The 56,177-nt window shown below is 71.1% G+C and carries 53 protein-coding genes and 3 pseudogenes (1 of these 56 running past the window's edge); 15 read left to right on the top strand and 41 right to left on the bottom strand.

All coding sequences use genetic code 11. The features are described 5' to 3' along the window. A protein-coding gene (gene nhaA, locus FHG89_RS14580) for a Na+/H+ antiporter NhaA (protein WP_139584917.1) crosses the window boundary here: on the top strand, window positions 1–887 show its 3' portion. It extends 397 nt beyond the left edge of the window; the window shows 887 of its 1,284 coding nt (coding positions 398–1,284); its start codon lies beyond the left edge, outside the window; the stop codon is at window positions 885–887. A gap of 72 nt (window positions 888–959) precedes the next feature. After that, window positions 960–1,406, top strand: coding sequence for a CBS domain-containing protein (locus FHG89_RS14575; protein WP_139584916.1), 447 nt, complete (start codon window positions 960–962; stop codon window positions 1,404–1,406). 3 nt (window positions 1,407–1,409) lie between these two features. On the opposite strand, the gene FHG89_RS14570 is transcribed toward FHG89_RS14575, so the two are convergent. From FHG89_RS14570 to FHG89_RS14550, 5 genes are all read right to left on the bottom strand, one after another. Further along, entirely contained in the window at window positions 1,410–2,699 is a 1,290-nt protein-coding gene (locus tag FHG89_RS14570) for an ArsB/NhaD family transporter (protein WP_139584915.1), read from the bottom strand. Window positions 2,700–2,839: 140 nt separating this feature from the next. Next, a complete protein-coding gene (locus FHG89_RS14565; RefSeq protein WP_139584974.1) occupies window positions 2,840–4,309 on the bottom strand; it encodes a metallophosphoesterase family protein in 1,470 nt (489 codons plus the stop codon). A 114-nt stretch (window positions 4,310–4,423) separates the two neighbouring features. Continuing rightward, complete coding sequence (locus FHG89_RS14560; protein ID WP_167517426.1) at window positions 4,424–4,762, bottom strand: STAS domain-containing protein; 339 nt, start codon at window positions 4,760–4,762, stop codon at window positions 4,424–4,426. Window positions 4,763–4,892: 130 nt separating this feature from the next. Continuing rightward, a complete protein-coding gene (locus FHG89_RS14555) occupies window positions 4,893–6,029 on the bottom strand; it encodes a PP2C family protein-serine/threonine phosphatase (RefSeq protein ID WP_139584913.1) in 1,137 nt (378 codons plus the stop codon). Continuing rightward, complete coding sequence (locus FHG89_RS14550; RefSeq protein ID WP_139584912.1) at window positions 6,007–6,798, bottom strand: potassium channel family protein; 792 nt, start codon at window positions 6,796–6,798, stop codon at window positions 6,007–6,009. Before FHG89_RS14550 ends, FHG89_RS14555 begins: the two co-directional genes overlap by 23 nt. Before the next feature lie 46 nt (window positions 6,799–6,844). Between FHG89_RS14550 and FHG89_RS14545 the strand changes: the two genes are divergently transcribed. Continuing rightward, a complete protein-coding gene (locus FHG89_RS14545) occupies window positions 6,845–7,357 on the top strand; it encodes a MarR family winged helix-turn-helix transcriptional regulator (RefSeq protein ID WP_244295442.1) in 513 nt (170 codons plus the stop codon). A gap of 51 nt (window positions 7,358–7,408) precedes the next feature. Here the strand turns inward: FHG89_RS14545 and FHG89_RS14540 are convergent, their stop codons facing one another. The 3 genes from FHG89_RS14540 to FHG89_RS14530 form a co-directional block, all read right to left on the bottom strand. Further along, window positions 7,409–8,644 carry a cation:proton antiporter gene (locus FHG89_RS14540; RefSeq protein ID WP_139584973.1) on the bottom strand — a complete coding sequence of 412 codons (1,236 nt, stop codon included), beginning with the start codon at window positions 8,642–8,644 and terminating at the stop codon, window positions 7,409–7,411. 150 nt (window positions 8,645–8,794) lie between these two features. Then, window positions 8,795–9,070: a BON domain-containing protein gene (locus tag FHG89_RS14535; RefSeq protein WP_139584910.1), complete on the bottom strand. Its 276-nt coding sequence runs from the start codon at window positions 9,068–9,070 to the stop codon at window positions 8,795–8,797. A 92-nt stretch (window positions 9,071–9,162) separates the two neighbouring features. Next, entirely contained in the window at window positions 9,163–9,588 is a 426-nt protein-coding gene (locus tag FHG89_RS14530) for a PRC-barrel domain-containing protein (protein ID WP_139584909.1), read from the bottom strand. 249 nt (window positions 9,589–9,837) lie between these two features. Here FHG89_RS14530 and FHG89_RS14525 point away from each other — a divergent pair, with 249 nt between their 5' ends. Next, the gene (locus tag FHG89_RS14525) at window positions 9,838–11,079 is read left to right on the top strand and encodes a low temperature requirement protein A (protein WP_244295441.1); all 1,242 of its coding nucleotides are present in this window, start codon (window positions 9,838–9,840) and stop codon (window positions 11,077–11,079) included. Between the two features lie 100 nt (window positions 11,080–11,179). Here FHG89_RS14525 and FHG89_RS14520 read toward each other — a convergent pair whose 3' ends face one another. From FHG89_RS14520 to FHG89_RS14510, 3 genes and pseudogenes are all read right to left on the bottom strand, one after another. Then, window positions 11,180–12,064 carry a glycine betaine ABC transporter substrate-binding protein gene (locus tag FHG89_RS14520; protein ID WP_139584907.1) on the bottom strand — a complete coding sequence of 295 codons (885 nt, stop codon included), beginning with the start codon at window positions 12,062–12,064 and terminating at the stop codon, window positions 11,180–11,182. Between the two features lie 78 nt (window positions 12,065–12,142). After that, window positions 12,143–13,036 (bottom strand): ABC transporter permease, encoded by an 894-nt coding sequence (locus FHG89_RS14515; RefSeq protein WP_244295440.1) that lies wholly within the window; start codon window positions 13,034–13,036, stop codon window positions 12,143–12,145. A 74-nt stretch (window positions 13,037–13,110) separates the two neighbouring features. After that, window positions 13,111–14,280, bottom strand: a pseudogene (locus FHG89_RS14510) (quaternary amine ABC transporter ATP-binding protein); the annotation flags it as partial. Window positions 14,281–14,699: 419 nt separating this feature from the next. On the opposite strand from FHG89_RS14510, the gene FHG89_RS14505 reads away from it, so the two are divergent. The 5 genes from FHG89_RS14505 to FHG89_RS14485 all read left to right on the top strand — a co-directional run bounded on the left by FHG89_RS14505 (window position 14,700) and on the right by FHG89_RS14485 (window position 18,652). Beyond that, a complete protein-coding gene (locus FHG89_RS14505) occupies window positions 14,700–15,116 on the top strand; it encodes an acyl-CoA dehydrogenase (protein WP_280116069.1) in 417 nt (138 codons plus the stop codon). Between the two features lie 96 nt (window positions 15,117–15,212). Further along, a complete protein-coding gene (locus tag FHG89_RS14500) occupies window positions 15,213–15,578 on the top strand; it encodes an STAS domain-containing protein (RefSeq protein ID WP_341874259.1) in 366 nt (121 codons plus the stop codon). Window positions 15,579–15,597: 19 nt separating this feature from the next. Continuing rightward, window positions 15,598–16,326, top strand: coding sequence for an ATP-binding protein (locus FHG89_RS14495; protein WP_139584904.1), 729 nt, complete (start codon window positions 15,598–15,600; stop codon window positions 16,324–16,326). 203 nt (window positions 16,327–16,529) lie between these two features. Next, window positions 16,530–16,652 (top strand): hypothetical protein, encoded by a 123-nt coding sequence (locus FHG89_RS34130; protein ID WP_280116067.1) that lies wholly within the window; start codon window positions 16,530–16,532, stop codon window positions 16,650–16,652. A 248-nt stretch (window positions 16,653–16,900) separates the two neighbouring features. Continuing rightward, entirely contained in the window at window positions 16,901–18,652 is a 1,752-nt protein-coding gene (locus FHG89_RS14485) for a glycoside hydrolase family 15 protein (protein WP_139584903.1), read from the top strand. Between the two features lie 52 nt (window positions 18,653–18,704). On the opposite strand, the gene FHG89_RS14480 is transcribed toward FHG89_RS14485, so the two are convergent. From FHG89_RS14480 to FHG89_RS14385, 20 genes and pseudogenes are all read right to left on the bottom strand, one after another. Continuing rightward, the gene (locus FHG89_RS14480) at window positions 18,705–19,715 is read right to left on the bottom strand and encodes an SDR family oxidoreductase (RefSeq protein WP_139584902.1); all 1,011 of its coding nucleotides are present in this window, start codon (window positions 19,713–19,715) and stop codon (window positions 18,705–18,707) included. 81 nt (window positions 19,716–19,796) lie between these two features. Next, window positions 19,797–20,237 carry a PPC domain-containing DNA-binding protein gene (locus tag FHG89_RS14475; RefSeq protein ID WP_139584901.1) on the bottom strand — a complete coding sequence of 147 codons (441 nt, stop codon included), beginning with the start codon at window positions 20,235–20,237 and terminating at the stop codon, window positions 19,797–19,799. 348 nt (window positions 20,238–20,585) lie between these two features. Next, a complete protein-coding gene (locus FHG89_RS14470) occupies window positions 20,586–21,674 on the bottom strand; it encodes an enolase C-terminal domain-like protein (protein ID WP_139584900.1) in 1,089 nt (362 codons plus the stop codon). Continuing rightward, entirely contained in the window at window positions 21,671–24,751 is a 3,081-nt protein-coding gene (locus FHG89_RS14465; protein WP_139584899.1) for an FAD-binding and (Fe-S)-binding domain-containing protein, read from the bottom strand. The genes FHG89_RS14470 and FHG89_RS14465 overlap by 4 nt, the downstream gene beginning before the upstream one ends. Beyond that, a complete protein-coding gene (locus FHG89_RS14460; RefSeq protein ID WP_244295438.1) occupies window positions 24,748–26,583 on the bottom strand; it encodes a thiamine pyrophosphate-dependent enzyme in 1,836 nt (611 codons plus the stop codon). The genes FHG89_RS14465 and FHG89_RS14460 overlap by 4 nt, the downstream gene beginning before the upstream one ends. Before the next feature lie 141 nt (window positions 26,584–26,724). Beyond that, window positions 26,725–26,907, bottom strand: coding sequence for a hypothetical protein (locus FHG89_RS14455; protein ID WP_139584898.1), 183 nt, complete (start codon window positions 26,905–26,907; stop codon window positions 26,725–26,727). Between the two features lie 115 nt (window positions 26,908–27,022). After that, the gene (locus FHG89_RS14450; protein ID WP_139584897.1) at window positions 27,023–28,432 is read right to left on the bottom strand and encodes an NADH-quinone oxidoreductase subunit N; all 1,410 of its coding nucleotides are present in this window, start codon (window positions 28,430–28,432) and stop codon (window positions 27,023–27,025) included. Continuing rightward, on the bottom strand, window positions 28,429–29,910 hold the full coding sequence (locus FHG89_RS14445) for a complex I subunit 4 family protein (RefSeq protein ID WP_139584896.1): 1,482 nt from the start codon (window positions 29,908–29,910) through the stop codon (window positions 28,429–28,431). Before FHG89_RS14445 ends, FHG89_RS14450 begins: the two co-directional genes overlap by 4 nt. Window positions 29,911–29,913: 3 nt before the next feature. Then, window positions 29,914–31,833 (bottom strand): proton-conducting transporter transmembrane domain-containing protein, encoded by a 1,920-nt coding sequence (locus FHG89_RS14440; RefSeq protein WP_139584895.1) that lies wholly within the window; start codon window positions 31,831–31,833, stop codon window positions 29,914–29,916. After that, window positions 31,830–32,123 carry an NADH-quinone oxidoreductase subunit NuoK gene (locus FHG89_RS14435; RefSeq protein WP_425280175.1) on the bottom strand — a complete coding sequence of 98 codons (294 nt, stop codon included), beginning with the start codon at window positions 32,121–32,123 and terminating at the stop codon, window positions 31,830–31,832. Before FHG89_RS14435 ends, FHG89_RS14440 begins: the two co-directional genes overlap by 4 nt. A gap of 8 nt (window positions 32,124–32,131) precedes the next feature. Further along, complete coding sequence (locus FHG89_RS14430; RefSeq protein ID WP_139584893.1) at window positions 32,132–32,653, bottom strand: NADH-quinone oxidoreductase subunit J; 522 nt, start codon at window positions 32,651–32,653, stop codon at window positions 32,132–32,134. Between the two features lies 1 nt (window position 32,654). After that, window positions 32,655–33,581 carry a complex I subunit 1 family protein gene (locus tag FHG89_RS14425; RefSeq protein ID WP_139584970.1) on the bottom strand — a complete coding sequence of 309 codons (927 nt, stop codon included), beginning with the start codon at window positions 33,579–33,581 and terminating at the stop codon, window positions 32,655–32,657. Then, the gene (locus tag FHG89_RS14420) at window positions 33,575–34,684 is read right to left on the bottom strand and encodes a hypothetical protein (RefSeq protein ID WP_208760966.1); all 1,110 of its coding nucleotides are present in this window, start codon (window positions 34,682–34,684) and stop codon (window positions 33,575–33,577) included. The genes FHG89_RS14425 and FHG89_RS14420 overlap by 7 nt, the downstream gene beginning before the upstream one ends. Continuing rightward, window positions 34,675–35,025: an NADH-quinone oxidoreductase subunit A gene (locus FHG89_RS14415; protein ID WP_139584892.1), complete on the bottom strand. Its 351-nt coding sequence runs from the start codon at window positions 35,023–35,025 to the stop codon at window positions 34,675–34,677. Before FHG89_RS14415 ends, FHG89_RS14420 begins: the two co-directional genes overlap by 10 nt. Before the next feature lie 68 nt (window positions 35,026–35,093). Continuing rightward, window positions 35,094–36,773 carry an aa3-type cytochrome oxidase subunit I gene (ctaD, locus tag FHG89_RS14410; protein WP_139584891.1) on the bottom strand — a complete coding sequence of 560 codons (1,680 nt, stop codon included), beginning with the start codon at window positions 36,771–36,773 and terminating at the stop codon, window positions 35,094–35,096. A gap of 269 nt (window positions 36,774–37,042) precedes the next feature. Beyond that, window positions 37,043–38,623 (bottom strand): ANTAR domain-containing protein, encoded by a 1,581-nt coding sequence (locus tag FHG89_RS14405; protein ID WP_139584890.1) that lies wholly within the window; start codon window positions 38,621–38,623, stop codon window positions 37,043–37,045. Between the two features lie 166 nt (window positions 38,624–38,789). After that, window positions 38,790–39,869, bottom strand: a pseudogene (locus tag FHG89_RS34430) (SigB/SigF/SigG family RNA polymerase sigma factor); the annotation flags it as partial. Between the two features lie 222 nt (window positions 39,870–40,091). After that, window positions 40,092–41,306 carry a cation:proton antiporter domain-containing protein gene (locus tag FHG89_RS14395; RefSeq protein ID WP_139584889.1) on the bottom strand — a complete coding sequence of 405 codons (1,215 nt, stop codon included), beginning with the start codon at window positions 41,304–41,306 and terminating at the stop codon, window positions 40,092–40,094. A gap of 55 nt (window positions 41,307–41,361) precedes the next feature. Then, window positions 41,362–41,766 carry a ChaB family protein gene (locus tag FHG89_RS14390; protein ID WP_139584968.1) on the bottom strand — a complete coding sequence of 135 codons (405 nt, stop codon included), beginning with the start codon at window positions 41,764–41,766 and terminating at the stop codon, window positions 41,362–41,364. A 54-nt stretch (window positions 41,767–41,820) separates the two neighbouring features. Continuing rightward, a complete protein-coding gene (locus tag FHG89_RS14385; protein WP_139584888.1) occupies window positions 41,821–42,258 on the bottom strand; it encodes a phage holin family protein in 438 nt (145 codons plus the stop codon). 132 nt (window positions 42,259–42,390) lie between these two features. Here FHG89_RS14385 and FHG89_RS14380 point away from each other — a divergent pair, with 132 nt between their 5' ends. Next, entirely contained in the window at window positions 42,391–43,071 is a 681-nt protein-coding gene (locus FHG89_RS14380; protein ID WP_208760965.1) for a hypothetical protein, read from the top strand. Between the two features lie 74 nt (window positions 43,072–43,145). Here the strand turns inward: FHG89_RS14380 and FHG89_RS14375 are convergent, their stop codons facing one another. Further along, window positions 43,146–43,655, bottom strand: coding sequence for a DUF421 domain-containing protein (locus FHG89_RS14375; protein WP_139584887.1), 510 nt, complete (start codon window positions 43,653–43,655; stop codon window positions 43,146–43,148). A gap of 115 nt (window positions 43,656–43,770) precedes the next feature. Between FHG89_RS14375 and FHG89_RS14370 the strand changes: the two genes are divergently transcribed. Beyond that, the gene (locus FHG89_RS14370; RefSeq protein ID WP_139584886.1) at window positions 43,771–44,964 is read left to right on the top strand and encodes a DUF2254 domain-containing protein; all 1,194 of its coding nucleotides are present in this window, start codon (window positions 43,771–43,773) and stop codon (window positions 44,962–44,964) included. Window positions 44,965–45,057: 93 nt separating this feature from the next. On the opposite strand, the gene FHG89_RS14365 is transcribed toward FHG89_RS14370, so the two are convergent. Beyond that, window positions 45,058–45,429, bottom strand: a complete 372-nt coding sequence (locus tag FHG89_RS14365) for a DUF1330 domain-containing protein (RefSeq protein ID WP_139584885.1) — start codon at window positions 45,427–45,429, stop codon at window positions 45,058–45,060. A gap of 29 nt (window positions 45,430–45,458) precedes the next feature. Further along, window positions 45,459–47,285 carry a serine/threonine-protein kinase gene (locus tag FHG89_RS14360; protein WP_139584884.1) on the bottom strand — a complete coding sequence of 609 codons (1,827 nt, stop codon included), beginning with the start codon at window positions 47,283–47,285 and terminating at the stop codon, window positions 45,459–45,461. A gap of 249 nt (window positions 47,286–47,534) precedes the next feature. Here FHG89_RS14360 and FHG89_RS14355 point away from each other — a divergent pair, with 249 nt between their 5' ends. Then, on the top strand, window positions 47,535–47,936 hold the full coding sequence (locus tag FHG89_RS14355) for a hypothetical protein (RefSeq protein ID WP_139584883.1): 402 nt from the start codon (window positions 47,535–47,537) through the stop codon (window positions 47,934–47,936). A gap of 38 nt (window positions 47,937–47,974) precedes the next feature. Here the strand turns inward: FHG89_RS14355 and FHG89_RS14350 are convergent, their stop codons facing one another. From FHG89_RS14350 to FHG89_RS14340, 3 genes are read right to left on the bottom strand one after another with little or no spacing between them, the layout of a single operon-like run. After that, complete coding sequence (locus FHG89_RS14350; RefSeq protein ID WP_139584882.1) at window positions 47,975–48,538, bottom strand: GerMN domain-containing protein; 564 nt, start codon at window positions 48,536–48,538, stop codon at window positions 47,975–47,977. Continuing rightward, window positions 48,535–49,890, bottom strand: coding sequence for a sensor histidine kinase (locus FHG89_RS14345; RefSeq protein ID WP_139584881.1), 1,356 nt, complete (start codon window positions 49,888–49,890; stop codon window positions 48,535–48,537). Before FHG89_RS14345 ends, FHG89_RS14350 begins: the two co-directional genes overlap by 4 nt. After that, a complete protein-coding gene (locus FHG89_RS14340) occupies window positions 49,887–50,576 on the bottom strand; it encodes a response regulator transcription factor (protein ID WP_139584880.1) in 690 nt (229 codons plus the stop codon). Before FHG89_RS14340 ends, FHG89_RS14345 begins: the two co-directional genes overlap by 4 nt. Before the next feature lie 133 nt (window positions 50,577–50,709). On the opposite strand from FHG89_RS14340, the gene FHG89_RS14335 reads away from it, so the two are divergent. The 3 genes from FHG89_RS14335 to FHG89_RS14325 all read left to right on the top strand — a co-directional run bounded on the left by FHG89_RS14335 (window position 50,710) and on the right by FHG89_RS14325 (window position 52,303). Then, a complete protein-coding gene (locus FHG89_RS14335; RefSeq protein WP_341874258.1) occupies window positions 50,710–51,147 on the top strand; it encodes an STAS domain-containing protein in 438 nt (145 codons plus the stop codon). A 132-nt stretch (window positions 51,148–51,279) separates the two neighbouring features. Continuing rightward, entirely contained in the window at window positions 51,280–51,927 is a 648-nt protein-coding gene (locus FHG89_RS14330; RefSeq protein ID WP_139584879.1) for an STAS domain-containing protein, read from the top strand. An 82-nt stretch (window positions 51,928–52,009) separates the two neighbouring features. Further along, window positions 52,010–52,303 (top strand): BON domain-containing protein, encoded by a 294-nt coding sequence (locus tag FHG89_RS14325; RefSeq protein ID WP_139584965.1) that lies wholly within the window; start codon window positions 52,010–52,012, stop codon window positions 52,301–52,303. 147 nt (window positions 52,304–52,450) lie between these two features. On the opposite strand, the gene FHG89_RS14320 is transcribed toward FHG89_RS14325, so the two are convergent. The 4 genes and pseudogenes from FHG89_RS14320 to FHG89_RS34425 form a co-directional block, all read right to left on the bottom strand. Further along, on the bottom strand, window positions 52,451–53,494 hold the full coding sequence (locus tag FHG89_RS14320) for a PucR family transcriptional regulator (RefSeq protein WP_139584878.1): 1,044 nt from the start codon (window positions 53,492–53,494) through the stop codon (window positions 52,451–52,453). 63 nt (window positions 53,495–53,557) lie between these two features. Then, window positions 53,558–54,346, bottom strand: coding sequence for an ABC transporter permease subunit (locus FHG89_RS14315; protein ID WP_139584877.1), 789 nt, complete (start codon window positions 54,344–54,346; stop codon window positions 53,558–53,560). Further along, window positions 54,324–55,250, bottom strand: coding sequence for an ABC transporter ATP-binding protein (locus FHG89_RS14310; protein WP_139584964.1), 927 nt, complete (start codon window positions 55,248–55,250; stop codon window positions 54,324–54,326). Before FHG89_RS14310 ends, FHG89_RS14315 begins: the two co-directional genes overlap by 23 nt. Window positions 55,251–55,398: 148 nt before the next feature. Continuing rightward, window positions 55,399–55,915: pseudogene (locus FHG89_RS34425) on the bottom strand (transposase); the annotation flags it as partial. Between the last annotated feature and the right edge of the window lie 262 nt (window positions 55,916–56,177).

The raw sequence follows: 56,177 nt of genomic DNA, 5'->3' as shown, positions 1-56,177 counted from the left end.
GTGGCGCACTGAAGGGCTGGGCAGTACCGACCGCCACCGACATCGCGTTCGCCCTCGCCGTACTGGCGGTGATCGGCCGGCATCTGCCGACCGCGCTGCGCACCTTCCTGCTGACCCTGGCAGTGGTGGACGACCTGCTGGCGATCGTCATCATCGCGGTCTTCTACACCGCCCACCTGTCGCTGCTGCCGCTGCTGGCCGCGGCGGTGCCGCTGGGCCTGTTCGCGCTGCTGGTGCAACGTCGGGTGCGCTCATGGTGGCTGCTCCTGCCGCTGGCGTTCGCAACCTGGGCGCTCGTGCACGCCTCCGGCGTGCACGCCACCGTCGCCGGGGTGCTGCTCGCCTTCGCCGTCCCGGTGCTGCGCTCCAGGGGCACCGGCCCAGGGCTGGGCCTGGCCGAGCACTTCGAGCACCGATTCCGGCCAATCTCCGCCGGCGTCGCGGTGCCGGTGTTCGCGCTGATGTCCGCCGGAGTGGCCATCGGCGGGCTCGACGGCCTGGCGCAGGCGCTCACCGACCCAATCGCTGTGGGCATCATGCTCGGCCTGGTCGTCGGCAAGCCGATCGGCATCCTCCTGGCAACCTGGCTCGTCGCCCGATTCACCCGGGCCCGGCTGGACTCAGGGCTGGCCTGGATCGACGTGACCGGGCTGGCCGTGCTGGCCGGCATCGGTTTCACCGTCTCGTTGCTGATCGGCGAACTCGCCTTCGGTATCGACAGCGACGCCGACGACCGGGTCAAGATCGCCGTGCTGGCAGGCTCCCTGATCGCCGCCGCGCTCGCCATGATCATCTTGCGGGCGCGTAATCGCGTGTACCGGCAGATCTACGAGGCCGAGCGGGTCGACCGGGACCATGACGACGTTCCCGATGTCTACCAGAAATAGGTCCACTGCGAGCGGGAGCTGCCAGGCGGCATCAGCACGGTCAACGCGCTGTCCCGGGCGTATCGTCGGTGCATGCGCGCGAGCGATGTGGCGATCTCGATGGACACCGTTACCGAGGACATGCCGGCCAGGGAGGCCGCGCGGATTCTGGCGGCGCAGGACCTGCCCGGCCTGATCGTGGTGGACACCATGGGCCGTCCGTCGACGGTGCTGGCTGGCACGCAGGTGCTGCGGATGGCGCTGCCGTCCTACTGCCAGGACGATCCGGCGCTGGCCCGGGTGATCGACGAGGCCGCCGCCGACGTGATCCTGGAGGGTATCGGCGACCGCACCGTCGCGGACCTGCTGCCCCGCAACCGTCCGGGCCTGCCTGCGGTCAGCGCCGACGCCACCCTGCTCGAGGTCGCCTCGGTGATGGCCCGATCGAATGTGCCGCTGGTCGCTGTCGTTGACCGCGACCAGGTGATGACCGGCGCGATCACCCTGGACGGGTTGCTCGACCGGATGCTCGGCACCTGAGCGTCAGAAGAATCGCAGCCACAGGTACGGCACCGCGACCGCCACCGAGATCACGGTGACGATCAGCCCGTACTTGGTGAACCCCCAGAACGTGATCTTGTGCCCGGCGCGCTCGGCGATACCGAGCACCACCACGTTCGCCGAGGCGCCGACGGCAGTGGCGTTGCCGCCGAAGTCAGCCCCGATAGCGAGCGCCCACCACAGCACCTGAGCCTTACCGAGCCCGCCTTCGGCGTTCACCAATTCGCTCACAATCGGGCTCATCGTCGCCACGTACGGGATGTTGTCCACGATCGCCGACAACCCTGCCGACGCCCACAACAGCAACATGGTGGCCGGCCACAGCTTGCCCTCGACGGCCCCGATCGCCGACCGGGCGATGCTGTCGATCACCCCGGTGGCGACCAGGGCGCCGACCATGATGAACAGGCCAGCGAAGAACACCAGCGTCGGCCATTCGACGTCCTTGGCCACGTCCTCCGCGTCCAGTCGGGACAACGCCAGCAGCAGCAGGCCGCCGAGTATGGCCACCACCGACGGCTCCAGACGCAGGAAGGTGTGCAGGCCGAACGCGAGCAGCACCGCGCCGAGGACCACCAGGCTGGTCACGACGAGGCGACGGTCGCGGATCGCGTCCGCCTCCCGCAGCGCCATCACCCGCGCGGCGCGCTCGGCGTCGTAGCGGAACGCCGTGCGGAACATGATCCGACACAGGCCGACGAACACGACGAGCACGATCAGCACCAGCGGAGCCATGACGTTCAGGAAATCGGTGAAACTCAACCCCGACCGGCTGGCGATGATGATGTTCGGTGGGTCGCCTACCAGGGTTGCCGCGCCACCGATGTTGGACGCCATAACCTCTGCGATCAAAAATGGGATCGGCGGCACGTCGAGCCGCTCGCAGACCAGCAGCGTCACCGGCGCTACCAGCAGCACTGTGGTGACGTTGTCCAGCGCCGCCGACACCACGGCGGTCACCACCACCAGGATCACCATGATCGGGAACGGGCGACCCCGAGCCTTCTTGGCGCTCCAGATCGCCAGGTACTCGAACAGGCCGGTGCGTTTCAGCACGCCGACGATCAGCATCATCCCCAGCAACAGGAAGATGACGTTCCAGTCGATCCCCGCCTCTTCGGAGAAGAACGCATGCTCGGCGTCGGTCGCCCCGATCGCCAGCATGATCGATGCACCACCCAGGGCCACCGTCACCCGATTGATCTTCTCGGTGGCGATCAGGACGTAGGCGGCGACGAAGACGGCCACGGCGATCCAGGCCAGGGTGCTCATTCAGCCTTCTCCTGTTCTGGTCAGCCATCATCGCAACGCCGACCAGGCTTCCCGGCACACCTGAGATCAACCTATCAGCCTGGGCTGTCGGCAACGGGCGTGCAGGCCATGGGCCCAAGGGGCGGCCCGCGCGGTCACCCCTAGCGGGCGGCCGGGGTGGCGGACGGCGCCGCGGCATCCACCAGCGCTGCGTCGACCACCTTGCGGTTGAGGCTGACCTGCGCCGTTCCGGTGCCGCCGACGCGGATGTCGTCGTAGGCCTGGAGTCGGCGGTTCGCGCCGAGGTAGAGCACCGACATGGCCAGCGGCGTGGGTTCGTCGCCTTCGAGCCCTCGCAGTCCTGCCCCGCCCGTGGAACCCTGCACCGCCAGCCGGGTGCCGACCGCGCCCGTGGGCGGAAGCGTCGTCACCGCTCGCTGGTGTGTGTGGCCGGCCAGGACGAGTGGCACGGTCCCATTGAGCCCTGGTGCGGATGCCGGGTCGTGCACCAGCGCGATGTCCACCGGCACGTCGAGGGAGCGGATAGTCCTGGCGAGCTGTCCACCCGTACCCTCGACCGTCGCCGTGGGTTCCTCCCAAGGTCTTGTCTCTACTTCTTGCTTGTCGGGCGTGAACCGGGGGTCCCCGATACCGGCGATCGTCACTCCCGCGATCGTCGTGGCGGAGTCGTTCAGCACCACCGCGTTCGCCTGGCTGGCAACCGCCGCCGCGGTGCGAGGCGAGTCGTGGTTGCCGCGGATGTAGACGTAGGGCACCGCGAGTTGGCCGATCATGGAGACGTACGAGGTCTCGGGCTCGCTGCCCCAGTCGGTGATGTCTCCGGTGTCGATCACCAGGTCGATGTCGTACTGCTCGACCACAGTTCGGATGACCGGCCAGGCGGCGGGGTTGAGGTGCAGATCCGAGACGTGCAGGATCCGGGTGGTGCCCGGCGCCGCTTCGTAGATGGGCAGGGTCGACACGGTGGTGTAGAGCTTGCCGACGTTCCCGACCAGACGTTGCAACTGCTCGGCGTAGCGGGTGTAGTCGTCCGCGATCCGTTGGGCGTCCCCGATCAAGGCTGGGGCGTTGACCAGCAGGCCCTCGTAGCGGGGCTCGGCCAACGCCTGTGGTCGTACCGTCAGGGCGGCGGCGCCCAGGGTGCCGCCGGTGACGAGCAGGGCGAGACCACCGGACCAGGCGACGCGGCCCACCGACCGGAATGTCAGCCCGGCGAGCAGCATGGACGCGAGGACCGACACCCCGAGCGTCCGAAGTCCGAGGCGGACCACAGCGTCGCGGAGGTCGCGGGGCGCCGCGTCGCCGGCCTGGGCGAGGCCGGTGGGGTCGTCGAGCAGGGCCTCGGTGCGGTGTTGGTCGAGTGAGTCAAGACGGGCGGTCAGTCGCAGGGGACCGTCGTGACTGTCGAGGAAGAGCGATCCGAGCGGTGGGATGGCGATCTCCGTGCCGCCGTCCGTGGACGGGGTGAGCTGAAAGGCGACCCGGAACGGTCCGACGTCACTGGACCCCCTGGCAGCCAGCAAGGTGCCGACCGTGATGCCCGTCGCGGTGACGGCGACCAGCGCCACCGCGGTCAGGACCCGCCTGCCCCACCGCGAGCGCACGAGCATCAACCCCCGAGCGACCACGCGCCGCAGGCGTTCGGCTGCGGCACCGCGACGGGGCAACGCGGCATCCGGGGGCGGAGTCACGAGCGAGATCCGATCTGTGGGGTCAGCGAGGGGTCAGTTCGGCGAAACGGCGTGCGCGTCGTCCTCTCCGCCCAACAGCCCGAGGAGGCCCGCGGCGAAGAGTTGCCGTCGAACGAAGGGCGCGAGGTTCTCCAACCGCAAGGCGCCGCCCCGCACCGCGACGGCCCGCTGGCAGGCCACCAGGGTTCCCATGCCGGAGGAGTCGATGAAGGTCAGGCCGGCGAAGTCAAGGAGGACCTGTCGCACCGAATCGGACGTCAAGGCCGCGATTACCGCGTCGTGCACGAGGCCCGTTGTCGCCACGTCGATCTCTCCGTGCAGCCGGATCCGAACCACGGGACCGACTCGGGTCGTGTCGATGGACAAGTCCACGCCCACTCCCTTCTGATCGACGCTCGGCAAACCCCTGAAGCATGCATGGATGCAATGAACTGTCGCCGGTCAGCGTACCCGGCGCCAAGAACCCTCGCCACGATCGCGTAGTGCCCCGGCTCAGGTGTGGCTAGCCGGCCGCCGACGGCCGGCGCTCGGCCAGCAGAAGCGCGATGTCGTCGTGTGGTTCGCCGCCCACGTGCCGGTGCACGCTCCCCCAGACGGCCGCGAGGGAGTCGTCCACCGAGGATCTGGAGAGGCACTCCCGCAACGCGGACATCGGGAAGAAGCGCCCGTTGTCGTCCCGCGCCTCGATCAGGCCGTCGGTGTGCAACAGCAGCCGGTCACCGACCTCCCAACGGTGGGTGACCTCCGCCGACCGTGGGCCACCCAACCCTAGAGGCCGATCCGGTGACGACACCTCGAGTTCCTCAAGGTTCCCGGAGCGATGCCGGAGGATCGGCGCGGGATGGCCGCAGTTGACTGAACGGATCTCGTCGCCACGTAACTCGACCAGAACGGCGGTGACGAACGTCGCGCCGGTAGCGGGAGTCGGCTCACGACCGACGAGGTCGTCCAGATCGCGAGCCACCTGCGTCAGGTCCGAGCGGATGATCGCCGACTGTCGGAACGCCCCTGCCACCGCCGAGGCCAGCCGCACCGCGTCGAGCCCCTTGCCGCAGACGTCACCGACAATGATCCGCAGTCCTCGCGGATCGACGACCACCACCTCGTACAGGTCGCCACCCACGCCGGCCTGCTCGTAAGCCGAGACGTACCGGGCGGCCAGCTCGACCCCGGGCGCGTGCCCGGGCGGCTCCCGCAGAATCGCGGCCTGGGTGATCCGCACGATCTCGGCCATCCGACGCAGCCGCTCCTCCCGTCCGGTGCGGGCCTGGGCGACATACACCGCCATCAGGCTGACCGCGATGACGACCGCCACCCGCAACAGGTGATCGAGGCTGCCCAGCATCCCGCTGGGCAGCCCGGCCACCACCGCCGCCGTGGTGGCGGTGGCCGACACCACAGCTGTACGGCGCGGGGTTTCGACGGCAGCGGCGAACAGCGGAGCGAGCGCCAGAAAGCCGATGAGTACGGCGTGGGTGCCCGCCGCTGCATCAACGAGCAGGACCACCGCGATGAACCCGAAGGCCAGCCGTAACCCGAGCCAGCGGGTCCACCTCCCCAACAGCGAACCGTTCGCGATGGTGGACCCGGCGGCCGGCGGCTTGTCCACGCTGCGGTCAGTCGACGGAAGGGGTCGCATGGCTCCACCGGTGGGGGTCGTCGCCTGTTGTCGAGGTCGACGGATCGAGCTGCCGACGCAGGGCCGCGATCTCCGCGCGCAGTGCCGCGATGTCCTCAACGGTGGCCGTGGCGGCCGTTTCCTGTGCGGAGACCCGTTCGACGATCCAGGTGGCCAGCGAGCCGGTGACGAAGCCGATCAGGCCGATACCGCCGATCATGAGCCCCAACGCGACGAATCGGCCCGTACCGGTGACCGGATAGTGATCGCCGTAGCCGACGGTGGTGATCGTCACGGTCGCCCACCACAGCGCGTCGTCGAACGAGGCGATGTTGCTGCCGGACGCGGACCGTTCGGCGTCCAGCACCGCCAGCGCGGAGACGAACACGAGCAACATGGTGGTGGCGCCCACGTAGACGGCGAGCCGGCCACGAGCCCAGGATTCGGCCTTCCGGCTGAGGCTCAGCACCACGGTGATCAACCGCAGGGCACGCAGCGGACGAAGCACGGGCAGGACCAGGACGGCGAGGTCGAACAGGTGATTCCGTAGGAACCGGCGCCGACGGCCAGCCAGGATCAGCCGTGCCGCGAAGTCGATCCAGAACGTCAGCCAGATGAAGACGGCGGTCGCCTCGCACACCCGTTGCCAGGAGTCTGCAAGGCCGGGCCACAGGATCGGTGCCGCGTAGACGACCAGGAACATGACCGACAGGACAGTCAGAGGCAGCGCGGTGAGCCGCTCCCACCTGGCGGCCCGGTCGGCAGGCCCCGTTTCAGTTGTCACCTGCATCCGGTCCACCCGACGATTATGCGTGCATCCGTGCAATCATTTCTGGGTGGAACTGTACGTGGAGGGCGGTCCTCCGTCGACCGCGGAGCACGATCGGCTGGTTGACGGCTTGTCCGCGCTGAGTCGCACCCTGGTGGGGATCACCGCTCGGGCGCTGGGCTCACTGAACGCCGAGGTGACCCTGTCGCAGTACCGGACACTGGTCATCCTGGCGTCCTCCGCCCCGCTGCGCACCGTGGATCTGGCGTCCTCGCTGGGAGTGCACCCGTCGACCGCGACACGGACGTGCAACCGCCTGGTACACCGGGCACTGGTGGCCCGGCGCCATCGGCATGACGACCGGCGGGTCGCCTGGTTGACCCTCACCGAGGCCGGCAAGACGCTCGTGGGCGACGTGATGCGGCACCGGACCGCCGAGATCCGGCGGCTCCTCAAGGCAGCCGACGTCGAACGCCCGCAGACACCCACAGATCTGATCAACGCCCTGGTAGTCGCCGCCGAAGAACCGACCGAGGAGTCCTGGTGGCGACGCTGGGAGCAGTCCAGCGCCAGCCCCTGACGGCCCCTGCAAGCGCTCTCACCGAGGCGACGAACGGGAACTGACGTGGCGTCACTCCGCTGACTCCCCCGGGTCGGCTGCTCGGCGCTCCCGACGGGTGCGGCGAAGAACACCGAACCAGGCGGGCGCCTCCTGCGACTCGTCGAACGCCCGTGCGATCACGACGTCGGTCGAGGAGTGCAACAGGATGGAAATGACGATTGTCAGAGCGACGAGGTGAAACACCTCGTCCCCGGCGGCGATGCCGGACTCCAGGACCAGCAGTCCGTAGACGACCGAGGCGAAGCCCTTCGGCCCGAACCACATCGCGGCAGCCTGCTCTCTGGGGCCGAGCCCGGAGCGCAGGAACGATATCCACAGCGCGACCGGACGGGCCACGAAGATCGCCAGCACCGCGAAGGCCCATCCGGTCCAGGAGATCTCGCCCAGGAACCGCACCGAGATCAGCGCGCCGAAGACCAACAACGCGGCGAGTTTCAACAACTCGGCGATGTTCTCCCCGAAATGTTCGAAGGAAGCCCGCTCGCGCGGACCGAACGTGGCCACAGTGATGCCAGCGGCGAACGCGGCGAGGAACAGATTGCCGTGGGTCACCGTACCCAGCGCCAGCACCAGCAGCCCGATCGCCACACCGTTGAGCGGCTCGTACGCCGCTGACGCCGCGAAGAAGCGGGTGCGCTCCAACCCGATCGCCAGCAGCGGCACCAGCACACCGATGAGCAGACCGACTGCGAGTTCACTGAAGAGCTCACCCATGTGCAGGTCGTCCGCGCCGGCGGTGACAGCGAGGAGCAGCACGACGAACGGCAGGGCCAGCCCGTCGTTCACGCCCGACTCCACATTCAGCAGATGCCGCAGGCGTGCCGGCACCTTGTCATTGCCGACCAACGCGGCCGCGAACACCGGGTCGGTGGGAGCCAGGACCGCGCCGATCAGCAGCGCCTCCGGCCAGTCCAGGCCAGCCACATAGTGGGCCAGCACGGCGGTGATCAGCAGGGTCAGCGGAAGGCCCCAGCCCAGCGCTCGGCCTGGCAGCCGCCACGCCGAGCGCAGGTCCGCCCAGCCGACCCGCATCCCATCGGTGAACAGCACGGCGAACAGGGCAAGCTCGGCGAGTTGCGCCACGATGGGGGAATCGGCGCGCAGATGCAGCAGCCCGGTGGTGTCCTCGCCGAGGATGAACCCCGCGACGAGAAACAGCGCGGCGGTGGAGAGGACGGTGCGGTGCGCCAGCGCGGAGAGCAGCACCGCCACCAGCAGGACCGCGGCGAACGACAACAACAGCACCGTCACGCTCCAGGAATGTGCGTCGACATCACGCCACCGGACCTCGACGGCTTCCGATGAACCTCGATGATCATAACGTCGCCGCTGAACCGTCCCGGGTTGCTGCCGGATGCCCGCTGCGGTGAAGTTCGGCGCCGGCAGGGCGGGCGTTCACCCGTCCAACCGGCGTAGGCGGTTGTTGACGTCGTACACCCCCCGGGTGTCCCAGGCGAGCCGGCTTGCTTCGACTACTGCCTCCGCTCTGCTCACCGACCCCTCCAGAATCACCACGTGGTTCTGCACCTCGATGCAGATGCTTTCGCGGCGCAGCAGCGGATTCTGGTGCATCCGGTCGAGCAGTTGCCAGGCCAACCGGGTGTCGTCCGAGCCGAACACCGTCTGGTACCGCGGTGGACTGTCGTCGGGGAAGAACCAGGGATAGGTCATGAAGGAAACTCCTCGAATGGGCCGGGCGATGCGGCCGACTCACGCTCCGGCCGCTGATGCTCGACGATCGGCGTGATCGGGTAAGCGCTGGTTCAGCGCTGGGACGGCGGCACGGGGTACGGCGGGGCCACGCTGGGACCGAAGAACGGCGCATAGCCGTAGTACCAGTACAGATCCTCGTAGTACCCGGTGTCGTCGACGAGTTCCGGGTCGTACGCCGGCGCCTGCTCGACCTTGGCGCGGGTCAGGTCGATCCGCACGGTGTCATCGGCGATATCCGCGACCGCGTCCACGGGGATGAAGGTCGCGGTGGCGCCGATGCCGAGGATTCCGCCGTGCTCGACCACCAGGAACCGCACCCTGCGCTCCTCGCTGTCGATCAGCAGGTCATCGACCTTGCCCAACTCCTCCCCCTCGGCGTCGACGACGTGCCGGCCACGCACGTCCTGCTCGGCCGTCGCGATCGTCTGCCGAGAGTCGCCGAGCTTCACCAGTTCGGCCGTCCGGTTGCGGGACATGAGGTCCTCCTTGCGTAGCGTCCGTTACCCTTTGCGCTACCCAGGCCAGGACGCGGGCAATAAGACAATGCGGTGACGGTTTGCCCCCGAGGGTGTGACACTCCTGGTGGGTCGCTGGCCCACACGGGCGACGGAAGGCTTGCGTGATGCGGCCCCGGCCCGCCGTACGGCTGGGAGACTGCCCCTGTGGGTGGGGCGGGCGGAAGACGATGGATTCGGCCGGGAGCTCCCGGTTCCCGGGCCACCAGATTGGAACTCTTCTACGACCTGGTCTTCGTCTTCGCGTTCCTGAACGTCACCACGCTGGCGGCGAAGCACCTGAACGCGTTGACGCTGCTCAGTGGCCTGGTGATGATGGGCCTGCTGTGGTGGTGCTGGACGAGCTTCACCTTTCTCGGCAATCTCGTCCGCGCCGACTTCGGGATCGTCCCGGTGGTCGGGTTCGCCACCATGATCGGTGTGTTTCTGCTCGCCCTGACGGTGCCGCAGGCGTTCGCGGACGCACCGGGCGGGCTCTTCGGCCCTGCGGTCTTCGCGTTCTCCTACCTCCTGGTCCGGATGCTGCAGGTGACCGCCTTTTGGCCGATCGCCGGGCGCGTCGCCGCGACGAACCCACCACCGCTGCTGCTGCTCTGTCTTCCCGTGCTGGTCAGCGTGACCCTGATCATGACGGCGGCGTTCGTCCCGCAGCGGCTCACGCACGGCACCGGCGTCGAGCTGATCCGGATCGCGCTGTGGTCCGCGGCGCTGACCGTGGAGTACGTCGCCGGCGCCCTGATCGCGGTGACCCGGTGGACGTTGGTATCCGCAGGCCACCTGGCAGAGCGCCACGGCCTAATTCTGTTGATCGCGCTCGGCGAGTCGGTGCTGGCGCTGGGCCTGGGGCCAGGCATCGGTCCCAGCCTGCCGATCACCTGGCCGGTCGTGGTGGCCGCCGTCCTCGGCATCACCGTAATCGCCACCCTCTGGTGGACGCACTTCGACGTGCTGGCACCCGCCGTCGAGCAGGCGCTGCACGGCACTCGGGACGCCTCCCGCAGCAGGCTCGTGCGGGATGTCTACACCTACTTGCACCTGCCTCTCGTCATCGGCATCCTGCTCTTCTCGCTCGGCCTGAAACGGCTCCTGCTCAACATCTCGTCTCCCAACGTGCCGGCTGGGCGCGACACCCTCGGCCCAGCCGACATCTACGTCCTCTACGGCGGAGTGGCGCTCTATCTCGTCGCGTCGATCGCTGTCACACTGCGCACCTTCCGGCGGATCCGGCCGCCCAAGGTGGCGGCGGCCGTCCTGGTGATCGTCCTGGCCCCGGCCGCGAACCAGGTCCCGGCCCTCGCCGCGCTCGCCCTGCTCACTGTGATCACGCTGACGCTGGTGGCGCTCGAACTGCACACCGGGCGGGCGGTCCGGCTGCGGGTGCACGCGTCGGAGGACGGCGAGCAGGAAGCCCTCGAGGCGGAGGCCAGCCGGTGGCGGCAGCGTCACCTCTGAACCGGTGCCGCTGGCGCCGGGACCGCGTGGGCGACGGCGGCACCGCCGGAAACGGTGATGGACCCCGCCGAACCGGCGGGGCCCATCAGGTGTCCGATGCTCAGGAGAGGGTGTTCAGGTAGTCAGGATTGGCCTTCAACCACTCATCGACGGCCTTCTCCTCGTCGCCCTTGTGGGTGTTGAACATCAGGTCCTCAAGGGACGCGAGCTGCTCACCGTCCATCGTGAACTTCTTCAGCATGGCGGTGACGTCGGGGAAGTCCGCGCTGAAGCCGGTACGGGCGAGAGTGTTGATCTGCTCGGCCTGGCCCAGGGTGCCCTTGGGGTCGGCGAGGTCCTTCAGGTCGTACTTGGCGTAGGCCCAGTGCGGATGCCAGAGGGTGACCACGATCGGCTTCTTGTCGGCGATCGCGCCGTCCAGCGCGGCCAGCATTGCCGGGGTGGAGGAGGTCTTCAGCTTCACCGTGCCGTCCAGGCCGTATTCCGGGATGACCTTCTCCTGGGTGGCCTTGGTCAAGCCGGCGCCGGGCTCGATGCCGGTCAGCTGCCCGTCGAAGGTGCCGGCCTTGTCGGCCAGGTCGGCCAGCGAGTCGACGCCTTCGACATACGTCGGCACCGCGATGCTCAGGCTGGCGTCGTCGTACCAGACGCCGAGCTTCTCCAGCTTGTCGCCGTACTTCTCCAGATAGGAGGCGTGCGTCTGAGGCAACCAACTGTCCAGGAACAGATCGATGTCACCGTTGGCGAGCCCGCCGTACACGAGACCGGCCTCCAGGTTCTTGAGCTCGACCTGGTAGCCCTTGTCCTGCAGGATGTCCTGCCACAGGTGTGACGCCGCGATGGCCTCGTCCCAGGCCATGTAGCCGATGGTGATCTTCTTGCCCTTGTCGGACGTGTCGTCCTGCTCGCCGCAGGCGGCGGCGCCACCCAGCGCCAGGGTGGCGGTGACGGTGAGCGCGAGGGCCCGCTTCAGTGTCGTGAACAAAAGGATTGTCCTTTCCTTGCTTCGGTATGCCGACGGGTCCCGCGGACGCGGGATGAGAGTGCCGGCGAAGAGCGCCGGTCAGGCGGCCTCTCGCGCGAGGCGCTGCGCCCGCGCGGACGGGAAGCGGTCGCCCGCCGAATCGGTGAGGCGGTCGAGCACCACGGCGAGGATCACGACCGCGATCCCACCTTCGAAGCCGCTGCCCACCTCGACCTGGGACAACGCGAACATGATCACGTCGCCGAGACCGCCGGCGCCCACCATGCCGGCGATCACCACCATGGACAGGGCCAGCATGATGACCTGGTTGACTCCGGTCATGATCGTGGGCAGGGCCAGCGGCAGCTTGGTCCGCAGCAGCACCATCCACGGTGGCGCGCCGAACGACTCGGCGGCCTGGACGATCTCCTTGTCGACCTGGCGCAGACCCAGCTCGGTCAGGCGGACACCCGGTGGCATGCTGAAGACCAGGGTGGCCAGCACACCCGGCACGGTGCCGATACCGAAGAAGAAGATCGCCGGAATGAGGTAGACGAACGCCGGCATGGTCTGCATCAGGTCCAGCACCGGCCGGGCCACGGCGGAGGCCCTCTTGTTCTCGGCGACGAGCACGCCCAACGGGATCGCCATCAGCAACGCCAGGGTGCTGGCCACGAGCACCTGCGCGAGGGTGCTCATGGTCTCCTCCCAGTACGGCATCCCGGCCACCAGGCCGAGGCCGACCGCCGTGCCGAGGGCGAACTTCCATCCGCGCAGCCACCAGCCGAGTCCCGCGAGCAGCAGCACGACCACCACCGCCGGTACGCCGTTGAGCAGGTCGTCGAGCGGTCGCACCAGCGCCTCGACCACGGCGGCGACGCCGTCGAAGAACGGGCCGAGGGTGGCGGTGGCCCAGTCGACGGCGGCCTCGGTCCAGGCGCCCAGCGGCACCCGGGGCAGCCAGCTGTCCAGCGGTGACCGGGTCAGACTCACGCCGGCTCTCCCTTCCTCGCGACCAGTTCCGCCTGGTCCTGGTCCGGCGCCGGCTCGTCCGGAGTCGCGGCGGCGAGCGCGCTGAGCAGGGTGATTCGGGGAATCACCCCGATCAGCCGGTCGTGCCCGTCGAGGACGGCCACCGGGTGCTGGCTCTGCGCGCAGTCGGCGAAGAGGTCGGCCACCGACGTGTCCGCGGTGACCGTGCGGACCCGCTCGGTCGATACGTAACCATCGAGGTGAGGGCGGCCCTCGCGGAGGGCGCGCAGCACCTCGTCCTCGGTGACCGTGCCGAGGAACTTCTTCATCGGTCCGGTCACGTAGACCACCGAGGTCTGACTCTCCCGCAGCGCCTTCGCGGCGACCCTGGGACCGGCGTTGACGTCCAGCACCTGCTGGGGCTTTTCCATCACCGACGCGGCGGTGAGGATCCGGGTCCGGTCGACGTCGGCGACGAACTGCGCCACGTAGTCGTTGGCCGGGTCGGTGAGGATCTCCTCGGCGGTGCCGATCTGGACTATCCGTCCGTCCCGCATCACCGCGATCCGGTCGCCCAGCCGCATGGCCTCGTTCAGGTCGTGGGTGATGAAGATGATCGTCTTGCCCAGCTCGGCCTGTAGTTCCAGGAGTTGGTCCTGGATTTCCCGGCGGATCAGCGGGTCCAGTGCCGAGAACGCCTCGTCCATCAGCAGGATCTCGGTGCCGGCCGCGAGCGCGCGGGCCAGCCCGACGCGCTGCCGCATGCCACCGGAGAGGTCGTGCGGCAGGTTGTCCGCCCACTCGGTCAGACCCACCATGCGCAGCGCGTCCATGGCCCGCTCACGGCGGTCGGCCCTGGGCAGCCCGGCGACCTCCAGCGCGTACCCGGCGTTCTCCACCACCGTCCGGTGTGGCATGAGCGCGAAGTGCTGGAAGACCATGCTGATTTTTTCGCGGCGCAGCTTGCGGAGCGCTGCCGGCTTCAGCGTGGTCAGCTCGACCCCGTCGACCCGCACACTGCCCCGGGTGGGGCGCAGCAGACCGTTGAGCATCCGGATCAGGGTCGACTTCCCGGAACCGGAGAGGCCCATGACGACGAAGATCTCCCCGGGGCGTACCTCGAAGCTCGCGTCGATCACGGCGGCCGTGGCCGGCAGCCCGGCCAGGGCCTCGGCCCGGGGCCGGCCGTCCGCCAGCCGTCGTACCGCCTCGTCGGCTCGACGGCCGAATATTTTGTAGAGCGACTGCACTGTGAGTGCGGACACGATCCCCCTTTCGACGGAAACCGGCTGGCGTACCGCGCCATCGGTGCCGTCTTCGCGTCTCATCGTCGATATCAGCATCGATCACATTCAGCGGGCCACGTGGGTCCGGCAGCGAAACCTACCGACGCCATCGCAATACATCCAGCAGGAGCCGCAGGTTGTGTAAATGCACACAGAAATCTCGGTCGCACCGGTGCGGAATACGCCGCCCACTAACGCCGCCCACCCGCCCGCCGACCTCGCAGTACCGGTGGGATTCGGTGCGCGCTGCGCCGATTGTCCTGCTCGCCGGCATCTCATCGGCCGGGTCAGGATCTCATTCCTGGCTGGATCCAGAATTTGACGGGACTGACGGAGAACTGTCATGAAGCTGTCATATTCCGGCACCGGCCGACTCCAGCATTCCGCCAGCTGAAAGCATGACGGCTCACCGATGCAGGCGGGCCGGAGACGAGCGACCGCCAGCGAATAGCAGTCGCACGCCTCTTACCACAGCCCTTTTTCGGCGGTTCGTCGCCGGCATCGCCGACACCGCCGATCTGGCGGTCCGGGAGCTGCCGTCCCGGGTCTGTGACCTGTACGCGCTAAGCGTCATCGAGGCCCACAAGGGGTGGTTCCTGGAGCACGGCCGGCTCACCCCGACCCGATCCAAGGCGATCACCGCCGTGGTGAACGGCCTACTCAAAGAGCTGCGCCCGCACCTGCGGACGCTGGTGGATGGTTTCGCCATCCCGGACATCTGGCTGCACGCCGCGATCCTGCGGGAGGAACCGCGCCGGCAGGAGGCGATGGCCGCCCGGGACGCCGCCGGTGATCCGCAGGCGGTGCTGGCGTAGGCAGGATCCCTCCGAGCAGGCAAACCACCGCGACGAGTATCCTGTCCACGATGACGATACCTGCAACCATGCAGGTATCAGGCGTCAGGTCAGGGGGTGGACGGCCTAGTGTTCAGCATCCGAATCTCGGGTGATGGTCCCGCGCCGAGGATCCTCTTCCTCTCCGGAGAACTGGACATGGCCTTCTCCGGCCAGCTGCGCGAGGCCGTCGACAGCACGCTCACGGCGACCAGCACGCAGTGGCTCATCGTCGACCTGCAGGCCACCACCCTGATCGATTCCGGCGCGGTGAAGGAGCTGGTGGACGTCCACCGTTTCGCCGCTCATCAGGGGCGCGTGCTCATCCTGCGCAACGCCAGGGGAATCGTCTCCGAGGTGCTGCGGGTCACCGGGGTGGCGGAGACGCTCCACCGTCCCTCCACCCGACCGACCGGCACGATCTACGGCTCTTCGAACGGCTGACGAACGCGCAGTGGGACGAATGACATGGGCGATTCTTCGCGACTTCACCGGCGGCAGCACCCGCATCAGCGTGACCGGTAGCCCCACCCCTGAGGCCGAGTCACACCTCTCCACCGTGCTGCTCCACGGACGCCTCGACGCCCCGCTGACCCTCGAGGTGGACCTCAACGGCCTCCCGACGTCCGACGTCGCCCCCCTCGTCACGGTTCTCGAACGGTGGGCCACCAGCCAGGAGGGCGGACCGCGCCTGACCCTGTCGGCAAATCCGCTGACCCCCACCGGTCGACTGCTTCGCGCCACCCTGGGACGGCACCCGGTCCTCGGCACGGCGCTCCTCGATCACCCATCCCGGCGTACACCATCTGATCCTCGCCGTGCCCACCTCTGCCTGCCGGCCGACCCGCAGTCGCCCGCCGCCGCCCGCAAGCTCGTCGCCCGGCACTGCCGCACCTGGGGCATGGAGACCGTCGTCGACCGAGCGATGGTCGTCACCTCGGAGCTGATCAGCAACGCCGTGCTGCACGCCCGCACGGACATCGACATCACCGTCACCGCTATGGAAAAAGCGCTGCGGATCAGCGTCCGGGACCGGGCGGCGGACGCCCCTCACGCCGCCGCTCCGACAGCCGCCAGCCAGGTCTCCGAGGGTGGTCGCGGCCTGCCGATCATCGCCGCCCTCACCACGCGTTGGGGATTCTTCGCCTTCGGCGACGGCAAGACCGTCTGGGCCGTGATCGACAACGGGTGATGCGGCCAGCGGGCCGGGTCACCTCCCGGCGGATGACCTGTCCCCATCCCGCCGGCGGAGGCGCGGTGCCGAGCAGGGGTTGGCGATCCGCTGGCGGTCAGCACTGGCCGAGGTGCGGGTGGTGGCGCCGGTCAGCAGCCGCGCCGAGTTGACCAACCCCACCAGGCTGAACGCCTGCGTGAAGGTGGAGTTCGGGGGCGGCGGTGTCCAGCGGAACGGCCGCGCCGGGCACCAGCCCGAGCTGCACGGCCGGCCGGGTGCCCGCCGCGCTGAACAGCCAGTCGGCCACGGTGCGCGTTCGGTTGGCCGGCAGCGACAGCAGGTGATAGCCGCGGGCGACGGCCCGCGCGAGCGGACCGGAGAGCGGGACGTGCAGCGGGTTGGCGTCGAGCTTCCGTCTCCTGTCCCCTTCAGACCGCTACCCCGGTCGAGGTGCGGGAAAACGGTGATCTGATCCGGCCGTACCCGTTGATCCGTTTCAAGGCCCCGACACCGGGGAATTCCGCTCCGCCGCCGGCCGGCGACCGGGGCGGTGCCAGGGACAACGCCCCGACCCCCTGACCGGAGGCCAACGATGCCAGCCTCGGAGAGTTCCCCGGCGGTACTGCGGGACTACGCGCTGCTCGCCGACGGACATCGAGGTGCCCTCATCGGCCCGGATGGTGATGTCGGCTGGCTCTGCGCGCCCGGCTGGTGCGACCCACCGCTGTTCTCGGCGCTGCTCGGCGGTCCGGGTCGTTTCCTCGTGACGCCGGCGACGGACCGCTTCGTCTGGGGCGGGCACTACGAGCCGGGGTCGCTGATCTGGCGCAGCAGGTGGGTCACCACCGACGGGATCATCGAGTGCCGGGAGGCTCTCGTCGCACCGGGTCAGGAGCACCGGCTGGTGCTGTTGCGGCAGGTACGGGCGGCGGAGCGACCGGCACGGGTGCGTGTGGTGCTGGACCCGCGCGGCGACTTCGGCCGCCGCCCGGTGCGCGAGGTCAGCCGGCACGCCGACAGATGGACAGCCCGCGCCGGGCCGCTGTACCTGCGGTTGCACGGTGGTTCGGGCTTGAGCTCCGCCGCCGACGGCTCCCTCGCCGGCGAGCTGGTCGTTCCGGCCCGGGGCTCGTACGACCTGACGCTCGAGGTGTCGACGGCGCCGCTGGAACAGCCTGGTGAGGAACCAGGGGAACTGTGGCGGACCACCGAGCAGCACTGGAGCTCGGTGGTGCCGGAGCTGACCGGGCCTGCGCACCGCGACGCCACCCTCGCGTACGCGGTCCTGCGCGGCATGACCCGTCCGGGCGGTGGCATGGTGGCCGCCTGTACCACGGCGCTGCCCGAGCGGGCGCTGGCCGGACGCAACTACGACTACCGGTACGCCTGGATCCGCGACCAGTCCTTCGCCGGGCAGGCGGCTGCGCTGGTCGGCCGGTACGACCTGCTCGACGACGCGGTCGCGTTCCTGACCGCGCGGGTGCTGGCCGACGCGGACGCCTTGGCCCCGGCGTACACCGTGAGCGGCGAACCGGTGCCGCACCAGCAGCGGCTCGACGACCTGCCCGGCTACCCGGGCGCCAAGGTCCGTACCGGCAACTGGGTACGCGAGCAGTTCCAGCTCGACGCCTTCGGCGAGGTCCTACTGGTGCTCGCGGCGGCGCACCGGCTCGACCGGCTCGACAGTGACGCGTACCGCGCGATGCGACTGGCCGCGGCGGTGGTCGAGCGGCGCTGGTCGGAGCCGGACTCCGGCATCTGGGAGTTGCCCACACGGCAGTGGACGCATTCCAAGCTGACCTGTGTCGCCGGGTTACGCGCCGCCGCGCGTGTCGGCTCGGGGGGCCTGGTCGGACGCTGGTCCGCGCTGGCGGACGGAATCCTCGCCGACGCCTCCGCCCACGGCCTCGGTCCGGGAGGCCGCTGGCAGCGCGCCTACGACGACCCGCGCGTCGACTCCGCACTGCTGCTGCCCGGCATCCGGGGCGCCCTGGCTCCGGACGACCCGCGTACCGCATCCACCCAGCAGGCCGTCCTGGCCGAGCTGACGGAGGACGGGTACCTCTACCGCTTCCGGCCCGACCGGCGGCCGCTCGGCGACGCGGAGGGCGCTTTCCTGCTCTGTGGGTTCATCGCGGCGCTGGCAGCCTGGCAGGCCGGGGACGCGGTGGGCGCCAACCGGTGGTTCGAACGCAACCGGGCCGCGTGTGGGCCACCCGGGTTGTACACGGAGGAGTACGACGTCCGGCAGCGGCAGTTGCGCGGCAACCTGCCGCAGGGCTTCGTGCACGCGCTGATGCTGGAGACGGCGGTCACGCTGGGCCAGGTCGACCCCTGCCGGTGACAAACGGCCGGTCGAGCGCGACCGGTGGCGCCGCGACGCCCGGACGCCGGGTTCAGTGCCGACGCCAGGCGACCAGGCCCGCCGCCGTCCCGGCCAACCCGGCCGCGATGAGGCGACGGTGGCGCGACAGCCATGCCTGCGGGCTGTGCCCGTGGGAGCGGCCGGCGAAGCCGCCCCGTGCCCCGTAGTCGCGCCCGCCCGGCCCGTCCAGCGGATGCCACAGGTTGTTCGGCCGATCCGGGTCGGCGGGGCGGCCGGTCTGCTGGGACCGGTACCCCGTGCGGGCCAGGTAGCGGTCGAGCAGCCCCGGCGCGACCCGGTTGCCGAGGATTGTCAGCACCGTCGAGGTGCCCACCCAGTACTCCCGCCGGTAGGGTCGGTCCGCGGCGCCGACGATCGCTCGGGCCGCCACCTCCGGCCGGTAGATCGGTGGCACCGGTTCGGCGTGCCGAGGCAGCCGGGACAGCAACCAGTCGAACTGCGGGGTGTTCAGCGCCGGAAGCTGCACCATCGTCACCCGCACCCCGCTGCGTTCGTGCAGCAGTTCGCAGCGCAACGACTCGGTGAATCCCACGATCGCGTGCTTCGCCCCGCAGTAGGCCGCCTGCAGCGGGATACCCCGGTACGCCAGCGCCGAGCCCACCTGCACGATGGTGCCCCGGTCGCGGGGGGTCATGTGGGAGAGGGCGACACGGGTGCCGTGCACGTACCCCAGGTAGGTGACCTCCATGGCCCGCCGGAACTCTTCCGGGCGGGTTTCCTCAAACGGCGCGAAGACGGAGCTGAACGCGTCGTTGATCCACAGGTCGATCGGCCCCAGTTCCGCCTCGATCCGTCGACCGGCGGCCACCACCTGTTCGTAGTCGGCCACGTCGACCTCGATCGGCAGCGGTCGGCCGCCCGCGCTGCGGACCTCCTCGGCGGCGGCGTCCAACCCGACCCGTCCCCGCGCCAACAGCGCGACGGCGATGCCCCGCTGGGCGAGCAGACGAACCGTCGCCCGCCCGACCCCGGCGCTCGCGCCGGTCACCACCGCCACCCGCACGTCACGTCCCTTGGCCATGTCGACTCCCGTCGCCTCGTGCCTCCTGGCCACCGGCCGGGGCCGGCGACCAGCGCTACCGGCCGGGGCCGGCGACCAGCGCTACCGGCCGGGGCCGGCGACCAGCGCCAGCCCGGTCTCCGGATCCACCCGCTTGCTCAGTTCGGGCGCGACCTCGCTGACGATCACCTCGAGCGTCGGCCACACCCGGGCGGACAGCAGGTGCCCGCCGACGGTGCTGCCGTCCTCGCGGCCGAGCACCGCGTGCACGTGCAGCACGGGCTCGTCCTGATGGGCGGCCACATCACCCACCAGGGACAGCACCTCCACCTGCTGCCGCACCGGGATACGGCGGTAGTCGCGCGCCTGCCGGTCGAACCAGCCGACCTCCGCCTCCTGGAAGCCACCGACGGCGGTCACCCGGCCGGCGCGCAGGTCGTACCGGTGCAGCGCCGCACCGATGACGCCCACCGGCTCCTCGCCCGGATCGCACACGACGACCAGTACGCGGCCGGTCGGTTGGTGCAGTTCCTGCGTTCTCATCGGTCCCCCGATCTCGTGCGACGACGGCCCCCAGCACCGCCCAGGCGGCGGCGACGGCGACGTCGGTCAGGGCGGCGGGCCGTTGCCGACGGTCGACGGCGGCCAGGGCGAGCGCGGCGACGCAGTGGATGGCGTCGACCGCCGCCCCGCCGGCGAGCACGCCCCGGGTGGGCCGCCAGAGGGTCACCACTGTCTGGGCGACGTGCCGGGCACCGAGCACCCGGAGCGTCACCACGGCGGTGGTGGTGACGGGATCCACCGGGCGCGAGCAGCAGCAGACCGCCCCAGGCCAGCCGGAGCCCGACCTCCGCGCCCCGCAGCGGCAGCCGCCCGATCCCGTCAGCCATGTCAGGCCACCCGGTACTGCTGGGCGAGATCCGAGCGGAACTCCACACCGTTGCCCGGCCGGTCCAGCGGTACCCGCGCCGCGCCGCCAATCGCCGGCTCCGTGCCGTCGAAGAGCATCGACTCGATCCGGACGTGATCGTGGAACCACTCCAGGTGTCGCAGGTTCCCGATGCCGGCGGCGACCGGCAGGTGCTGGTGCGGGGCGCAGTGTCCAGACACCTGGAGCCCGGCTGCGGCGGCGACCGCGGCGGCACGGAGGAACTCACTGATCCCGCCGCAGCGGGTGACGTCGATCTGTAGGCAGTCCACGAACGGCGCCATCCGGTGGAAGTAGGTCAGGTCGAAGCCGTACTCCCCCGCCGCCACATCCGCCAGGACGCGGTCGCGGACCAGCCCCAGGCCGGCGAGGTCGTCGGAGCTGACCGGCTCCTCGTACCAGCGGACGTCCAACTCGGCCGCGGCGTGTGCCACCCGGATCGCCTGCTTGCGCTGGTAGGCGCCGTTGGCGTCGACGAAGAGCTCGGCGTCGTCGCCGATGGCGCGCCGGGCCGCCGCCATCCGGGCAAGGTCCCGCTGCACCTCCGTGCCGCACGACTCCCCGATCTTGATCTTCACTCGGGGTATGCCCTGCTCGTGGACCCAGCCGGCGAGTTGCCGGTGCTGACGCTCGTCGTCGTACGTGGTGAAGCCGCCGCTGCCGTAGACCGGCACATCCCGGCGGACGGTGCCGAGCAACCGGGCCAGCGGCAGCCCGTGCCGGCGGGCCTTGAGATCCCACAGCGCGCAGTCCGCGGCCGACAGGGCGAGCCCGGCCACACCCGGCCGGCCGGCGTTGCGCAGCCTGCGGCGCATGCTCGTCCACATCGCCGGTACGTCGTCCGGGTCGAGGTCAGCGACCACCGGAGCGAACAGATCCGCCACCACCGCGACGGCGGCCACCGGCCCGTACGTCCAGCCGATGCCGGTCTCTCCGTCGGCGTCGGCGCGCACCAGCACCAGGGTGGTGCTGGTCCACGCCAGGGTGCCGTCCCCCTCGGGGGCGTCGGTGGGCACCCGGTACGCCTCGGCGGTGAGCCGGATGCGGCTCACCGTGTCCACCGCCGCAGCAGCGTGCCCAGCCCGGCGAGCGCGGCGACGCCGACCACCCCGGCCGCCGTCCAGCGGGCGAGCACCGATGGCGGGTGTGGCCGGTCACCCCAGTTCCGCTCCGGCCGGCGCGGCACGGTGTCGTCGTGCAGGCCCGCGCGCAGCAGTTCGGCCAGGTGGATGGCCGACCGCCCGCCGGAGGCGCTCTGCTCGACCTGGGTGCGGCAGCTGAAGCCGTCGGCGAGGATCACGTCGGTCTCGGCAGCGTCCCGGACGGCGGGCAGCAGCACCCGCTCCGCGCACGCCTCCGATACCTCGAAGTGCCCCTCCTCGAAGCCGAAGTTTCCCGCCAGACCGCAGCAGCCCGAATCCAGGAACTCCGCGTCCACGCCGGCGGCGGACAGCAGCGCCTGGTCGGCGGCGGTGCCGAGAATCGCGTGGTGGTGGCAGTGGGTCTGGATCAGGGCGTGTGCCTCGACCCGCGGCGGCTGCCAACCCGGGCTGTGGTCGTGCAACAGCTCGGCGAGGGTGACGGCCTGCTCCCGCAGCCGGGTCACGTCGTCGTCGGCCGGGAACAGCTCGTGGGCGTCGCTGCGGAACACCGCCGTGCAGCTCGGCTCCAACCCCACGATCCGCGTGCCGGCGCGCAGGTGCGGGCGCAGCACGTCGGTGCTGCGACGCAGCACCCGCTTGGCGACGCCGAGTTGCCCCGTGGAGATCCAGGTCAGCCCGCAGCACACCGACTGTTCCGGCACTCGTACCCGCCAGCCGGCGGTCTCCAGGACCTCCACCGCGGCGCGCGCCACCCCCGGGTGGAAGTGGTTGGTGAACGTGTCCGGCCAGAGCAGCACCTCCCCGCGCGAGCCGTCGCCGCTGGGGGTGCGGTGGGCGAACCAGTGTTGGAACGACTCTGGGGCGAACGCCGGGATGTCACGGCGCTTGTCGATGCCACCGACGGCCTTCGCGAGCCGGTTCAGCCCGGGGGCCTGAGCCAGCGCGTTGACCGTACGTGGCAGCCGGGCGGCGACGGTGGCCACCAGCGGCAGCCAGCCCATCGAGTAGTGGGCGCGGGGGCGCAGGCGGCGGGCGTAGTGGTGGTGCAGGAACTCGGCCTTGTAGGTGGCCATGTCCACGTTCACCGGGCAGTCGGCCTTGCACCCCTTGCAGGCCAGGCAGAGGTCGAGGGCGTCCCGCACCGCCTCCGAGCGCCAGCCGTCGCCGATCGTGCCGCCGCGGGCGGTGCCGTCGAGCATCTCGAACAGCAGCCGGGACCGGCCCCGGGTGGAGTGCTCCTCCTCGCGGGTGACCATGTAGGAGGGGCACATCACTCCCCCCTCGTGGCGGCGGCACTTGCCGACCCCCACGCAGCGCAGCACCGCGTTGCCGAAGCTGCCGCCGTCGTCCGGGTAGGCGAAGGCGGTCTCGACCGCGCCGTGGTCGTAGTCGGCGCCGAGCCGCAGGTGGCTGTCCAGCCGGTACGGCGGCACCACCTTGCCCGGGTTCATCCGATCGTCCGGGTCGAAGATCGCCTTGAACTGGCCGAACGCCCTGGTCAGCCGATCGCCGTACATCTTGGGCAGCAGTTCGCCCCGCGCCTGCCCGTCGCCGTGTTCCCCGGAGAACGAGCCGCCGTAGGAGACCACCAGATCGGCGGCGCGCTCGATGAAGGACCGGAAATCCCTGATCCCGTCGGCGGTACGCAGCTGGAACGGAATGCGGGTGTGCACGCACCCCTGCCCGAAGTGTCCATACAGGGACGCCTGCTCGTAGCCGTACTCCCGGTAGAGTCGCTGCAGGTCACGCAGGTAGTCGCCGAGCCGCCGCGGAGCGACGGCGGAGTCCTCCCAACCGGGCCAGGTGTTGTCCGCGTCCGGCACGTGCGCGGTGGCGCCGAGCGCGGAGTCCCGGACTCCCCACATCCGTTTCTCGTCGGCGGGGTCGGCGAACTCGTGCGCCCGCGGCCCGCCGTCCCGACGGACCGAGGCGATGAGACGCTCGGCCGCCGCCCGCGCCTCCTGCGGCGTCTCGCCCCCGAGCTGGACCATCAGCCAGGCGCCGCCGGGAGGTAGCTCCCGCAGGGCGTGTGGGTGCAGGCTCTTGCGCCGCTCGAAGCTGACCAGCTTGTCGTCGATGCCTTCGAGCGCGATCGGCTGGTGTTCCAGGATCCGCGGTACGTCGTCTCCGGCGGAGGCGATGTCCGGGTAGCTGAGGAAGACCATCGCCTGTGCCTTGACGATCGGCACCAGCTTCAGTCGCGCCCGCAGGATGGTGACCAGTGTCCCTTCGGAGCCGACCAGGGCCTGGGCGACGTGGAAGGTCTTCTCGGGCAGCAGGCTGTCCAGGTTGTAGCCGGAGACCCGACGCGGGATGTCCGGATAGCGGGTGCGGATGTCGGCCAGGTACTCGTCGCGCAGCGCCCGCAACTGCCGGTAGATGTGCGCCTTGCGGCCACCGTCGCGCTGGATCCGGTCGTACTCGTCGTCGGTGGTCTCCCCCACCCACATGCGGGTGCCGTCGTAGAGCAGCACCTCCAGCTCCACGACGTTGTCGACCACCTTGCCGGTGCGCTGGGCGGTGGCACCGCAGGAGTTGTTGCCGAGCATGCCGCCCAGCGTGCAGTGGTTGTGGGTGGCCGGACGCGGTCCGTACTCCAGCCCGGTCGGCTTGAGCTCGGCGTTGAGTTCGTCGAGCACGATGCCCGGCTCGACCAGGCAGGTCCGCGTCTGTTCGTCGACCTCGATCAGCCGGTGGCAGTACTTCGACCAGTCCAGCACCACGGCGGTGTTGGTGCACTCACCGGCGAGGCTGGTGCCGCCGCCGCGCGAGGTCAGCGGCGCCTGGTGGCGGCGGCACACCGCGACGGCGGCGACCGCCGCCTCCACGGTGCGGGGCACCACGACCCCGAGCGGCACCTGCCGGTAGTTGGAGGCGTCGGTGGAGTACGCGGCGCGGGAGCCGGCGTCGAAGCGGACCTCCCCGTCGACCTCGTCGCGCAAGTCGGCGGCGAGGGCGCTCAGGTCGAGGTCGTCGATCGGTTCGGGCGGGCGCAGGACGGGTTCGGGCAGGAATACGTCGTTCATGGACGCAGCTCGTTGAACTTGTCGCGGGCGACGGTGGCGAGGGTGGCGACCTTGTGCGGTTGGCCGCGGAGGAACGCCTCGGTGAAGTGCTTGGCCTGGTCATACTTGATCTTTCCGGGCATCGGCGGTTCGTTGGGGTTGACGTCGCAGTCCACCAGCGCCGGGCCCGGGTGCGCGAGCGCTTCCCGGATCGCGCCCGGCAGCGCCTTCGCGTCGGTCACCTTGACCCCGAACGCGCCGCAGCCGCGCGCCCACGTCGAGAAGTCCGCCTCCGGCTGGCGGTGCCGCACCGCGTACTCGGGGTAGCCGAGGATGATCTGCTCCCACAGGATCTGCCCGTACGAGTTGTTGTTGTTGATCACCACCTTGATCGGCAGGTCGTGCCGGACCGCGGTGAGGAACTCGGCCATCAGCATCGCGAAGCCGCCGTCGCCGACGAACGCGATCACCTGCCGGCCCGGATAGGCGTGCTGCATGGCGATCGCGTACGGCAGGCCGGGCGCCATCGTCGCCAGGTTGCCCGACAGGTAGAACTCCCGATCGCCACGAATCGTCCAGTGCCGGGCCGACCAGGTGGCGATCGTGCCGGAGTCGCAGGTCAGGATGGCATCGGCGGCGGCGGCCTCGTCGATGCAGCCCATCAGGTACTGCGGCGCGATCGGCGACCGCCGCGGGTCCACCAGGCTGGTCATCTCCGCGCGCCAGTCGCCCATCTTGCGCTGGTACTTCTCCAGGAACGAGCGGTCCGGTCCGTGGTCGAGCATCGGCAGCAGGTCCCGCAGCGCCAGGCGCGCGTCCGCGCAGATGGGAGCGTCGACCGGCAGGCGCATCCCGATCAGGCTCGGATCGACGTCGATCTGCACCACCTTCGCCTGCCCCGGGCCGGGCAGGTACTTCGCGTACGGGAAGGAGGTGCCCACCATCAGCAGGGTGTCGCACTCCTCCATCAGCTCCTCGCTCGGCGCGGTGCCGAGCAGGCCGAGCCCGCCCGTGGTCAGCGGGTGGTCATCGGGCACCACCAGCTTGCCCGGCAGCGTCTTGACGATGGGGCTGGCCAGTGCCTCGGCCACCGCGAGGACCTCCGCGCGAGCGCCACGCGCACCGACACCCACCAGCATGGCGACCTTCCGGCCGGCCCTGAGCACCTCGGCCGCCTTCGCCAGCTCCCGCGGGTCCGCCGGCAGCTGCGGATACGACACCACCGCCGCGCTCATCGGCGGCTTGCCCGGGCTGACGTGCCGGTACGGGTCCTCGTCGGCCGCCGCGACCTGGACGTCGTTGGGAAACGTCAGGTGCGCCACCGTCCGCTTGCTCAACGCGTCGCGGATCGCCAGGTCCACCACCGCCGGCATCTGCTGCGGATTGGTGACCATGAGGTTGTACGACGCCACGTCCTGGTACAGCTGGGTGGTGTGCACCTCCTGCTGGTAGTGCGAGCCCAGCACCGAGGTCTCCTGCATTCCGGTGAGCGCCAACACCGGCACGTGATCGAGCTTCGCGTCGTAGAGCCCGTTGAGCAGATGAATCGCTCCGGGGCCGGAGGTGGCGCAGCAGACCCCCAGTCGGCCGGTGGCCTTGGCGTAGCCGGTGGCCATGAACGCCGCCGCCTCCTCGTGGTGCACCAGCACGAACCGCAACTTCTCCCGCTGCCGGCGGAAGCCCTCCATCAGGCCGTTGATGCCGTCGCCGGGCAGGCCGAACACGGTGTCGACCCCCCACTCCACCAGGCGTCGGGCCAGGCTCTCGCCCACGATCTCCTGCACGTCGTCCTCCTCGTCCCGGGGGTTCGTCCCGTCCTCCTCCCGCTCCCGCCGCCGCACGGCAGCGCTCACCCGCCGTACGGGACACGACGGACCAGGACGGACACGGCGGCGGCTACCCGCCTACCCGGCCCACAAACCGACCAGGGCGACGGGTTTCCGGATGCCGTCACCCGCAGCCCTGCAGATCCGCCGGCTTGCGGCTGACCGGCGTCAGGACCGGCGCCGGGGCCGGGCCACCAGGTAACCGAGGAGCAGTCCGCCACCGAGCAGGGCCACCGCGCGCGGCGTGATCGCCGAACGCAGTTTCCCGAGGCCCGCCTTCGGGTCCACCACGCTGCCGGCGACGTCACCCGCCGTGCCCACCATCACGTCACCGATCTTGCCGAGATTCACCCGACCCACCACCTTCCCGAGGCCGCCGGCTACCCGGCGGGCCGCCGCCGAAACACTCACTCGTCCCGACCGGTGAAGACCCGCTCCGGTCGGGGTCAACCGAGCCGCCCGGCGGTCAACGCTGGAGGGTCTGCGCCACCAGCGGGTACAGCGGCACGGTCACCGCCGCGCCGAACAGCGCCGCGCCGGCCGCCGCCACACTCACCGCCGCCAGCGGCCGGTCACGGTCGCGGGCAGCCGGGCACCGACCCACCGGGGTGTACGCGGGCACCAGCCAGCGCAGGTAGTAGAAGAGACTGGCCACGGTGTTCACCGCGGCGACGACGACCAGCCACGCCAGCCCGCCGTCCCAGGCGACCGTGAACACCGTCAGCTTGCCGGCGAAGACCGCCGTGGGCGGTGTGCCCACGAGCCCCAGCAGGCAGATCGCCAGCGCCGCGGCGAGCCAGGGCCGGCGGCGGGCCAGCCCGAGGTAGTCGTCGAGGGTGTCGTGCGGCTCGGCGGCCAGCACCGCGAACGCCCCCAGGTTCGTCACCGCGTACCCGGCGAGGTAGACCAGCAGGGCCGGCAGAGCGCGCTCCGCGCGGCCGGCGACCGCGACGGCCATCAGCAGGTAACCCACCTGCGCCACGGTGGAGTACGCGAGCAGCCGGCGCGGGTCCGCCTGGCCGAACGCGGCGAAGTTGCCAAGCGTCATGGTGACCGCCGCGAGCACCGCGACCAGCAGCGGCCAGTCGACCACGTCGGCGGGCACCGCCACGGCGAACAGCCGGTACGCCGCCAGCAGGCCACCGAGCTTCGGCACGGTGGTCAGCAGCGCGCCGGCCGGGATCGAGGCGCCCTGCACCGCGTCGGGTACCCAGAAGTGGCCGGGCACCGCGCCGATCTTGAACAGCAGGCCGGCCAGCACCCCGACCACCCCGACGGCGACGGCGGGGCTCGGCGCCCCGGCCAGCCCGGCGGCCAGCCGGTCGTAGTCGCTCGCCCCGCCGCCGAGCGCGATCAGCAGCGCCGCGCCGGCCAGCAGGCCGACCCCGGCCAGCGCGCCCATCAGGTAGACCTTGAGCGCCGCCTCGGCACCTCGCCGGTCCCGCCCCCAGCCGGCCAGCCCGGCCAGCGGCACCGACGACAGCAGGTACGCCACGGCCAGCAGCAGCAGGTCCGACGCCCCGGCGAGCAGCACCGCGCCGAGCACGGCGAGCAGCGTCAGCACGTAGAACTCGGTCTCCCGCCGGTTGCCGGCAACCCGGCCGGCGGCGATCCCGACCACCAGCAGCCCGGCCAGCGGGATCAGCAACCGGGCCGCCGTCGTCGCCGGATCGAGGGCGTAGCTGTGCGCGTACACGGTGGACCGCTCGCCCACGGCGGGCAGCGCGGCGAGGACGGCCGCGAGCAGCGCCCCGACGGCGATCAGCCGGGCCACCCACTGTCGACCCCGGGGCAGGAACGCCCCGGTGAGCAGCGTGGTGACCGCGCCGACGAGCAGGAGCAACTCCGGCAACAGGGCGAGCGGACGCTCGTTCACCGGGCCACCAGGTCGGTGACCGCCCGGGCGGCGGGTTCCACCACGTCCAGCAACAGTCGGGGGAAGACGCCGAGGAGCAGCGCGAGCGCCAGCAGCGGCAGCACCGCCGCGATCTCGGCGGCGGTCACGTCGGCCGTCGCGGACAGGCGGTGCCGGGCCGGACCGAGGAAGATCCGGTGCAGCGCCCACAGGAACAGGGCCGCGGTGATGAGGACGCCGGGCAGCGCGAACGCCACCGCCACCGGCGCGGAGCCCAGACTGCCGGCGAAGATCTGGAATTCGGCGATGAACCCGGAGAAGCCGGGCAGCCCGAGGCTGGCGAACGCCGCCACCGCGGTCAGCGCGGCGAACCGGGGTGTGTCACCGGCCAACCCGCCGTAGGCGTCCATCTGGTAGGTGCCGCCACGGTCGTACAGGACGCCAGCGAGCAGGAACAACGCGGACGTGATGAGCCCGTGGCTGACCATCTGGGTGACCGCGCCGGTCACCGCGACCGCGCGGGCCTGCGCGTCCGAGCCGGCGACCAGGCCGGCCGCGCCGACAGCCAGCACCACGTACCCCATGTGGTTGACCGAGGTGTACGCGACCATCCGCTTGAAGTTGGTCTGGGCGAGCGCCACCAGCGCCCCGTAGAGCACGCTCACCACGCCGACCACGACGACCGCCCAGGCGTAGCGCCGCCAGGCGTCGGGCAGCATCGGCATGGCGATGCGCACGAACCCGTACGTGCCCATCTTGAGCAGGATCCCGGCCAGCACGGCCGAACCGGCGGCCGGGGCGTCGGTGTGCGCCGGAGGCAGCCAGGTGTGGAACGGGAACGTCGGCGTCTTGATCGCCAGCCCGAGCAGGACCGCCAGCAGCACCAGCGCACCGGCCACGCCCTGGGTCGGCGGGTCCCGGGTCAGGGCCACCATGTCGAAGGTGTGCGGTCGGGCGGCGACGGAGAGACCGATGAAGCCCAGCAGCAGCGCCAGCGAGCCGAGGAACGTGTACAGGAAGAACGTCAGCGCCGAACGGCGGGCCTGCGGGCCGTGCCCCCAACCGGCGATCACCGCGTACATGCCCACGATGGACAGATCGAAGAAGACGAAGAACAGGATCAGGTCGAGCGCGACGAACAGCCCCAGGCAGCTCGTCTGCAGGGCGAGGAAGAGCGCGGCGAACTGGCGTGGCCGGCGCTGGCGACGCAGCGAGTACACCGCGCAGGCGGCGAAGACGACAGTGGTGAGGGCGAGCAGCGGCAGGGACAGCCCGTCCACCCCGACGTGGTAGCCGGCCCCGGCGCCCGGGATCCACGGCCGGTCCACCTCGTGCGCGAACCCCTCCCCCGGGTACGCCCACCACAGGGCGAGCACCGCCGCGACCTCGACGCCGGTGACCGCGATCCAGATCCACGACACCGCCCGCGCCGGCAGGCCCCGCCAGGGCAGCAGGAGCACGGCCGCCACCAGCGGTGTGAAGACGATCAGGGACAGCACGGGTCACCTCGCCAGCAGCAGGATCAGCACGGCGGCACCCAGCGCGAGGACCAGCTGGACGTAGTACTGGTGGATCAGGCCGGTCTGCGGCCGGCGGGCCAGCACACCGAGTCGGCGGGCCGCCCGGGCGAGCCGGCGCACCAGGGCGTCCACCCCGTGGTCGTCCACCCGGGCCAGAGCGACCGCGACCCGCCGGGTCACTGTCGGCAGGGCGGTGACTCCCCGGTCGAGTCCGGCGTCGTCGAACCGGGCGAGCCCCCGGGCCGCGCCGAGGGCCGCGCGCGGGACGGCGTGCACGGCCCGGTCGAGCACGCGGTCGTCGAACCGGGCCAGCCCCCGGGCCAGCGCCAGGGTCGGCCGGACCACCAGCAGCCGGGCCGCCGGGTCGAGCCCCAGCCAGGTTCGCGCCCAGGTCGGGGCCGGCAGCCGGGCCGGCGCGGCGACCGCCAGCGTCACGCCGGCGACCGCGAGCAGGCCGGACAGGACCAGCTCAGCGCCGCCTGTCGGCGGTGCCGGACCGGACCCGACGGCGTCGGCCACCACCCGGGACAGCGGCGGCAGCGCCAGGGTGCCGAGCACGGCCGCCCCTACCGCCAACGGCATCAGCGGGACCCGCTGCCCGGCGGTCACCTCGCGGGTGCCGTCGCGCTCGGTGTCGTACCCGGACTCGGCCCCGGACGGGACCGGACGCAGGACCAGGGCGAGCGCCCGGCCGGCGTAGAGGGCCGCGAGCAGGGCGCCGGCCAGACCGACCAGGTACAGCGCCGGGGACCGCTCGCGGGCGCCAGCGAGAACCACGTCCTTGGTGGCCCACAACGCCAGCGGCGGCACCCCGGCCAGCGCCAGGGCGCCCACCGCGAACACGACCCCCACCAGCGGGTGGCGGCGGCCCGCGCCGCGTAGCGCGGACAGCCGCCGGGTGCCGAGCGCGGTCAGCCACGCCCCGGCGGCGAGGAACAGCAGCGCCTTGGTGGCCGCGTGGCCGATCAGGTGCGCGACGGCGCCGGCCGGGGCGACGGCGGCGCCCAGCACCACGTACCCGAGTTGGGCGCTGGTGGAGGCGGCCAGCAGTTGCTTCAGGTCGGTCTGGGCGAGCGCGACCGCGCCGAGCGCCAGGGCGGTGAGCGCTCCGCCCCAGGCGGCCACGTCCACCGCCCAGCCGGTCGCGACGAGCAGCGGGTGCAGGCGGACGAGCAGGTAGCCGCCCATCGCCACCATGGCGGCGGAGTGCAGCAGCGCGCTGACCGGGCTCGGGCCGAGCATGGCCCGCGACAGCCAGAACGAGAACGGCAACTGGGCCGCCTTGCCGAAGCCGGCGGCCAACACGCCTACGGTGGCCACGTCCCGCCACCCGGGAGGCAGCCCGGCGAGCCCGGTCAGGTCGAGTGTGCCGCCGGCCAGTCCGGCACCCGCGGTCAGGTAGAGCCCGAGGTCGCCGGCGCGGGTGGCGAGGAACGCGGTGGCACCCGCCGCGACCGCGTCGTCGCGCCGCCAGTGGTACGCGATCAGCGCGTACGACATCGCGCCCATGATCTCCCAGCCCAGCAGCAGCACGGGTAGCGTCGTCGCGGTGGCGGTGAGCAGCACCGCGGCGAGGAACACCAGCATCAGCCCGTGGAACCGGGAGCGGTCCCGGTGGATCTCGGCGGCGGCGTACGCCAGCACCAGCAGCGCCACGGCGGCCACCGTCGGTACGACGAGGGCGGCGAGCCCGTCGACGGCCAGGCCCCACCGGCCGCCGGCCAGGAACGGCGCGTCGACGCCCGGCCGGCCCAGCGCCACCGCCACGGCCAGGGCCGCCACCAGCGCGGCCACGGTCAGCGCCAGCGCGGGGGCGGCCCGGTCGACCCGCCGCCCGCCCAGCAGCAGCGTCCCCCCGGCGACGGCCGGGAGGACGACCAGTGCCCACAACGCGGCGTTCATCCCCGCAGCTCCCCCGCCATGTCGGTCATGTCGGCGTCGCTCGACCGGAACAACAGGGTCACGACCGCGAAGCCCATCGCCATCTCCACGGTCATCGCGGCGATCACCACCAGCACGAGCACCTGCCCGTCGGGCTGCTGCGGGGCCAGGAACCACCAGAGCGCGGCGGCGGCCACGGTCACCCCGTTGATCATGAGTTCGAGGCCCATCATCACCATCACGACGGCCTGCTGGCTCAGCGCGCCGTACAGGCCGACGCTGAACAGCGCGGAGGCGAGCAGCAGGAACATCGGCAGCGTCACGGCCGCTCCGGGGAGTCCGCGCGGTCGTAGCGGCCTCGGGCGGTGGCGAGCACCAGCGCGGCGACCATGGTGGCGAACAGCACCGCGGAGACCGCCATCATGACCAGCATCTTCGAGCCCATGATCGCCTCGCCCAGGGCACGGGTCGGGTCGGCGGGCGGCTCGCCGCGACGGGTGGGCCACGGCACGAACACCGAGCCGGCCGCCAGCACGACGAAGACGCCGACCGAGACCGCAAGCGAGCCCCGGCGGTTGTGCAGCATCGACATCGGCATGAGACCGGCCGGATTCATCATGAACATGACCATGAAGACCGCCATGAGCGCCATCTCCATGACCATCATCAGGACGGTCACCACCCCCAGGTAGCCCAGGTCGAGCAGGAGCAGCTCGCCGCCGACCGCGACGAACGACAGCGCCAGCGCGAACGTCGCCCGCGCCATCGAGTCCACCGTGAACACGGCCACGCCGGACGCCACGGCGACGAACGCCAGCACGACGAACGCGACGACAGCCACCTCAACCCCTCCCCACCGCGAGCATGGCCACCGCGAGCACCTGCGCCAGCGTGGCGGGCAACGCCCCCAGCCAGGCCACACGCATCACCCGGTCCGCCCGTAGTACCGGCACCCGGCCACGCAACGCCACCAGGGCGGCCACCACGGCCAGCGTCTTCACCAGGCTCCACAGCCACGCCGGCAGCAGCGGCCCCGACCCGCCGCCGAGGAACAGCGCCACCGCCGTCGCCGCGCCCGCCGCCAGCAACGCGTACCGGCCGGCGAGCAGGATCAGCCGGTCCACGCCGGACGGCTCGGTCAGCACGCCGCCTGCCACGTCCCGCCCGTCCGGGTAGGCGAACGGCCCGGACATGCTGAACGCGAGCACCGCGCCGAGGAAGACCAGGAACGCCACCGGCATCCACACCACGAACCACAGCTCCCGCTGCGCCGCCACCACGTCGGCGATCCGCAGGCTGCCGGCCGCCACCGCCGGGGCGGTCAGCGCGAACATCAGCGGCAGCTCGTAGCCGAGCGCCTGTGCCAGGAAGCGGTAGCCTCCGACCAGGCCGTACGCGCTGTTGCTTCCCCAGCCGGCGAGCCACACCGCCGCCCAGAGCAGCACGTCCATGGCGTTGAACCAGACCACCCCTACCGGCAGGTCGGCCGCCACCCGGTCGCCCAGCGGCACCACCACGACCATGAGCAGCGCCACCACCAGCGGCCCGGCCAACCCGAGCCGCCACAGCAGGGTGTCCGCCGCCACCACGCCACGCCGTCGCTGCCGGAGCAGCCGGGCGGTCTCCCACACCGGCCGCCCGGCCCGCCGGGCGAGCGTCGAACCACCGGCCGGGTCGAGCAGGCCCGCCAGCGCCGCGGCGGCCAACGCCACGCCGAGCAGCACACCGGCGGCCGGCAGGACGCCCCACCACGCACCGGTGGTCACGATCGCATCCTCGCGGCCACCAGCTCGTCCGGGTCGGGGTCGAACGAGGCCAGCACCACCCGGGCGGCGGCCAGGTCGAGCCCGACCATCAGGTGGGCGGCCAGCTCCCGCACCGCCACGGCGTCCGGCTCCGGCGACGTGTCGGGCTCGCCGCCGGACAGCAGCCGGTCCGTCTCGGCCAGCCGGCGCCGCCACCGGGCGGTCGCGTCGCCGCAGGCCGTCGCCGGGATCTCCACGCCCGCGCGGACCGCCGTCACCGCAGACAGCACGCCCAGGCCGTCGGTGGCGCGGCGCAGCGCGTGCGAGCGCCGGGCCCGCCGGTCGAGCGGCCGGAAACCGGCGTACGCCGCCGCGAGCGGCACGTCGTCGACAAGCGCGTCGCGCAGCCGCCGCGCGGTGGCCGCGCCGGCCGGCCAGCCCACGACCGCCCAGAGCCGGCTCAGGGAGTCCAGATGGGCCACGGCCTGCCTGCGTCGCCGCAGCCCGGGATGGTCCACGTCCGGGTACGGTCGCACGGCCGCCGGGTCGGCCGGGGGCAGCACCCGGGCGCTCGCCGACTGCACCACGTCACCCTGCACCGCAAGCTCCACGACCAGACCGGCCGGCCAGTCCGCCAGCACCGGACCGAGCGCCAGGTGCAGCGCGTCCAGTTTCAGCCCGTCGCGGTCCTCGGCCCGCTCGGCCATCATCAGCCCGCCCGGCATGGACATCCCGCCGTGGTCGCCGTGGCCGTGCCGCCCCGACCCGCCATCCAGCTGCGCCCCGTCCGGTCCCGGGTCCGGCCGCTCGCCGGCGGTCCCGGTCAGCCGGGCGACGGCGGCGGCCAGCCCGGACGCCACATCGGCCGGATCGACGACTCGAACCCGCGCCCGGGGACCCGGGAACTGATCCCACACCCGTTCGATCGCCGCCGACAGCTCGGGTCCTGGATCGCCCGCGACCACCAGGACGTCGGCATCGGCCGGAGCAGCCGCGAGCGGCCACCCGGCCCGGTCCGCCTGGGCCTCCACGGCCAGGCGGGCGGCGGAGGCGCCGGGGGCGGCGGCAACCAGCAGGTGCGGCCGGCGGGCCGCCCAGCGGGCCAGCAGCTCACCGGTCAGGCCCACCGCAACGCGCCCTCCCGCCCGGCGTAGACGACGCCGGCCATCAGCAGACCGAGGAAGACGAACATCTCCGCGACTGCGGGCGCGCCGACGTCGGCCACCACCACCGCCCACGGGTACATGAACAGCATCTCCACGTCGAAGGCGAGGAAGAGCAGGCTCACGGCGTACCAGCGGACGTGGAACCGGGAGACCGCGTGCTCGCGGGCCGGCAGCCCGGACCGGAACGCGGCGACGGTCGACGGCGCGGCGGCCACCGCCGTTCGCAGGTGTGCCAGGTACAGCGTGCCCACGAGGGCGGCGGCCAGCCCGAGCATGGCCAGCACCGGCGCGTACCGTCCCATCTACCCCGTTCCTTCCCGAATCGGTGCCTCCACCCTGCCAGCCCGCCGGTCTTTCCGCCCGGTATCGGTTAGTCCGTCGCGGAGCGCGGGCCGGGCAGCGCCGCCGCGGCGCGTTTCTGGCGGAGGTCGTACGCGGGTCGCTCGGAGCGGATGCGGGGCAGGCGGTCGAAGTTGCGCAGCGGCGGCGGTGACGACGTCACCCACTCCAGTGACAGGCCGTGACCCCACGGGTCGGGCTCGCGCACCACCGGGCCGAACCGGTAGGAGCGCCAGACGTTCCACAGAAACGGCAGCATCGAGACGCCGAGCACGAACGACCCGATGCTGGAGACCGTGTTCAGCATCGTGAAGCCGTCCTGCGGCAGGTAGTCGGCGTAGCGGCGCGGAAAGCCCTCGTTGCCCAACCAGTGCTGCACCAGGAACGTGGTGTGGAAACCGATCAAGGTCAGCCAGAAGTGCACCTTACCCAGGCGCTCGTCGAGCATCCGGCCGAACATCTTCGGGAACCAGAAGTAGACGCCCCCGAAGACAGCGAACACGATGGTGCCGAAGAGCACGTAGTGGAAGTGCGCCACCACGAAGTACGAATCGTGCACGTGGAAGTCGACCGGCGGGCTCGCCAGCAGTACTCCGGTCAGGCCGCCGAGCAGGAACGTGACCAGGAAACCGAGCGCGAAGAGCATCGGCGTCTCGAAGGTGAGCTGCCCCTTCCACATCGTCCCGATCCAGTTGAAGAACTTGATCCCGGTCGGCACCGCGATCAGGTAACTCAGGAAGCTGAAGAACGGCAGCAGCACCTGGCCGGTGGCGAACATGTGGTGTGCCCAGACACTCATCGACAGCGCCGCGATGCCCAACGTCGCGGCGATCAGCCCGCGGTAGCCGAAGACAGGCTTGCGGGAGAAGACCGGAATGATCTCAGTGATGATGCCGAAGAACGGCAGCGCCACGATGTAGACCTCGGGGTGCCCGAAGAACCAGAACAGGTGCTGCCACAACATGGGCCCCCCGGTGCCCGCGTCGTACACGTGCGCGCCGAGCTGCCGGTCGGCGAGGGCGGCGAGCAACGCGGCGGCCAACAGCGGGAACACCAGAATCACCAGAATGGCGGTGACCAGGATGTTCCAGGTGAGGATCGGCATCCGGAACATGGTCATGCCGGGCGCCCGCAGACACAGCACGGTGGTGATCAGGTTGACCGCGCCGAGGATGGTGCCCAGACCGGATACGACCAGCCCGACCAGCCACAGGTTCGTGCCCGTCCCGGGCGAGTGCGCCGGCCCGGCGAGCGGCTGGTAGGCCGTCCAACCGAAGTCGGCCGCGCCGCCGGGGGTGACGAACCCACCCAGCACGAGCAGGCCCCCGAACAGGTACAGCCAGTAGGCGAACGCGTTGAGCCGGGGAAACGCCACATCCGGCGCGCCGATCTGCAACGGCACCAGGTAGTTCGCGAAGGCGAACACGATCGGGGTGGCGAACAGCAACAGCATGATCGTGCCGTGCATGGTGAACAGCTGGTTGTACTGCTCGGGCGAGAGCATCTGCAGGCCCGGCCGGGCCAGCTCGGCCCGCATGATCAGCGCCAGCAGCCCACCCACCAGGAAGAAGCCGAACGCGGTGGCCAGGTAGAGAATGCCGATCTGCTTGGCATCGGTCGTGCGCAGCATCCGCGCCAACGCCGAGCCGCGTACGGATCGGCGTACCGGTCCCACCACGTCGACCGGTCCCGGAGCCGTCCGAAGGTCCATCCGCTCCCCTTTCCTCCTGTGTCGAGGCGGTGTCCGGCCGGACCGCGCTGGAAACCTCGATGGGTTCATTTCTCGCCTGGTCCCGGGACGGTGGCAGGGCGGCCGCCGGCTCGTCCACCGGGCAGATGTGCGTCACGTCCCGGACGGTTTCCTAGGAGGCTAGGTGAAAGACACGCCGGACGGCGCGTCTCGCGGGAGGTCGGGGGCGGTCGGCATGAGCGAGCTCCACGAGGGACGGAACCTGGTCGAACCAACCAGTCCGGGCGACGTCAGCGGCGGGCCACCGCGCCGTGCACCTCGGCCACCCGGCCGTCACGATCCACGACAGGCTCGGCGACGAGCCGGACCGGCCACGCCTCCCCGCGGCGACGCACGGTGAACTCCAGCTCGGCCGGCTCGGCCCGCTCGATCAAAGCCCGCAGCGCCTCCCGGACCCGGGGCGCGTCGGTTGACGTGGCCCAGCGATGCAGGGCGCCCAGGGGCAACGGCCCGTCGGCCGGATCCCGGCCGAGGACCCGGTAGGCGCCCGACGACCAGGCGATCCCGCCGCCGGCGAGGTCCCACTCGACCCAGCCGGCGTTACCGGCCCGTTCCAGCCGCGCCGACCGGTCCGCGGCACGTCGCTGCTCGTTGTGGTAGCGCCAGTTGGCGAGCAGCCCGTCGCCGAACGGGACGGCCCGCAGGCTGAGCAACGCCCGCGTCGGCCTGGCGCCGCCGGCCCGCCACACCTGCCCGGGGCCCCAGTGGAAGGGACGCCCGTCGCGCATGGCGCGGGCGCAGCCGGCGACGATGCCGTCGTCGGCCGCCGACGGGTGGAGTTCGAGCAACCGAAGACCGGTGAGGGCGGCTCGGTCGCGGTCCGCGCCGTCGGTCGCGTCCGGGCCGCACCGGTCGAGACGAAAGTCGACGACGGTTCCGTCGTCATCGCGTACCGGGCACCACAGCGCCACCGATCCGGGCAGCGCGTCAAGCACCGCCTCCAGCCAATGGGCGGCCGGCGCGTCCGCGGTCCCCCGGGACAGCGCCGACAACCGCCGCCCGACGGCCTCGGCCAGGGCAGTCACGTACGCCCGTTCCGCGTCGCCGAGGTCGCGATGGGTCTCCCAGCTGATCGCGGCCACCCCGACCGTGCGACCAGCCTGGCGCAGCGGGAGACAGGCCCGCACGGCGCCGCCGCCGATGAAGTCGTAGCCCCGCTGGCGGGCCTCGTCCCGGGTCAACCACAACGGCATCCCGTTCGTGGCCGCGTGCAGCAATGCCATGTTCACCGTGCCGGGGGCGCGCTGCCACAGACTCGCCACGGAGGCCGGCAGGCCGTACGAGCCGACCAGGCGCACCGCGCCGTCCGGTTCGAGTAGGCCGAGCAGGGTCGAGCCGGCCCCGAGGTGACGCACGCCCTCTGCCAGCGCCTCGGCCAGCGCGTTCGCATCGGCGGCAGTCGCCATGTCGGCTCGGGCCAGGTGGTAGCGGGCGGCGGCCTCGCCGGTCAAGGGCGACGGTTCGCTGATCTGCGCCTGGACTGCGGGCGGGAGCGGTTGAAGGTAACGCTCCGGCCGGAACGGTTCCGGGTCGGATGTGGGTGGCACCGCCGGGGGTGGCGGGGCGGCGGCGCCGAGCAGGCCGGCCGCCACCTCCACCAACCGGATGTTGCTGTGCTGGGAAATCAGCGTGAGGTGTCGGAACGCCTCCTCCGGCGAGCACCCCAGCCGGGCGATCAGCAGACCGGTGGCCTGCTCCACCACCGCGTGTGCGCGCCGCTCCCGGCGAAGCGCGTCGAGCTCGCGCTGGAGTCGCTGAACGGTCGCCACCAAGGGCGGTGGCGGGTCGGCCGCCGGCCGCCGTCGCGTCACATGCCCTCCCCAACGTCGATGCGCCGTCGTTCCAGCTCGACCCTATCGCCGCCGCTTTCGATCGCTCTGGCCGCGACGGTCGCTCCGCTTGGACGTCGCCAGGCTCGGCGACGGGTTGAGTCCGGAGGGCGTGCGGGACGTCGCGCCGAGCCGGCAGGCAGGGGATCAGCCGGGTCAGGCCCGCCCTGCGGAGCAGATTCACTCCGTTCGGCGGCAGATTGACCAGCGTGAGCCGCGCTCGGACGTGGGCGCAGGAGCGACAAAGCTCCAGGATCGCCCGGGCCAGTCGGGGCGATTCGACCGAGGCTCGGCGCAGGTTCGCCACCAGGCCGCGGGGCCGTTCGGTCACCGCCACCCGGGTCAACCGGTCCCGAAGCAGGTCCACGCCCTCGTCGTCGAGCACTCCGATGACGGTAGCGACGGTGCTGTCGCCGACGCGGCGCAACGCCACCTGGGCCCGGGCGGTGCCAGCGCCGTCAGGGACCGGCTCCTCGATGGTCATCTCCCGTCTGAGCGACCCGATTGCCTGGCGGAGCAGGCGGGACACGTGCATCTGCGAGATCCCGAGCAGTTCGCCGATCTGCTCCTGGGTCCGATTGCCGTGGAAGTAGCGGATCACGATCTCTCGCTCACGCTCCGGCAACCGCCGCAGCGCCGCAAGGAGGTCCAGGCGGTCGCAGAGCCCCTCCAGTTGGGGGTCGCGCACGGCCAGCAGGTCCTCCCGCTCCGCCGGCTCGTCGCCCTCGCCGCCCGGTCGGTACAGGGGAACATTCCGGTACGCCCGCCCCGCGGACAGGGCTTCCACCACTACGTCGACTGGCATGCCGAGGTGCGCGGCCACCTCGGGGACCCGGGGCGGGCGCTGGGACCGGCGGGTCAGTTCGGCCTCGGCGGCGTTCACCAGCAGGTAGCGCTCCTGCAGGCCGCGGGGCACCCGGACGCCCCAACCGTGGTCGCGGAAGTGGCGCTTCAGCTCCCCCAGGATGGTCGGGGTGGCGTAGCCGACGAACGGCACTCCACGCTGCGGGTCGTACGCATCGACCGCCTTGACCAGACCGAAGCAGGCGACCTGGACGAGGTCGTCGAGCGGCTCTCCTCGGTGGGCGAACCGGCGGGCCAGGCCAACGGCGAGCCGATGGTGCATCTCGACCAGTCGGTCCCGAGCCTGTCGGGCGGCCGGACCGCCGGTGTCACGCAGCACGGCGAACAGCTCGACGACCGTGGCGTCGGACCGCAGCAGGGACATGGTCATGGTCGTCCTCCACGAGCGCGACGGAGCAGATGGTCACGGAGCCGGCGACGCCGCGTCGCGATACGCGTACGGCAGGGGCGGGCCCCGGAGGTGCGCGCTGAGCCGTCCGACGGACGCGGTCGTCCAGGTGCCGTTCGTCGACACCGCGGCTTCGAAGCACGAACTGCCCTGATCACTCTCCGGGGCGACCTTCGCCAAACCCCGATCCGCCGACCGTTACCGCTTCGAGACCTCAGGGTGGCCGGCGGCGTACCAGCGACGACCGGGCGTCGCGGTGACACCGTGTACCACTACGCTGAGCGCGACGACGAGGCTGCCGGCCGTCCAGAGCAGTCGATCCTGCGCTCCTTCGTCCGCGCTGAAGGCCAGGTAGAACAGCGCGGACACGCCGATCGGGCCGAACCAGCCGAGGAATACCAGCTCCCGCCAGGGCAACCGGAGTGGTCTCTTGAGCGCCAGCACCACCGGCAGCCGCCGCACCAACAGCACCGCGACGGCAAAGAGCGGCAGCCGCCAGCCGGCGTCCAGCCAGTCACGCCAGGGCAGTTCGACGCCGAGCAGGAAGAACAGCGGCAGCACCAGGTAGCGGGTAAGTGAGTCGTCCAGCTTCTGCTCGGCGATGCGTGGCTGGTCGCCGATGACCCGGCTGTACGCCAGCCCGGTGACGAACGCGGCGAGGATGCCGTCGGTGTCGAGTACCCGTGCGACCCCGAGCGCGGCGATGCCGAGCAGCACCGCGAAGATCAGCAGCGAGCCGTGGTCGAGGGTCTCCCGGCGGCTCGCCGCCCGTACCGCATGACCGGCCAGCCAGCCGAGCACGAGGCCCACCAGCACCGCCCCGAACACCCCCCACAGCGCCGCCGTCACCTGGTCGGCCCAGGGCTTCGCGCCGATGCCGGCCAGGGCGAGGACGACGAGGGGGAACGCGAGCCCGTCGTTGCCGCCGGACTCGCCGCTGATCACCTGCCGCAGCCGTTCGGGCAGCTGACGCTCGGCCGGGCCGCCGGAGACGATGCCCGAGGCCAGCACCGGGTCGGTGGGGGTCAGGCAGCTGCCGAGCAGGGCGGCCAGACCCAGCGGCACGCCGAGCACCAGCCAGGACAGCCCGGCGCTGAGCACCGCCATCCCGACCATGCCGGCGGAGAGAAGCACGAGCACCGGCCGCAGCACCGCCCGGTAGCCAGCGAGGGAGAAGCGTAACGCGACGGCCATCAGGGACACCGCCAGCAGGACGCGACTCACCTCACGAATCAGCTCGGCGCCCAGCCGGTCGGCGAGGTCGACCAGGCCGAGCGCCGGGCCCACCAGCACCCCCAGGCCCAGGGCCAGCAACGGCTCGGACAGTACGGTCCGACGGATGGCGCTCGACCAGAAGGCCAGCAGGACACCGAGGCCCCCGATGAGGGCGTACGCGAGCAACAGCCGACTCATGCCCGCCCGCTACCCGCCGGGCCACCGGTCATACCCGACTGGTGGTGCCGAAGCCTCACTTGCGGCGGGCACGGGCGGTAGCCCGGGCGTTGGCCTTCTCGATCGCCTCTACCAGCTCACTCTTGTTCATGTTCTCCGGGTCCTCGATGCCGACCTTGCGGGCCACGTCGTCCAGATGGCCCTTGCCGGCATTGGCGTCCACCCCCTGGGCGGTGGGCCGGTCGCGGTCGCGCGAGGCGGGGGTGCCCTGCGCCGCCTGCGGGTCCGAGGGGCCCTTGTGCTCCTTGGGCTCCCAGTGATCGCCGACCTTCTCGTGGGTGTGCTTCAACGACGCGTACGCGGCCCGGTGCGCCCGCTCGCCGTCGCCGTAGCTCTCCTCGGCCGACTCCAGCGTCTTCTTGTACGTGCGAACCGCCTTGTCGTCGGAGCGTGCGATGGTCGACGGTACGTCGTTGCGCATCTCCTCGGCCTGCTCGTGCTTGTCCGGCACGACGTCCTCCCGTCCCGGGCCCTGTCACCTGTCCAGTTCGTCGCGGGCGGCGTCGACGCCGGCGGGCAGCACCCGACCGGCGGTCTCCGTCACCATGTCCCGCACGTCGTCGGCGAGTCGGGCCGAAGGCCCGCCGGCCGCTCGCAGCTGCGCCAGCCCCACCCTGCCCAGCAGCACGGCTGCGCCCAGGTAGCCGGCGGTGAGCCCGGCGGCGGCCAATCGGCGCGGGAGCATCGTCTCCAGCACACGCAGCACGGTGGTCGACGCAGCTCCGGCGCCGAGCACCAGGCAGCCGCCCGCGGCGGCCAGCAGCACGATTCCCAGGCCGGCCGGGCGGGCGGCTTCGCCCACCTGCGTGCGCACGGCCCGTACCTCCTCGCGGACCACGTCGGCCACGTCCTCGGCCAACCGCTCCGTCGGGCTGGTACGCCGCCCGTCTGATCGTGCGGTCCCCTCGCTCATCGCACCTCCCGACTGTGCCGCCGCGTGCCTCCGGCGTACCCGGGTGGGACGGCCGCACACCGATGTTGTCAAGTCGACCCGTTGCGCCGGGAGCGGCGGTGCCGGGCCCGGATGCCGGTAGGCTGCCACAGGGTGATCGAGGACCCCCGCCAGCACGGCCGTGCGGACGACGCCCGGCTCAACGGCCTCGCTCGTCGGCTCGACAAGCCGATGGGCGTACTGGGGCTGCTCTTCCTGCTGCTCGTGCTCGCACAGGCCTTCGTCCACGACGAACCGCTCAGCACCGTGCTCACTGTCACCAGCTGGATCCTGTGGGCGGTCTTCGTCGCTGAGTTCACGCTCCGCGCCTGGCTCGCCCGCCACTGCGCCGGTGAATTCTGGAAGCGCAACTGGTGGCAACTGATCTTCCTGGCTGTTCCGTTCCTGCGCTTCCTGCGTGTGGCGAGCGCGCTGCGGGCAGCCCGGGGTGGGGGCGTCGTCGCCGCCGCCGTGCGCGGATCCCGTTCCGCCGGCCGGCTGCTCACCGACCGGTTGGCCTGGCTGGCCGCGGTGACCGTCGCGGTCATCCTGGCGGCCGGGCAGCTGCTCGTGCTCACCCGCTCCTACCCCGGTCTCGCTCAGGCCCTGCACGACGCGACCCTCACCACCATCACCGGTGAGCCGCTACGTGCCGACGACACATTCGCGCAGATCCTGGAACTCGTGCTGGCCGCGTATTCGGTCGCGGTGTTCGGCACGCTCGCCGGCGCGGTCGGCGCGTTCTTCCTCAGCCGCGAGCGTGCCGAGGACGAACATCGCCAACCCGACGAATGAGTCTTCCCGGCAGGCTCACCCTTGGCCCCGCGCGGCTTGCCGGCGCACGAGACGGCCGGTCTCGCTGCCGCGACTCACAGCCCAGGTACGTCGGTCAGGGCGCTGCCGTCGCCGCGTGCCTCCCGCCCGATGACACTCATGCTGCCGTCGGTCTCCAGGATGACCGCTGCCAGGCGGGTCAGGTCGCCGTGTCCCTGGCTGCGTGCCGCCTGCCGGATCTCGCTGTCGGAGATCCGCACCCGCTGCAGGACGTCATGCCGCAGCACGCCGTCGCGCAGCAGCAGGGTGGGCGTGGACTTCAGCAGCCGCTGTGACGGCGGCCAGCGTACGGCCAGAAATGCGGCCCCATACTGGAGCGCCACCAGCAGTGCCAGCGCCAGCAGACCTTCGACGAGCGAGACGCTGCGGGAGAGCAGGATCGTCGCCAGAGTCGAGCCCAGCGCGACGGTGACCACCAGGTCGAACGCGTTCAGCTTCGACAGGGTCCGCTTGCCGGAGACGCGCAGCAGCGCCACCAACGCCGGATAGGTCAGCACCGCGATCAAGGTGAGACGGAGCAGGTCCGAGGGGTCGTTGAGCCACATGCTGTGGACATACCCCGTTTTGCGGCGCAACCGCACCGCTTACGGTCGCGTTCGCCCTCACCGACAGGTCGACGATGACGTGTGGGCGCGGACGCAGTGGGCATAGCGTGATGAGATGTTCAACTCCCGCCACACCCTGCGGTCGCGGCTGGCGACCCTCCGGTCCAGCTTCTGGCCGGTCCCCGCGGCGTGCGCGGCGGGAGCCGTCCTGCTGGCGATCGGTCTGTCCGTGCTGGAGCTGCAGGTCGGTCTGCCCGGCGGCAACGTCCTGCCCAGCGGGCTGGCCGGCGCCCGGTCCCTGTTGTCGTCGATCATCACCGCGATGATCTCGTTCACCGCGCTCGTCTTCTCGATCACGGTGGTCGCCCTGCAACTGGCCAGCAGCCAGTATTCGCCGCGGGTGCTGCGGACGTTCCTGCAGGACCGGGTGACCCAAGTCGCCCTGGGGACCTTCCTGGCGACGGCGCTGTTCTCCATGGTGGTGCTCGCCGCCCTGCCCGACCGGTCGAGCGCCCGCCTGCCGGAGCTGTCCCTCGCCGTCGCGATGATCCTCGTGCTGATGAGCAGCGGCCTGTTCCTCTACTACCTGCACCACGTCACCTCGATCATGCGGGTGTCACACATCGTCGCCGCCATCGGGGCGCAGACGCGCCGCAGCATCGACGAGCACGTTCCCCGGACGGGGGCGGTGGAGACACCGGAACGCCTACCGCCGCCCGTGCGGGTAATCACGGCTCTGGAACCCGGACTGGTCGACAACATCGACCTGGGCAGACTCGCGCGGCTCGCCCGGACCCACGGCTGCGCCTTCTCGGTCCTGCCCGCACCGGGTGATTTCGTCGTCGCGGGGCAGTCGCTCGTGGCCGTACACGCGATCGACGCGGTGCCGCCGTCCGTGCCGGAGGCGCGGGTGCGGGCCGCCGTGACAGTGGCGGTGGAACGCAACGCCGGCCAGGACGTCGGATTCGGCTTTCGCCAGCTCGCCGACATCGCCGAACGGGCCCTCTCCCCGGGCGTCAACGACACCACGACGGCCGTCCGGGCCATTCAGGAGGCCCACGACCTGCTGCGCCGTCTCGCCGGACGTCCCCAGCGCGCCTGGCTCGTGCGGGACGACGATGGCACCCTCCGGGCTCATGCGACGCCGCAGACCTTCGACAGCTTCCTCGCGGTGGCGATCGACGATGTCCGGCGGGCCGGCCGTGACCAACCCCGCGTCACGCGCCTGCTGGACGCCGTGTTGGCCGACCTGCGCACGGTGGCGCTGCCCGAGCACCTGCCCGACGTCCTGCGGCGCCTGCAGGGATGAGCACGGCCGGTGCCACCTGCGGGGTCGTCCTGCAAGCCACGAGGAACGGCGGTCTTCTCCGCGGCCGTGCCGCAGAGAACGGAGGGAGCTCTCTCAGCCTGGCGACCAGGGCACGGTCGGCTGCAGCACGGCCTCCTGCAGCGCCACGGTGCGCAATCGGGTGACCTGCTGGTATGCCGGGTCGGCGACCATCGCGCAGAACGCTTGCCGACTGGGGTACCGGACCAACAGGACGGCGTCCCATGCCTGGCCGTCCTCGGCCACCAACGCACGACCGCCCGCGCCGGCGTAGATGACCTCGCCGCCGTAGCGGGGGAGGAACGTCTCCCGCAGCTCGGCGGCGTAGCTCGCGTACGAGTTCCGCCCCCCGTCGGCGAAGCGCAGCAGATTGAGCATGACCACGGGCGCTTGAGGATCCTCCGTCAGGAAGTCCCGCAGGTCGCCGCCGCTCGGATCGACCGCCATCCTGCCTCCTCGGCTCGATTGCCGAAATCCTAGTGCGGCGATGGGGGCAGGTCACTCCCCCGCGATCCGTCCGTCGTGGTCGCCGGCGCGGCGGCCGTGCTCGACGCGCTGGATGAGCCGTCAGGTCGAGGGCTGGCGGTGGGCCCGTCACCGGCCGGCGGGGACGCCGAAACGGTGCTCGGCGACGGTTCGACGCTCGACGACGGTTCCCCCGACGGCGACGGTGTGCGCGTGACGCCGGGTTGCGCCGTCGCGGGCGGGCTCTCCGGCGACGGCGGGGCATCACTCGCGTCCACTGCCGGCGAAAGCGGATCGCCCTCTCCCTCGGCCGTGGGCGAATCCGCCGCGGCGGTCGATCGCGTGACGGCAGCGCCCCTGGTCGGTCGGCTTTCCCGCCCTGGCGTGGTGCCCGGCGCGGAGGGCGCGTCGGTTGCCACGACGGGCGACGCGATCTGGTTGACCACCTGGTCGCACGGAAGACCGTTGACGGAGAAAGCGGCGGGAGCCTTGAGGTTGCCCTCCTCGATCGTGCCGCGCAGCGCCGCGGCCAGTGTGGCGCCGGGCGGCAACTGGGTGGCTGGAGTGAGAGTCACTCGGCGGCGGTCCTGATCCCAGGAGGTTCCGTCGGTGAGGAGCCGCTGACCGGAGGGCAGCATGAAGGCCAGTGACCAGTCCCGCAGCCACCGAGTGCCGGTGTTGGTGACGGTGAGATCGGCCTGGAAGGTGCCGTCCGGCAGATGCTGCGCGGTGTATCGGGCGGCGCACCGTCCGGGATCCGCATCGGCGCTGTCGCTGTCGGCTGCGTCGCGGAACGCGGTGAGGCCCGGCAGTTGACCGGCGACCACCACAGCGAGCAGGATCGCCGGCACGCCGACGGCGACCCCGGCACGGAGCCGGCGCCCACTCGCGGACGCCCCGACGGCTCCGGACAGCGTCCGTCCGCCGGGAGCCGGCACGTTCGGACCGTCGGTGAACCGGCGGGTCGACTCGGTGATCGCCGGCGGGTCAGCTGACGGGTCCGCTGGCCGCACCACCACCTGCGTGCCGCCGGCGGCACGCAGACCATCGGCCACCTCAGCGGCCGCCGGCCGGTGCTCCGCCTCCGTAGCCAGGCAACGCCCCAGCAGGCCCGCCGCCTCGGCCGGTATACCCGGCAGGGGCGGAAACTCGACGCCGTCGCGGCCGCGCCGCAGTTCGGCGGGGCTCCGGCCGCTGACACAGGCGGCCAGCACCAGTCCCAAAGCGAAGACGTCACCGGCCGGCGCCGCCGTTGCGCCGGCTGCCTGCTCTGGAGCAAGGTACGCAGGGGTACCCCAGATCAGCCCCGCCTGATCGGCCGGATCCTGGCCGACCGCCGCCGCGATACCCAGGTCGACGACCTTGATCCCGCGCGAACCGAGCATCACGTTGGCGGGCTTCACGTCCCGGTGGACGAGGCCGTGCGCATGCGCGGCGGCGAGGGCATCCGCCACGGCGGCACCGGTCCGGGCAGCCTCGGACCACACCATCGGCCCTTTGCGCTGAAGGTGGGCGGCGAGGGTTTCACCGTCGACGAACTCCATGACGAGGAACGGCGCACGTCTCCTGCCCTGCCGCTGTTCCCCGTAGTCGTAGACACCAGCGACGTGGGGATGGTCGAGCCTCGCCGCGGCGAGCGCCTCCGCACGCAGCCGCTCGCGCGCCGCCGGGTCGTCCAACAACTCGGGCGAGAGCATCTTCACCGCGACCGTACGTTGGAGCCGCAGGTCGAAACCCCGCCAGACCATTGCCATGCCGCCCTGACCCACCGGTTCGTCGAGCCGGTAGCGCCGCTGCAGGAGTCGCATGTGTCCGTCTTCCCGGTCGTCGTCCGGCATCGGCACACGCTCGCGGTCCGTGACATTCCGGCCGTCCGGTCGCGCCGACGTCCCCGTCGACGATCGGGCCTACCCGAGCCGACATGGGCCAAAACGCCTGTTCAGCGGGCTACTCGTCAGCGGCGGAGATTGTCACACGACCGTCACACGACCGAGGTCGTACCGCCACATCTCCTGGGCATTTCAGAGGTGCGCTCTGCACGGGAGAGGAGGAAGGCGATGGACAGGTGGCACGGCTGGAAGCATCCGGTGCTGGCGATTCTCCCACTGGTGGTTCTGCTCGCCACGGGATGCACCCACCGGCCCGCGGCTCCGCAACCCAGTCCCGAGCCCATGCCAGCGACCCAGGCGGGCACGGTCGCGCGGGCCGAGATAGGCGATCGGCTCATCGTGACCGCCACCGTCGACCGGGTCATCACCGAAACCGCGTTCGTCGTACGCGACGCGGATCTGACCGACGGGACCCTGCTCGTGTTGTCGGAACGTCCGTCCGAGCTGGCTACGCCGCAACTGGTGACCGTGCGGGGCACGGTGGCCTCGTTCTCCCACCGCGCCCTCGCATACCGCTACCGCCTTGGATCTGCAGGACCGTACCGGGCTTTCGAAGGAGGACGAGCGCTCGTGGCGCAGGAGGTGACGGTGTGGGACTGAGTACCTCGGCGTGGTGAAGCTGCTGCGCGGAGCGCAGATCAACGAGGGCTGATCAGCGGGGTGTAGTCGGAGCGGACGAGGGGCTGGTCGGACAGCGAGCCGTCGGCGCGGGGTACGGCCAGTGGCTTGCCGTCGCGCAGGAACGTCACGGAGGTGACGTCGTCGCGGCTGGTGAGGGTGCACACGATCTGCCCGAAGGCGAGGACCTCGTCGCTGCGGCCGGCATCGTCGCCGGGTTCGTCGACCGCGACCTGGGCCTGCGTGCCAGTCACTGTCACACCGGCGGCGTTGACTGCCCCCGGCAGCGCGCTGGTGAGGTCCTTGGCGCGTTCCGCGGTGGTGGGTCCGCCGAGCAGATCCCGCAGCTGGTCTTCGATCGTGGCTGGGCGGTCGGCGCGTCGGGGCACCGGGATGATCCGGTTGTCGCGGACCATGCAGAGCGTCTCGGTGGCGGGGCCGGCCGGCGCGGTGGCATCGGCGGGGGTCGACCTCTGAAACGGGCCCGGCGGGGGTTGCACGGTACGGGGCGCGTCGTCGGCGGGGATGCCACAACCGGTCAGCAGCGCGACGAACGCCACCGCGACGAGATGACGATGGTTCATGTCAGGCAGTCCATCAGGGTGACGCGGAAGCGGGCGCCGCCGCCGGGGCGGTCGGTGACGGTGACGTGACCGCCGTGCGCGGCGGCGTGCTGCGCGACCAGCGCAAGGCCGAGGCCGGTGCCGTCACCGGCACCACGGGTGTGGGCGGCTCGACCGCGAACAAAGCGTTCAAAGATCACCTCGCGGTCCTCTACAGGCACCCCCGGGCCTTCGTCGTCGACCTCGATCACGCCAGCGCTGCCGTCGTGACTGAGCACGACTGACGTCGGGCCACCGCCGTAGGTCACGGCGTTGTCGAGCAGATTCGCCAGCACCTGCGCGACGCGTCGCCGATCGACCCGCCAGGTCGCGGGCGTGGCCGGTGCGAGGTGGACGATCGAGCCCGACAGGTCGAGGGTGTGGCAGGCCTCGCGGGCCAGCGCCGCCACGTCCACCGGCGTGCGGTCGGCGGGCTGGTCGCTGCGCGCCAGGTCGATCAGGTCGTTGACCAGCCGCTGGAAACGGTCGATCTCGTCGGCGACGAGCCCGGCCGCGAGAGCGGTTCGCTCGTCCTGGTGTTGTCGGCGGCGGGCCAGGACGCTTGCCGCCGCAGCCAGGGTCTGCAACGGCGAGCGCAGCTCGTGGCTCACGTCGGCGGCGAAGCGGCGATCGCGTTCGATGCGGTGGGCGAGCCGGTCGACCATCTGGTTGAACGAGGACGACAACCGGGTCAGGTCGGGGTCCGTGGCCGGGTCGAGGCGGGCGGTGAAGTCACCGGCGGCGATCTTCTCGGCGGCGTCGGCGACCGCCGTCAACGGCCGCAGGCCGTGCCGGGTGGCGTACCACCCGAGGGCGGCGCCGGACCCGGCCACCATGATCGCAACGGTGGTCAACGCGAGGGCCAGCACCTGCAACGTCTGCTCCAACTCGAGCAGTGAGTTGACCTCGAAGTACGTCGCCGTCGCGGACAGGGGCACCCCGACCACCAGGGCGGTCTGGCCGTTGACGCGGACACGCTGCACCGCCGGCTTACCAGCGGCGACGACCTGTCGCAGGTCGGTCGGGATGGCGGTGGTGGTGCCCGGGTCGGCGGTGCGGGCGTACCACTCGCCGTCCAGGTGCAGCACGGGCCGCCGGCTGCCGCCGGTGTCCAGCGACCGGAGCACCTCCACCACGTCGGGTGTGTCGGTGTCCAGGCCGGCGCGGACGACTGTGGCGTCGAAATAGGCGGCGCGCAGGGCGGTGCGTTCCCGCTCGTCGATCAGGGATCGGCGGGTCAACTCGTAGGAGACGAGAGCCATCGACGCCGCGAGCAGGAGCGCGCCGACGGCGAACGCCGCAGTGACCCGGGTGCGCAGTCCGAGACGTCTCATCGCTGCAGCTTGTAGCCCAGACCCCGCAGGGTCACCAGATGCTTCGGGTTCGCCGGATCCGGCTCGATCTTCTGCCGCAGCCGGCCGACATGCACATCGACGAGCCGCTCATCACCGTTGTCGTACCCCCAGACACGGCTGAGCAACTGCTGGCGGGACAGCACCCGGCCGGCGTGCTCGGCCAGCTCGCAGAGCAGCCGGAACTCGGTACGGGTGACCGGTACGGGCTGGCCCCCGCAGCGGACCTCTCCCGCGTCGGGGCTGATCTCCAGGTCACCGAAGGCGAGCACGGGCACCGGCTCCGGCACCTGCCCCGAGACGGTGCTCCGGGCACGGCGGCGCAGGGCGCGCAGTCGGGCGGTCAGCTCCTTGATCGCCACCGGCTTGACGACGTAGTCGTCGGCGCCGGCCTCCAGGGCGGCCACGATGTCGTGGGTGTCGTCGCGGGCGCTGACCACCACGATCGGCACGTCGTCGTCCCGGCGGATCTGCCGGATGCACTCGAAGCCGTTCAGGCCGGGCAGCATCAGGTCGACCAGCACGTAGTCGGCCGGGGCGCGGCGTTGGGCGCGCAGGCCCTCCTCGGCGGTGGCCGCACCGACGGCCTCGTAGCCCTCGTCCTCGAGTGCGAGCAGCAGCGCCAGGCGGATACGGTCGTCGTCCTCGATCACCAGTACGGCCGTCATACCCGGCATCATCCCCAGACCAGGGGCCTGCCAGCCAACCCTGACGACCGGCCGACGGATTTGTCACGTAACTGTCATACATCCGCGCGGTGACCGCCAAGTGGGCACGGCACCGTCGTAGGCGACTGGGTCCGTGAATGGGAAGGGCACGCCTGTGACAGGGCCACTGGCGCCTACGCCGTGCACGCTACCGCTGGTCGAGGTAGGCGTCACCGAACTCGACCGGGACTGCCTGCCGGCGGCCGGAGCCGTATTCGACCAACTGCTGACCCTGCATCCCCGGCGGGTCATCATCGACCTGTCGAGGTGCCGGCACATTGACGCCGCCGCGATCGGCCTGCTGCTCGAGGTGCACCGGCGGTTGACTCGTGCCGACGGTGTCCTCACCGTCCGTGACCCGAATCCCCGTATCGCGCGCATCCTGCACAACGCCCGTCTCGACCGGGTCCTGCAGATCGTCACCACTCCCCCGTCGTGCGCGCCCGTCCCACCGACCGAGGGGCATCAGCCTGATTCGGCACAGTCGGCGCTGGTCGCTCATGGCCGAGCGTCGGTGCAAGGCCCGCACTGACGAGCCCGGTAGTCAGATCGGCGTGGGCACGGTTCTCGCCTCCGCCATCGACGACAGACGGCTTCGTTTGCGCCTGAATCCTGAAGCGCGGGCTTCCGGAGCATCAGTCCAATCCCCCGGAAGGACACCAGAATGACAGTCGTCCCGGACGACCACCTGATGACACTGATCTGCGACACCTGCGGCGATTCCGTCCGGGCCAGCGCGTGCGTGCTCCCCGACGCCGAGGTCGTCTGGACGTTGGTGTCCGAGCAGGGCTGGAGCGGCTCCCCCTTCGCCACCGGTCCGCACCGCTGCCCGCACTGCAGCCTGCTGCCAACTGCCAGCGGAGGCACCGCGCAGTGCGACAACCACGGTCCGGGAGGCATCCTCGGCATCGACCACCTTGACGACGTGACCGTCGTCGTCGCCACTGGCGACATCGACCTCGACACCGGTGACACCCTGCGCGCCGCCCTGCGCCACGCGGCCGACATGGGGGGACACGTCGTGGTCGACCTCACCCGGGTGCACGTCATCGACTCCACCGGTCTCGGGCTCCTCGTCCGCGCCCACTGTGATGCCCGCGACCGCGGCGTCACGCTGTGCCTGGCCGCGCCGTCGCGGTTCATCCGCACGGTCCTGCACACCATGCGCCTGGAGACGGCGTTCCCGATCTTCGACAGCCGTGACGATGCCCTCGTTCAGCTGTCTGAGGGGACGCTCTCAGGTTCTGCGGCCTCCCCGGCTGCGGCACCCGCCCGTTCCTGGTCGCAGTCCTCAACGGTGAGCAAGCGATGAGACCAGCGTTGGCTCGACGCGGACATGGAGATACCAACCGCGGATTCCGCACCGCCGACTAACCACAAGGAGTCCCGTGTACATGCACTGGCCGTCACCAGGCGAGAACTGGTTCGCCGACGACTCGGACCAGCCCCCACCGGACCATGAGGATCTGCGGATCGAAGCGCTGGTCGCCCAACGCTTGAGCGGCGACTGGACCACCCGGCAGCAGCAGATCAGTGTCGCCGTGCAGAACCGGGTCGTCATCCTCCTGGGCCTGGTGAACGATACGAACGCGCGGCAGGTCGCTGGCGAGCTCGCCTGGGACACACCTGGTGTTTTCGATGTCTGCAACACTCTGCGGCTCATGGGGCAGCGGCGCGGCCGCCGGTAGGGCTGAGGCTTTCGCCCCGTCACCCGAGCGGGTGTGCCCAGATGTTCACCCGCGGCGATCGGCGTCCTCGACGTCCTCTGGCTCGTACAACGGTTCGCCCGAGCCCGGCTTGCCGAAGGGTTCGCCTGTGATCTGGACGTCCGTCGGCTAGCTGGGCCAGCCGAGCAGCCGAGCACCGAGCACGGCTGCCTGAAGGGTGAAGCGTTGAGTGGGCTCTCCTGGGTGATAACCGGTGAGGTCGCGAATGCGGTCGAGGCGATAGGTGACCGCACGGACGGACAGATGCAGTTGCCGAGCGGTCGCAGTGTGGTTGCCCTGGTTGTCGAAGAGCACGGACAGGGTCTCCAGGTACGGTTCGACGCCGCCACGGGCCGTGGTGAGTGGGCCGAGGACCGTCGTCACCAGGTCGGTGATGGCGTCGCGGTCGCGCAGGAGCACCGGGAAGACCAGCAGATCGGCAGCATTGAGTACGGGCGTGGTGAAGCCGAGCTTAGCGGCGTGATCGAGGGTGTGGCGGGCCTCTTCGAGGGACGTGGCCAGGCCGTGCACGCCGGGTTGGGTGCGGCCGACGGCGATCTGCCATGTGCCGGCGCCGAGTTCGGTGAGGAGTAGGTGGGCGAGTTCGGCCGCGATGCCCCGCAGGCCACCAGCGCTGATGCAGACCACGTCGCCGTCGCGCAGGGTGGTGAGGGTGTTCCCTTCGCCGAACCTGGCGGCCAGTGCTGCGTCGACGCGGTAAGTGATGCCGGGGGTCAGGTTGGCCGCACGGGCGATCAGGACGGTGTGGGTGGCCGAGAGTCGGATGCCGTATCGGTGTGCGCGCTCGGCTAGGCCGCCCGGGTCGGCCCGACCGGTGAGCAGGTCGTTGATGAACGCGACACGTTCCGTGTCGTGACGGTCCAGCTCGGCGCGGTTCTGCCGGGTGTATCCGTCGACCGCGGCAGTGAGCAGGACACGGGCGGCGTCCAGCAGCGTTTCGGCGCGGGCGTGCACGGCGGTGGCGGTCCCCTCGACCGACGTGGCGCTCCAATGGGCGGTGGTGGCGTCCAGCAGGCTGGTGACAAGCTCACGCAGCTTCAGCCCGTCGTCGGCCGCGCGGGCGCCCAGGTTGACCGCTGCCTGACGCCGGGCACTGGCCGGGACGGACAGCAGATTCTGGCAGTCGGCGACCAGCCAGGTGTCCTCGCTCATGAGCTGTTCCCTGTCGGCGGCGTGCTGGTGGCCGCCGGTGAACGGTGACCACCAGCCTCAGGTTTACACACCGATGTCGCGGCGGTCGAACACGATGACTCCGGCGGTCGTGGTTGCGGCACCGAGGAGCACGAGGGTGAGAAGCTCGACCGGGTGCCAGCCGGTGTGCAGCGGGTCCGTGCCGATGAAGTAGTGAAACGGTGACAGCCAGCGCAGCCAGTGCCATCCGTCGACCATCCCGCCGATGGCGTTGGCCATGTAGGTGGCCACGGCGAGGCCACCCGTGACCGCGAGGACCACAGCGCGCTTTCCGGTGGCGGCGCCGATGAGGAAGGCGATGCCGGCGAAGCACCACACCAGGGCTACCAGGCCGGCGGACGCGGCAGCGACGTTGGACAGGGGGATGTCCATGCCGACCCAGGGAACAATGATCATCAGCAGGATCCACGGGACGGCAGCGATGCCGGTCAGCGCGCCACCGGCGGCGGCCACCCGTTGCCAGGCGAATGCGGCCCGCGAGATCGGGTTGGCGAGCATCAGCTCCATCCCACCGTCCTCCTCCGGCCGAGCGATCGTCCGGGCGGCCAGCGTGATGGCGCACATCAGGACCAGCAGTGGGCCGACCAGGCTGAAGATGGTCGCCTGCAGATAGCCAGCGGGCGACAGCATGTCGGCGATGCCGAGGAAATCCAGCATGCCCTGGGGCAGAGCGTCCTGCTTCAGCTCCGCAGCACCCTGGAACTGGCTGTAGAACGAGGTGTAGATGGCAGTGAAGGCGGCGACGCCACCGGCCCAACCGATCAACGCCAGGCGGTCGTCACGCCAGGTCTTACGCACCAGCGCGGGAAGCATCGCCGGCCCCTTCCGCATGGTAGTAGAACGACAGGAACGTCTCTTCCAGGTCGGGCTCGGCCGACAGCATGTCCACCACCTGATGGCGCGCGGCGGCTTTGATCAGCGGGTCGATGCGGCCGTCGATCGTGCATTTCAGCACCGGCCCGGACACGACCACGTCACTCACCCCCGGCAGGGCGCTGAACTCTGCTGGGTCCACCGGGTCGTCAAAGTGGATCTCGACGGCACGAACTGCCCGCTTCCCGAGTGACTCGACTCGTTCGACCGCGGCCAACCGGCTGTCACGAACGACGGCAACCCGGTCGGCGACCTGCTGCACCTCCGACAGGACGTGCGACGACATGAAGACGGTCTGGCCAGCGGCGCTGGCTTCACGGACCATGGCCAGGAACTCCTGCTGCATGAGTGGATCCAGACCACTGGTCGGCTCGTCCAGGACCAGCAGCGCCGGCCGGTGCATGAAAGCCTGCACGAGGCCGACCTTCTGCTTGTTGCCCTTGCTCATCGTGCGTACGGACCGGGACAGGTCCAGGTCGAGCCGCTCAGCCAGGCCGGTCACCTGGGACCAGGCCACGCCGCCCCGTGCGTTGGCGAAGAAGCGCAGCAGGTCGTCGGCCCTGTCGCGTCCGGGGAACGCGAGCTCGCCGGGCAGGTAGCCGATCTGACGATGCAGCGCGGCCTTGTCCCGCCGCGGGTCGAGCCCGAGAACGCTCGCGTGTCCACGGGTCGGGCGCAGGAAGTCCAACAGCAGCCGGATGGTGGTGGTCTTTCCGGCACCGTTCGGTCCCAGAAAGCCCATCACCTCGCCGACGCGAACCTCCAGGTCGAGGCCCTCGATGCCGCGACGCTGGCCGTAGAACTTGGTGAGGTCCTCGGCGAACACGGCGATGTCGCTTGTCATGTCCACATCGTCGCGGCGCCGCCGCCCGGTATCCAGGTCAGCATTCGGCCGACATCCCGCTGATGCCGTTGCCGGCATTCGGCAACCCCGCAGCCCACGTGCCCTAGCAATCCACCCGAGAAGTCGGCGGCACGGACCATCGTTGGGATGGATGGAACCCGAAGGTGTGCTTGTAGGTCTTGTCCGCGCCGTCTTTCTCGCTGTGCGCCAGCAGCAGGGTCGCGTCGACGTCCAGGACCACCACACCAGCACCGACCTCACGGCCGGCGGCCCAAGCGGCCGGCACCTGGTCGAATAGTGACCAGACCCGGGCCCGCACCGTCGCCCGCGTTATCCGCCGCATCTGCACGTCGCCGATCTCGTCGAGGGCCCGCCAGCACGTCGCCGGCGAGGCGACCTGCCCGAACACCTCACCCTGATGCCGCACCACGTCGATGTCGGCGATCGCTTCACCGCCTTCGGCGATCATCACCGCCAGATCGGTCAGGACGTGGCCCCGGTCCCGCCCTGGTGTGAAACCCGCGACGCGCCACCGCCTGCGACAACGCCCCGGTCAGGCCGGTCCGGTCGGCCAACGTGCGCAGCAGCACCACCCCGGCATGCGACACCACACCACGACCGCCGACCTCGACGGACAATCCCCTGGACCAATCGGTACTCTGCACCTACGAAGAGCCTTCCGCGCGTGGAACTCTGAACGACTCGACACCGGTCAGTCTTCCTTACGTGGTAGGCACTTCGCTGTCTCTACCCAACAGTCTCAGCCCTCAAGATCACGGCCGCCGTGAAAGACCGAGGCTTGTCAACGCCGCCTCAACCCTGACCACCGTGGTCCGGCTGAAAGTGGACCACCTCGGGTTGGTTGATCTTTAGTCGTTTGTCTTGGTGGCCGGTGGGACGCGGCCGAGGTCGCGGTCTTTGAGTCGG

It is taken from the genome of Micromonospora orduensis, from assembly GCF_006228125.1.
Lineage (GTDB): Bacteria > Actinomycetota > Actinomycetes > Mycobacteriales > Micromonosporaceae > Micromonospora > Micromonospora orduensis.
The sequence above is the reverse complement of the archived record's forward strand: the minus strand, read 5'-3'. Positions and strand labels throughout refer to the sequence as shown.

What these genes read in the sequence shown, in the direction of transcription:
- FHG89_RS14385 (WP_139584888.1), bottom strand. Translation starts at nt 42,258, where the DNA reads ATGAGCGAGGGGACCGCACGATCAGACGGGCGGCGTACCAGCCCGACG.
- FHG89_RS14565 (WP_139584974.1), bottom strand. Translation starts at nt 4,309, where the DNA reads ATGCTCGTGCGCTCGCGGTGGGGCAGGCGGGTCCTGACCGCGGTGGCG.
- FHG89_RS14475 (WP_139584901.1), bottom strand. Translation starts at nt 20,237, where the DNA reads ATGAGAACGCAGGAACTGCACCAACCGACCGGCCGCGTACTGGTCGTC.
- FHG89_RS14390 (WP_139584968.1), bottom strand. Translation starts at nt 41,766, where the DNA reads ATGCGCAACGACGTACCGTCGACCATCGCACGCTCCGACGACAAGGCG.
- FHG89_RS14350 (WP_139584882.1), bottom strand. Translation starts at nt 48,538, where the DNA reads ATGAACCATCGTCATCTCGTCGCGGTGGCGTTCGTCGCGCTGCTGACC.
- FHG89_RS14505 (WP_280116069.1), top strand. Translation starts at nt 14,700, where the DNA reads ATGACGGCTCACCGATGCAGGCGGGCCGGAGACGAGCGACCGCCAGCG.
- FHG89_RS14535 (WP_139584910.1), bottom strand. Translation starts at nt 9,070, where the DNA reads ATGACCTATCCCTGGTTCTTCCCCGACGACAGTCCACCGCGGTACCAG.
- FHG89_RS14345 (WP_139584881.1), bottom strand. Translation starts at nt 49,890, where the DNA reads ATGAGACGTCTCGGACTGCGCACCCGGGTCACTGCGGCGTTCGCCGTC.
- FHG89_RS14440 (WP_139584895.1), bottom strand. Translation starts at nt 31,833, where the DNA reads ATGAACGCCGCGTTGTGGGCACTGGTCGTCCTCCCGGCCGTCGCCGGG.
- FHG89_RS14465 (WP_139584899.1), bottom strand. Translation starts at nt 24,751, where the DNA reads ATGAACGACGTATTCCTGCCCGAACCCGTCCTGCGCCCGCCCGAACCG.
- FHG89_RS14315 (WP_139584877.1), bottom strand. Translation starts at nt 54,346, where the DNA reads ATGCTTCCCGCGCTGGTGCGTAAGACCTGGCGTGACGACCGCCTGGCG.
- FHG89_RS14320 (WP_139584878.1), bottom strand. Translation starts at nt 53,494, where the DNA reads ATGAGCGAGGACACCTGGCTGGTCGCCGACTGCCAGAATCTGCTGTCC.
- FHG89_RS14485 (WP_139584903.1), top strand. Translation starts at nt 16,901, where the DNA reads ATGCCAGCCTCGGAGAGTTCCCCGGCGGTACTGCGGGACTACGCGCTG.
- FHG89_RS14360 (WP_139584884.1), bottom strand. Translation starts at nt 47,285, where the DNA reads ATGCCGGACGACGACCGGGAAGACGGACACATGCGACTCCTGCAGCGG.
- FHG89_RS14330 (WP_139584879.1), top strand. Translation starts at nt 51,280, where the DNA reads ATGACAGTCGTCCCGGACGACCACCTGATGACACTGATCTGCGACACC.
- FHG89_RS14530 (WP_139584909.1), bottom strand. Translation starts at nt 9,588, where the DNA reads ATGTCCCGCAACCGGACGGCCGAACTGGTGAAGCTCGGCGACTCTCGG.
- FHG89_RS14570 (WP_139584915.1), bottom strand. Translation starts at nt 2,699, where the DNA reads ATGAGCACCCTGGCCTGGATCGCCGTGGCCGTCTTCGTCGCCGCCTAC.
- FHG89_RS14550 (WP_139584912.1), bottom strand. Translation starts at nt 6,798, where the DNA reads ATGCAGGTGACAACTGAAACGGGGCCTGCCGACCGGGCCGCCAGGTGG.
- FHG89_RS14480 (WP_139584902.1), bottom strand. Translation starts at nt 19,715, where the DNA reads ATGGCCAAGGGACGTGACGTGCGGGTGGCGGTGGTGACCGGCGCGAGC.
- FHG89_RS14395 (WP_139584889.1), bottom strand. Translation starts at nt 41,306, where the DNA reads ATGAGTCGGCTGTTGCTCGCGTACGCCCTCATCGGGGGCCTCGGTGTC.
- FHG89_RS14310 (WP_139584964.1), bottom strand. Translation starts at nt 55,250, where the DNA reads ATGACAAGCGACATCGCCGTGTTCGCCGAGGACCTCACCAAGTTCTAC.
- FHG89_RS14340 (WP_139584880.1), bottom strand. Translation starts at nt 50,576, where the DNA reads ATGACGGCCGTACTGGTGATCGAGGACGACGACCGTATCCGCCTGGCG.
- FHG89_RS14435 (WP_425280175.1), bottom strand. Translation starts at nt 32,123, where the DNA reads ATGTTCCTGCTGCTCGCCTCCGCGCTGTTCAGCGTCGGCCTGTACGGC.
- FHG89_RS14370 (WP_139584886.1), top strand. Translation starts at nt 43,771, where the DNA reads ATGTTCAACTCCCGCCACACCCTGCGGTCGCGGCTGGCGACCCTCCGG.
- FHG89_RS14325 (WP_139584965.1), top strand. Translation starts at nt 52,010, where the DNA reads ATGCACTGGCCGTCACCAGGCGAGAACTGGTTCGCCGACGACTCGGAC.
- FHG89_RS14495 (WP_139584904.1), top strand. Translation starts at nt 15,598, where the DNA reads ATGACATGGGCGATTCTTCGCGACTTCACCGGCGGCAGCACCCGCATC.
- FHG89_RS14555 (WP_139584913.1), bottom strand. Translation starts at nt 6,029, where the DNA reads ATGCGACCCCTTCCGTCGACTGACCGCAGCGTGGACAAGCCGCCGGCC.
- ctaD (WP_139584891.1), bottom strand. Translation starts at nt 36,773, where the DNA reads ATGGACCTTCGGACGGCTCCGGGACCGGTCGACGTGGTGGGACCGGTA.
- FHG89_RS14575 (WP_139584916.1), top strand. Translation starts at nt 960, where the DNA reads ATGCGCGCGAGCGATGTGGCGATCTCGATGGACACCGTTACCGAGGAC.
- FHG89_RS14375 (WP_139584887.1), bottom strand. Translation starts at nt 43,655, where the DNA reads ATGTGGCTCAACGACCCCTCGGACCTGCTCCGTCTCACCTTGATCGCG.
- FHG89_RS14415 (WP_139584892.1), bottom strand. Translation starts at nt 35,025, where the DNA reads ATGGGACGGTACGCGCCGGTGCTGGCCATGCTCGGGCTGGCCGCCGCC.
- FHG89_RS14365 (WP_139584885.1), bottom strand. Translation starts at nt 45,429, where the DNA reads ATGGCGGTCGATCCGAGCGGCGGCGACCTGCGGGACTTCCTGACGGAG.